This is a genomic window from Achromobacter sp. Marseille-Q4954, from assembly GCF_943737025.1.
In the GTDB taxonomy this organism is placed as follows: Bacteria; Pseudomonadota; Gammaproteobacteria; order Burkholderiales; family Burkholderiaceae_B; genus Achromobacter; species Achromobacter bronchisepticus_A.
The window spans coordinates 2,374,540-2,431,257 of the sequence record NZ_CALSFQ010000001.1; the positions used below are offsets into that span (position 1 = coordinate 2,374,540).

The following is a 56,718-nucleotide window of genomic DNA, read 5'->3' on the forward strand; positions in this document are numbered from 1 at the left end:
CGGCGCGCCAGGCCAGGAATGCCAGCCAGTTGGATACGGCGCGGCTGGAATGGATCTTCGGTTTCTTTCCTGCATTGAAGAAGTTCTGGCTGCATCCCGCCGGCAAGTTGTCGGGCGGGCAGAAGCAGATGCTGGCCGTGGCGCGCGCCATCATCGAGCCGCGCCGGCTGCTGCTGGTGGATGAGCCGAGCAAAGGCCTGGCGCCCGCCATCATCCAGAACATGATCGACGCCTTCATCGAACTGAAGCAGGCGTCCACCACCATCCTGCTGGTCGAGCAGAACTTCAACTTCGCGCGCCTGGTCGGCGATCACGTCGCCGTGATGGACAACGGCCGCGTCGTCCACGCGGGCGGCATGGCCGAACTGGCCGCGGACGACGAACTACAGACGCGCCTCTTGGGCCTGTCGCTGGGAAGCCACCAATGAGCACGCTCGAACTCGATACCCCGCTGCCGCGCGTACGCGCGGACCTGCGTCCTGTCCTCCTGGTGCTGGCCCTGGCCGCGCTGGCCCTGCCCCTGGTCGGATCCTTCTCCACCTGGGTCACCCTGACCCTGGCGGGGCTGGCCATGGGCATGATCATCTTCATCGTGGCCTCGGGCATGACGCTGGTGTTCGGCCTGATGGACGTGCTGAACTTCGGCCACGGCCTCTTCATCGCCATCGGCGCATACATGGCCGCGACCGTGCTGGGCTCCATGGCCGACTGGACGCAGTCGGGCAGCCTGTGGATCAACCTGGGCGCGGTGCTGCCCGCCATGATCGTAGGCATGCTGGTCGCGGGCGCCGTGGGCCTGGCGTTCGAACGCGTCATCGTGCGCCCCGTCTACGGCCAGCATCTGAAGCAGATCCTCATCACCATGGGCGGCATGATCATCGGCGAAGAGATCATCAAGATGCTGTGGGGTCCGCAGACGATTTCCCTGCCGCTGCCCGAGGCGCTGCGCGGCGCGTTCCTGCTGGGCGATGCCGCCATCGAGAAGTTCCGCATCGTCGCCCTGCTGACCGGCCTGCTGGTGCTGGGCGGCATGCTGTGGTTGCTCAACCGCACCAAGCTGGGCCTTCTGATCCGCGCTGGCGTCGAGGACCGCGAGATGGTGGAAAGCCTGGGCTACCGCATCCGTCATCTGTTCGTCGGCGTGTTCGTGGCCGGCTCGATGCTGGCGGGACTGGGCGGTGTGCTGTGGGGCATGTACCAGCAATCCGTCGTGCCGCAGCTGGGCGCGCAGGTGAACGTGCTGATCTTCATCGTCATCATGATCGGCGGCCTGGGGTCGACCGTGGGCTGCCTGATCGGCGCCTTGCTGGTTGGGCTGATGGCCAACTACACCGGCTTCCTCTTGCCCAAGGCCGCCCTGTTCTCGAACATTGCGCTGATGGTCGCCATCCTGTTGTGGCGGCCGCAGGGCGTGTATCCGGTCACGAATCGCTAGGAACTGCCGACATGTCCGTACGCCTGCTTTCCGGCGACCCTCCGCGCAGCACGCTGCTGGCCATGGCGCTAATCGCCATCGTGGCCCTGCTGGCCGCCGCACCCTTTCTGTTTCCCGGCCCCAAATCGCTGGCGGTGGCCGCGAAGATCCTGGTGTTCGTGATCCTGGTCGCCAGCTATGACCTGCTGCTGGGATACACCGGCATCGTCAGCTTCGCGCACACCATGTTCTTCGGCATCGGCGCGTATGGCGTGGCGATCGCCAGCATCCGCATGGAACCGGGTTGGACCGCGGTGTTCGCGGGCCTGGGCGGCGGCCTGGTGGTTTCACTGGCCTTCGCCCTGCTGATCGGCCTGGCCAGCCTGCGCGTGCGCGCGATCTTCTACGCCATGATCACGCTGGCCGTCGCCGCGGCGTTCCAGACGCTGGTGTCGCAATTGTCCGATCTGACGGGTGGCGAGGATGGCCTGAACTTCAAGGTGCCGCAGATGCTGCGGCCGGCCTTCCGGCCTTTCTCGGAGCAGATCTTCGGCGTGACGGTGGACGGCCGCGTCATCACCTATTACCTGATCGCCGCGGTCTGCGTGGTGCTGTTCCTGCTGTTGCTGCGCATCGTGAATTCGCCCTTCGGCCGGGTGTTGCAAGCCATACGCGAGAACCCGTTCCGCGCCGAAGCCATCGGCTACCGCACGGTGCTTTACCGCAGCCTGTCCAATCTGCTGGCGGCCGCCTTCGCCACGCTAGCGGGCGCCATGTACGCGCTCTGGCTGCGCTACAACGGGCCGGATACCTCGCTGTCGTTCGAGATCATGCTCAACATCCTGCTGATGCTAGTGATCGGCGGGATGGGCACCATGTACGGCGCCGTGGTGGGCGCGAGCCTGTTCGTGTTCGCGCAGAGCTATCTGCAAGATGGCCTGCACGTGATCCACGACGCGGTGTCGGGCGTGGCGCCGTTGGCGCTGCTGTTCGAGCCGGACCGGTGGCTGCTATGGCTGGGGATCCTGTTCGTGGTGTCGGTGTACTACTTCCCCACGGGCATCGCGGGACGGTTGCGCGAGCTCGCGGCGCGCCGCTAAGGCGGGGTCCGCTCAGCGACCGCGCTGACTCAGCGTATCGGCCTCGCGCCGCAGGGCGTCGACACGGCGCTGCATGTCGTCCAGACTTCGGCGCGTGTCCAGGGTTCCCCGGTTCAGTTGCGAACCGGATGGCGCCGGCGCCAGGCTGGGCATGGTCATGTCGACGCCAGGCTTCAAAGGAATCATCGCCGGCGGATGCGGGTCGGCCGCCGGCTTCTCGCTGAGCAGCTTTTCCAGCACCCGCATCTGCTCCCTGCGTTGCGCGATGGCGCGTTCCTGGTCCAGCAACGCCTGCTCGTTTGCGTCCTCGGTCCCGAACATGGTCGCGTGATCGAGCGACTGGCCATCCAGGCGCACCCGCGCGTCGGGACCGGCATCGAGCAAGGCCCGGCCCAGGACAGCCGGATCCTGCGACGGCGCCGGATCCGGCCTCGTCTGCGCCGCAGCCGATAACGTCCAGGCGCAAGCCATCAACAAGCCAAGCCGGGCCGCGTTCATGAAACCGCGCATGGTGTCCTGATCCCTGAATTCAAAAGCCGAAAGTTCGGACGAAAAAAAACGGCAAGGGTTTGATCCCTTGCCGTCTTATATCAGAACGGCGCGCCGTTCCGATGTACTGCTTTACTTAGATGATACGTGCGGCTTCAACCAGACGCACCACGCGCCACGACTTCGAGCGCGAGATGGGACGGCCTTCAGCGATTTCAACCGTATCGCCTTCGTTGTACTGGTTCGATTCATCGTGCGCCTTGTACTTCGCGGAACGCATGATGATCTTGCCGAAGATGGGGTGCTTGACGCGGCGCTCAACGAGCACGACGACAGTCTTGTCCATCTTGTTGCTGACGACCTTGCCAACCAGCGTGCGCTGGCGCTTGGCCACTTGGGTGTTTTGAGTTTCGCTCATCTTTATTTCCCTGCCTTCTCGGTCAGCAAGGTACGAACGCGCGCGATGTCGCGACGCACGTTGCGCAGCTGGCTGGTGTTGGCCAGTTGCTGCGTGGCCTTCTGCATACGCAGACCGAATTGTGCCTTCAGCAGGCTTTCGAGCTCTTTGCCGAGCTCGGCGGCATCTTTCGAACGGAGTTCGCTAGCTTTCATGTTAGTACTCCTTAAGCACCGATATGACGCGCGACGAACGTGGTCGAAATCGGCAGCTTGGCAGCGGCCAGGCGGAAAGCTTCACGCGCGAGCTCTTCGCTAACCCCTTCCATTTCGTAGAGCACCTTGCCGGGCTGAATTTCAGCGACCCAGTACTCCGGGTTGCCCTTACCGTTACCCATACGGACTTCGGCAGGCTTCTGCGAGATGGGCTTATCCGGGAAAATGCGAATCCAGATGCGGCCGCCACGCTTGATGTGACGATTGATGGCACGACGAGCAGCTTCGATCTGGCGAGCGGTCAGACGGCCACGGCCGGTGGCCTTCAGACCGAATTCGCCGAACGACACGTGGGTACCACGGGTCGCCAGACCGGTGTTGCGGCCCTTCTGCTCTTTGCGATACTTTCTGCGAGAGGGTTGCAGCATGGTTATTCTCCTTCAGGCGCCGGAGCAGCGTCCGCCTTGCGGGGACCACCACGACCACGACCACCCGGACGACCGGTGCGAGCACCGTCCGGACGATCACCACGCGGAGCGCGGCGCGGACGACGTTCTTCTTCGCGCGGGGCAGCGGTTTCCGGCGGCAATTCGCCGTTGGCCAGCATGTCGCCCTTGTAGACCCAGACCTTGATGCCGATCACGCCATAGGTCGTGTGGGCTTCGGAGGTGCCGTAGTCGATGTTGGCCTTCAGGGTGTGCAGCGGCACACGGCCTTCGCGATACCACTCGGTGCGAGCAATTTCGATACCGTTCAGACGGCCCGAGCTCATGATCTTGATGCCTTGGGCACCCAGACGCATGGCGTTCTGCATCGCGCGCTTCATGGCGCGACGGAACATGATGCGCTTCTCGAGCTGTTGCGAGATCGAGTCGGCGATCAGTTGAGCATCGGTTTCCGGCTTGCGGATTTCTTCGATGTTGACGTGCACGGGCACGCCCATCAGACGCTGCAGATCAGCCTTCAGGCTTTCGATGTCTTCGCCGCGCTTGCCGATCACCACGCCCGGACGAGCCGAGTAGACGGTGATGCGGGCATTCTTGGCGGGACGCTCGATGATCACGCGACCGACGGAGGCGCTCTTGAGCTTCTTCTTCAGGTACTCGCGAACGCGAATGTCTTCGGCCAGCATCGAGCCGAAGGCCTTGTCGTCGGCGAACCAACGCGAGGACCAATTACGGGTGACCGCGAGACGGAACCCAGTGGGGTGAATTTTCTGACCCATCGTGACTCCTTAAGCTCCGACCTTGACCGTGATGTGGCAGGTCTGCTTCTCGATACGGTTGCCGCGGCCCTTGGCGCGAGCGGAGAAGCGCTTCATCGACTGAGCCTTGTCCACGAAGATCGTGGTGACTTTCAGTTCGTCGATGTCGGCGCCGTCATTGTGCTCGGCGTTGGCGATGGCGGATTCGACAGCCTTCTTCAGGATGGCGGCCGCCTTCTTCGGCGAGAAGGTGAGGATGTTCAGCGCTTGCGAGACGGACTTGCCGCGGATCAGGTCCGCAACCAGTCGGGTCTTTTGAGCGGAGATGTGAACCCCACGGATAATGGCAGTAGTTTCCATCGCTTACCTCTTCGCCTTCTTGTCCGCGGCGTGACCCTTGAACGTACGGGTCAGCGCGAACTCGCCCAGCTTGTGACCGACCATGTTCTCGTTGATGTAAACGGGAACGTGCTGCTTGCCGTTGTGCACAGCGATCGTCAGACCGATGAACTCGGGCAGGATCGTGGAGCGACGCGACCAGGTCTTGATCGGCTTCTTGTCTTTGCCCGCGACGGCCGTGTCCACCTTTTTGATCAGGTGAGCATCGACAAACGGGCCTTTCTTGATCGAACGTGACATAGTGTTCGCCTCTTACTTGCGCTTGCGCCGTTGGACGATCATATTGTTCGTCCGCTTGTTGCGACGGGTCTTGAAACCCTTCGCCGGAGTGCCCCACGGGCTGACCGGTTCGCGTGCTTCGCCGGTACGGCCTTCGCCGCCACCGTGCGGGTGATCCACCGGGTTCATGGCAACGCCACGAACCGTCGGGCGGACACCGCGCCAACGCATTGCACCGGCCTTGCCGATTTGGCGCAGGCTGTGTTCTTCGTTACCGACTTCACCGATGGTGGCGCGGCATTCGATGTGCACACGGCGGACTTCACCCGAGCGCAGACGCACTTGAGCGTAGATGCCTTCGCGAGCCAGCAGGACGGCGGAAGCGCCGGCCGAACGGACCATCTGAGCACCCTTGCCAGGCAGCATTTCGACGCAGTGAATCGTCGTACCCACCGGGATGTTGCGGATCGGCAGCGTGTTGCCAGCGCGGATCGGGGCTTCGACGCCCGACAGCAGCGTGGCGCCAACTTCCAGACCGCGCGGAGCGATGATGTAACGACGTTCGCCGTCGGCGTAGCACAGCAGAGCGATGTGCGCCGTACGGTTGGGGTCATATTCCAGACGCTCGACCTTTGCCGGGATGCCATCCTTGTCGCGACGGAAGTCGACGACGCGGTAGTGCTGCTTGTGGCCACCGCCACGATGACGGATCGTGATGTGACCGTTGTTGTTACGGCCAGAACCACGGGTCTTCTTTTCCAGCAGCGGCGCGTAGGGCTCACCCTTGTGCAGGTTCGGGCTGACAACCTTCACCATGCCACGGCGGCCAGCCGAAGTCGGCTTAACTTTTACGAGGGCCATTTACTTCACCTCCGCAAAGTCGATTTCCTGGCCGTCCTTGAGCGACACGTAAGCCTTGCGCTCATTGCGACGACGGCCAACGAATCGGCCAAAGCGCTTGACTTTGCCCTTACGGTTGAGGACCTGCACGGACTCGACCTGCACCTTGAAGAGCAGTTCGACGGCAGCCTTGATTTCCGGCTTGGTAGCGTCAGCCACGACACGGAAAGCGACTTGCTGATTCTTCTCGGCAACGAAGGTGGCCTTTTCGGTCACGATCGGGGCCAGAATGACTTGCATCAAGCGTTCAGCGTTCATCCCAGCATCTCCTCGAGTTGAGCGATGGCCGGCTTGGTGATCAGCACTTTCTTGTAGTGGACCAGCGACAACGGATCGGCATAACGGGGCTCGACAACAGCAACGTGCGGCAGGTTGCGGGTGGCGAGGTAAACATTTTCATCAACGCTGTCGGTGATGATCAGGACCGAGTCCAGGCCCAGGCTCTTCAGCTTGGCAGCTGCGTCCTTGGTCTTGGGCGATGCCAGATCAAACGATTCGACGACGGCGATGCGGTCTTCGCGAGCGAGCTGCGACAGGATCGAACGGATCCCGGCGCGGTACATCTTCTTGTTGACCTTCTGGCTGAAGTTCTCTTCGGGCGAGTTCGGGAAAATCCGACCACCGCCACGCCACAGCGGCGACGAAGTCATACCAGCGCGTGCGCGGCCGGTACCCTTCTGGCGCCAGGGCTTCTTGGTCGAGTGCTTGACTTCAGTGCGATCCTTCTGAGCGCGGTTACCCGAACGGGCGTTGGCTTGGAAAGCCACCACGATCTGATGAATCAGCGCTTCGTTGAAGTCACGGCCGAAGATGGTGTCGGGTGCGCTGAACGTAGCAGCGGCCTGACCTTGGTCGTTCAGGAGCTTGAGATCCATTTACTTACGCTCCCTTCTTGGCCGGGGCCTTGATGGCCGGGCGCACGACGATGTCGGCGCCAGCGTGGCCGGGGACAGCGCCCTTGACCAGCAGCAGGCCGCGCTCAACGTCAACGCGAACGACGTCGAGGTTTTGAACGGTGCGGGTGACATCACCCAGGTGACCGGCCATGCGCTTACCCGGGAAAATACGGCCCGGGTCTTGAGCTTGACCAATCGAGCCCGGGACGCGGTGCGAACGGGAGTTACCGTGCGACGCGCGTTGCGAACCGAAGTTGTGACGCTTGATGGTACCGGCGAAGCCTTTACCAATGGTGGTGCCCGTGACGTCGACCTGTTGGCCGGCTTCGAACACCGATTCCACGGCGATCACGGAACCCGCCGCAAATTCAGCGGCGCGAGCGGGATCAAGGCGGAATTCTTTGAGGATGCTACCGGCTTCAGCGCCGGCTTTGGCGTAGTGGCCCGTTTGCGGCTGAGCCACACGCGAGGCACGACGAGTGCCATAAGCCACCTGGATCGCGGCGTAGCCGTCGGTTTCCAGCGACTTAACTTGGGTCACGCGGTTGTTCGACACGTCCAGCACGGTCACCGGGATGGATTCACCTTCCTCGGTAAAAATGCGGGTCATGCCGACCTTGCGACCCACCAGCCCCAGCCGGTGAGCGGCGGGCGTGGGTGTCGAATTCGACATCGTTTTCTCCATTCCCGACTGCGATTGGTCGGGGCTAATCAGGCAAAAGGTAACGGCCTTTGCCCTACGACTATGTTCAACCTGGTACGAATTCCGGCGGGGGCCGCCTTTCTTTTTCCCATAGTTGCTCTTGCCACAAAATGGCAAGCTTCGCATATTAGCACGTTTTTTCCAGTGGACACAAGCACTTAGCGCGCTTCGGCGCCACCGCAGAGGGTAAATCCACCACAGCTTGCATAGCTTGGTGATATTGGCGGCACTGGCCGGGGCTGAATGCGGTAGTGAGCGCCTGCTAACTAAATCTGGAAAAGGGTTTGGCTACCCTGCCCGCTCAGGGAGCAGGTGTCGGGCCAGAAACGCGACCAAAACAAAATGGCCGCACTCCCAAGGAATGCGGCCATCTTTATTTCGTGCCTGCCGGCGAAGGTAGCAGGCTCGAAGCGCTTTACTGCAGCGCGATTTCGACGTCGACGCCGGCCGGCAGGTCCAGACGCATCAGGGCGTCAACGGTCTTGTCGGTGGGATCAACGATGTCCATCAGACGCTGGTGCGTACGGATTTCGAACTGGTCGCGCGAGGTCTTGTTGACGTGCGGCGAACGCAGGACGTCGTAGCGACGGATACGCGTGGGCAGCGGCACCGGACCGCGGACAACAGCGCCGGTACGCTTGGCGGTATCGACGATTTCAGCGGCCGATTGATCGATCAGCTTGTAATCGAAGGCTTTCAAGCGGATACGGATCTTTTGGTTTTTCATGGCGTTTCCTAAAGAACGAGAGGCGAAGGCGACGAGGCCGCCCTCGCTGGTTGTGTGCTGCTTAAGTGATCCGAATTACTTCAGGATCTTGGCGACGACGCCGGCGCCGACGGTACGACCGCCTTCACGGATGGCGAAACGCAGACCTTCTTCCATGGCGATCGGAGCCAACAGCTTGACCGTCATGGCCACGTTGTCGCCCGGCAGAACCATTTCCTTGTCGGCCGGCAGTTCGATCGTGCCCGTCACGTCCGTCGTGCGGAAGTAGAACTGGGGACGATAGCCTTGGAAGAACGGGGTGTGACGGCCGCCTTCTTCCTTGGACAGGATGTACACCTCGGACGTGAAGTCCGTGTGCGGGGTGATCGAGCCCGGCTTGGCCAGAACTTGGCCGCGCTGGACGTCTTCACGCTTGGTGCCGCGCAGCAGGATGCCCACGTTGTCGCCGGCTTGACCTTGGTCCAGCAGCTTGCGGAACATTTCCACGCCCGTGCAGGTCGTCTTGACCGTCGGAACGATACCGACGATTTCGAGTTCTTCGCCGACCTTGATCACGCCGCGTTCGATACGGCCGGTCACCACGGTGCCGCGACCCGAGATCGAGAACACGTCTTCAACCGGCATCAGGAACGTGCCGTCCACGGCGCGCTCGGGCGTCGGGATGTACGAATCCAGCGCAGCGGCCAGAGCCATGATGGCCTGTTCGCCCAGTTCGCCCTTGTCGCCTTCCAGCGCCAGCTTGGCCGAACCCTTCACGATCGGGGTGTCGTCGCCCGGGAAGTCGTACTTCGACAGCAGTTCGCGAACTTCCATTTCCACCAGCTCGAGCAGCTCGGCGTCGTCAACCATGTCAGCCTTGTTCAGGAAGACGATGATGTACGGCACGCCAACCTGGCGCGACAGCAGGATGTGTTCGCGGGTTTGCGGCATCGGGCCGTCAGCGGCCGACACGACCAGGATCGCGCCGTCCATTTGCGCGGCGCCCGTGATCATGTTCTTCACATAGTCAGCGTGGCCCGGGCAGTCAACGTGCGCGTAGTGACGCGCTTCCGTTTCGTACTCGACGTGAGCCGTGTTGATCGTGATGCCGCGAGCCTTTTCTTCAGGAGTCGCGTCGATCTGGTCGTAGCCCTTGGCTTCGCCGCCGAACTTGTTCGACAGAACGGTCGTGATGGCCGCCGTCAGGGTGGTCTTGCCGTGGTCAACGTGGCCGATGGTGCCGACGTTCACGTGCGGCTTGGTGCGTTCAAACTTGCCTTTTGCCATGATCTCTATCCTTTGACTTTCAAGGAAATTTCGATATTTGCCGCGCCGCCTTTTGGGCGGACGCGGCGAGGGTTATTTACTTGGCCCGAGCGGCGATGACTTCGTCAGCGACGTTCTTGGGAGCTTCGGAGTAATGCTTGAATTCCATCGTGTACGTGGCACGACCTTGCGTCAGCGAACGCAGGTTCGTGGCGTAACCGAACATCTCGGCCAGCGGAACTTCGGCCTTGATGGTCTTGCCGCCGCCAACCATGTCGTCCATGCCCTGAACCATGCCGCGACGCGAGGACAGATCGCCCATCACGGTGCCAGCGTAGTCTTCAGGCGTTTCGACTTCAACGGCCATCATCGGTTCCAGCAGCACGGGGCTGGCCTTGCGCAGACCTTCCTTGAATGCCATGGAGCCGGCCATCTTGAACGCGTTTTCGTTCGAGTCCACGTCGTGGTACGAACCGAAGAACAGCGTGACCTTGACGTCGACGATCGGGTAGCCAGCCAACACGCCCGAAGGCAGCGTTTCCTGGATGCCCTTGTCCACCGCGGGGATGTACTCGCGAGGAACCACGCCGCCCTTGATGGCGTCCACGAATTCGTAGCCACCGCCAGGAGCCAACGGCTCGACCTTCAGAACCACGTGACCGTACTGGCCGCGACCGCCCGACTGCTTGACGAACTTGCCTTCAACTTCGTCGCAGGTCTTGCGGATGGTTTCGCGGTAAGCCACTTGCGGCTTGCCGACGTTCGCTTCCACGCCGAATTCGCGCTTCATGCGGTCAACCAGAATTTCCAGGTGCAGTTCGCCCATGCCGGAAATGATGGTCTGGCCGGATTCTTCGTCGCTGCGCACGCGGAACGACGGATCTTCCTGCGCCAGGCGCGACAGCGCCAGGCCCATCTTTTCCTGGTCAGCCTTGGACTTGGGTTCCACGGCCTGCGAAATCACGGGCTCGGGGAACTCCATGCGCTCCAGCGTCACGTGCGAATCGACATCGCACAGCGTTTCGCCGGTGGTCACGTCCTTCAGGCCCACGACGGCGGCGATGTCGCCAGCCAGAACTTCCTTGATTTCCTCGCGGTTGTTCGCGTGCATCTGCAGAATGCGGCCGATACGCTCCTTCTTGCCCTTGATCGGGTTGAACACGGTGTCGCCCGACTTCAGGACGCCCGAGTACACGCGGACAAAGGTCAATTGGCCGACGAACGGGTCGGTCATCAGCTTGAACGCCAGCGACGAGAACTTCTCGCCGTCGTCGGCTTGACGCAGGACTTCGTTGCCGTTGTCATCGGTGCCTTCGACCGGCGGAATATCCACAGGCGACGGCAGGTAGTCGATGACGGCGTCGAGCATGCGCTGCACGCCCTTGTTCTTGAAGGCGGTGCCGCACAGCATCGGCTGGATTTCGCCGGCGATGGTGCGCTGACGGATGGCCAGGTTGATCTCGGCTTCTTCCAGCGAACCGGTCTCGAGGTACTTGTTCATCAGTTCCTCGGACGACTCGGCGGCAGCTTCGACCAGCTTTTCGCGCCATTCTTCAGCCGCGCCTTGCAGTTCGGCCGGAATGTCTTCGTAGTCGAACTTGATGCCTTGGCTGGCTTCGTCCCAGATGATCGCCTTCATCTTGACCAGGTCGATCACGCCCTTGAACGTGTCTTCGGCGCCGATGGGGATCACGACGGGGACGGGGTTCGCGCGCAGGCGGTTCTTCAGCTGGTCATAGACCTTGAAGAAGTTGGCGCCGGTGCGGTCCATCTTGTTGACGAAGGCCAGACGCGGCACGCCGTACTTGTTGGCTTGGCGCCACACGGTTTCGGACTGGGGCTGAACACCGCCCACCGCGCAGTAGACCATGCAAGCACCGTCCAGGACGCGCATGGAACGTTCCACCTCAATGGTGAAGTCCACGTGTCCCGGGGTGTCGATGATGTTGATGCGGTGTTCGGGATAGTTCTTGGCCATGCCACGCCAAAACGCCGTCGTAGCAGCCGACGTAATGGTGATGCCACGCTCTTGCTCTTGTTCCATCCAGTCCATGGTGGCTGCGCCATCATGCACTTCGCCAATCTTGTGATTGACGCCGGTGTAGAACAGGATACGTTCGGTCGTGGTGGTTTTCCCTGCATCGATGTGCGCAGAGATACCAATGTTGCGATAGCGCTCGATCGGGGTTTTGCGGGCCATGGTGGGTTAGTCCTTAAATTACCAGCGGAAATGGCTGAAGGCCTTGTTGGCCTCTGCCATCTTGTGCGTGTCTTCGCGCTTCTTCATCGCGGCGCCACGACCTTCGGAGGCGTCGATCAGTTCGCCAGCAAGACGCAGATCCATCGACTTCTCGCCACGCTTCTTGGCGGCTTCACGGAGCCAACGCATAGCCAGGGCCAGGCGGCGCACGGGGCGCACTTCAACCGGCACTTGGTAGTTGGCACCGCCAACGCGGCGGCTCTTCACTTCGACGATCGGCTTGATGTTGTTGATCGCCAGGCTGAAAACTTCGATCGGCTCCTTGCCGGTCTTGGTTTGCACTTGCTCGAGGGCACCGTAGACGATGCGCTCGGCGACGGCCTTCTTGCCGTCCAGCATGACGACGTTCATGAACTTGGCGAGTTCGACGCTGCCGAACTTGGGATCGGGCAGAATCTCGCGCTTGGGTACTTCGCGACGACGGGGCATTGTTGCTTCCTTGTGTCTGTTCAGTTGAACCGTGTTTCATTACACGGCCATGGCCGTCCATGGAGACGACCCCTTACGTGCCGCGCACATTCCCATCATCTGGATGGCGCGGTCGCACTTCCCTAGTGACGGACTTCCGCCACACGGGGGTACTGCTGACTCGTTATTAAGCCTTCTTCGGGCGCTTGGCGCCGTACTTCGAGCGGGCTTGCTTACGATCCTTGACGCCTTGCAGGTCGAGGGAACCGCGCACGATGTGATAACGCACACCGGGCAAGTCCTTCACACGACCGCCACGCACCAGAACCACCGAGTGCTCTTGCAGGTTGTGGCCTTCACCGCCGATGTACGAAATGACTTCGTAACCGTTGGTCAGACGCACTTTGGCAACCTTACGCAGAGCGGAGTTCGGCTTCTTGGGGGTGGTGGTGTACACGCGAGTGCACACGCCGCGGCGTTGCGGGCAGTTTTCGAGCGCGGGGCTCTTGCTTTTGATGATGCTGACTTCGCGCGGCTTGCGCACGAGTTGGCTAATGGTAGGCATGACCTTTGAAATCCCTTTTACGTACCACTGGGTAAGTACTTACGTACTCGTCTCCTCAAGCAGTGAACTTTCGGAGAAGGCAGTTCGCGCAAAACCGCCTCAAACGTTCGTATACGTAAAAGAGCGGGCTTGCCAACAAACTATGACAAAACGCACAAAGCTGGATGCCGTGGAGCGACGACGCCGGAAAGACCCGATGCCGCGAAGCCGTGTGGTTTGGAAGACGAAAGGCTCGTGACGCACCCCGTGTCCCAGACACCGTACTTCTGAGCCCTACCGCGGCCAGTTTTTGCGCGCGAAATAAAGCAGTAAGCCCTTTAGCATAACTGAGATAAAGGCTTGCTGTCAAAGAAAATTGTAAGTCAGGCGACGTGGCATATTGCCGGCAGAAGAACGCCAGTTCGGCGGCGCTCGCGGAAATTAGGGCCACATACGCCAACAAGCGGAACCGAAAACCGGGGCCACTGAGCGCGGCCGACTGCGGGAAAACGATAGCAGACTTTCCGGCGGCGGCCGGCGCCTGGCGCGGCGGCCAGTGTACCCGCCCGCGCTACTGGTCGGCGAACAGGTAGCCGCTACCGTAGACCGTGCGTATCGGCAACATCACCCCGGCCAGCTCGGCCTTGCGGCGCAAGCGGCTGACGATCACGTCGATGCTGCGCGAACCGCTGGCGCGCACCGAACCGCCCTCGACCTGCAGCTCATCACCCAGCTCGGTGCGGCCCACGGCCTTGCCCGCGACTTCCAGCAGAGAGCGCACGATCAGGCGTTCATTGGCGGACAGGGAGATGGTCGCCCCCGAGGGCGCCGCCAGAGTCCAGCCCTGGTCGCGCAGTTCCCACTGTCCGTTCTGGGCGGCCTCGCCCACGGACGCCGCTTCCTGCCCCGCGGGCAGGCGACGGGCCAGGGACAGCAGGATGCAGGCCAGCTCGCGCGGATCCTGCGGATCTGGCAGACAGGCGTCCGCGCCGCTTTGCAGGCAGCGCAGGCGGCTATCCACCGACATGCCGCGCCCCGTGACCACGATGCCCATCGACGACGAGCCGTGCAAACGCGCCACCAGGGCGTAGCCGATTTCGCCCAAGGTCCCGACATCCAGGACCACGACGTCATAGCCGCCGCCGTTGAGCAATCCAAACAATTCGAGAGACGTCGAGCAACCGCGTGCAGAAATACCAGCTTGCAACAATGCGGACACGGCAATGCCGCGAGCGGCCTCGTCCGGTGACATCATAAGTATGCGCAATTGATTCATATCTGTTCCATCCGACCAACAACCTCGACCGGCTCCGCCCTCGCCATACTGAGGGAGGGGGAGAACGATTGAGACAGTGTGGCGCGTTGTTACGCAACAACTCCAGTCAAGATTCGTCAACTTTGCAATGTTTGACAGTTCTTGCCATAACGTAGCCAGCCGGGGCCTCTCCCGAGTTATCATTCGTTTACACCTATATATTCCTTTCTCATCTTGCAGTAGGGCGCCATAGCGCGCGCTTGCGTAGCAAACCTTCGCGAGAACACGTCTGATGAAAATCGCGTCGCTGGAAGACGACCTGGATCAAGCACGCCGCATCCAGCAAGTTCTGACCACTGCCGGATACGACTGCACCAGTTATCAGCAAAGCCGCGATCTGCTGGCCGCGCTGCGCACTGAGCATTTCGACCTGGTGCTGCTGGACTGGCATCTGCCCGACATCGATGGTGATGATGTGGTGCGGTGGCTGCGTGCCAATATCGGTCCGCGCATCCCAGTCATCTTCCTGACCAATCGGTCCAGCGAGGACGATCTGGTGGAAGGCCTGCGCGCCGGCGCGGACGACTACATCGTCAAACCGTTGCGCCCCCTGGAGCTGCTGGCGCGGGTGGCGGCCTTGCTGCGCCGCAGCCAGATCGCCGAACCTGCGGACGATGCCTTCGACGTCGCGCGTTATCGCATCGAGCCCGCCGCCCGCAGCATCACCCTGGATTCCGCGGTTGTGCCGCTCGCCCCCAAGGAATTCGAACTGGCGCTGCTGTTTTTCCGCAATGTCGGCCGCCTCATGTCCCGCGACGTGCTGGCCGAATGCGTATGGAACCGGGAAATTCCGGCCACCTCGCGCACCCTGGACACCCATTTGTCGAACATCCGGCAAAAGCTCCAGCTGCGTCCGGAACATGGCGTGCGCCTCACGTCTTCCTATGCGCTGGGCTACCGGCTCGAGCTGATCAGCTCGCCGGAAGACATCGCAGTCAATCCGCAGTAAGCGCCTGCGCGCATCCCTGGAGAAACGAGAGTCATGAGCCGCTGCCGCGCGCTTTCTTTGCTTGGCCTGATTTCCTGCCTCACGCTGATGGCGCCGGCGCACAGCCAGCCCGCCGGCGCGCTGGGGGATGATTTCATCTACCGCATCCGCCAAGGCGATACGCTGATCGACCTGGCGACCCGCTATACGCACAAGCCGGCCAACTGGAACCAGTTGCAGACCCTGAACAAGGTCGTCACGCCCGAAGCCCTGCCCATCGGGCTGGAGTTGCGCATTCCCCTGTCCATGATTCCCGTGCGGCCCGCCGATGCCCGTGTCGTGCACGTCAGCGGCCAGGCGAACGTCGACGGCAAGGCCCTGCGGGCTGGCGACACCGTGGCCGAAGGCAGTACGGTCGGCACCGCCGCCAACGGCTTCGTGACGCTGGAGCTGGCCGATGGTTCCAAGCTGACGCTGCCGGCTGGCGGTTCGGTCGAGCTGACGCGCCTGCGCCAGTTCGAAGGCACCGCGCTGACGGATTCCGTCGTCCAGGTGCAAAAGGGCGGCGTGGAATCGTCCGTGGCACCCGCGGGACAAGGCGTGGGCCGTTTCGAAATCCGCACGCCGGTCGCAGTCACCGGCGTACGCGGCACGCGCTTCCGCGTGCAAAGCGGCGCACAAGGCGTGCACAGCGAAGTGCTGGAAGGCAGCGTGCGGCTGCAGCCCCACGCCCCCGGATCGGCTCCGGCCAAGCCCGTGGCGGTGGCCACGGGCTACGGCGCGGCGGTCGGCTCGGACGGCGTGGTCTCGGGCATGCGTGCGCTGCTGGATGCGCCGCAGTTGGGCACGCCCACGCGGGCGGGCGGCGGCGCCTGGACCGCCGACGTCTCGCCCGTGTCCGGCGCACAGAGCTATCTGGTGCGCGTTTCGCGCGATGCCGAAGGCGCGTTGCCGGTATCGTCGACGAGCTTCCCCAGCAACGACATCCGCTTTACGGCGCCCGGTCCCGGCACCTACTACGTGTCGGTGCGCGCAGTGGATGACCTGGGCCTGAACGGGCGCGACGCGATCGCCACCTTCGAGGGCGCGAACATGCTCCTGACCTCCGACGGCTCTGGCGTGGCCAGCGGCACGGGCGGCCTGATCACGCTGACCGATTACTAGAGCCCGCCCCATGGCCGATGCCGATCCGCAGGACCGGACCTCGCGCTCAGGGCTGTGGCTAACTGTGGCTTTGGCGGCGCTTGCCGCCATCCTGGGCGCTTTCAACGGCCTGGGCCGTTTCGACCAGATTCTTTATGACCGCGCCTTGTCGATGACCGGACGCGGTGCCGATCCCGATATCCTGATCGTCGCGATAGACGATGACAGCGTCAAGGCGCTGGGCCACTGGCCCTGGCGGCGCGCGGTCCACGCGGCGCTGCTGGACCGGCTCCAGGGCGCTCGCGCCGTCGCGCTGGACCTGATCTTCGCCGAGCCGGACATGGCCAATCCGAACGACGACCGCATCCTGGCCGACAGCATCCGGCGCCACGGCCGTACCGTCCTGCCGGTCGTGCTGGACCGGCTCGACCGCCCTGCCGCCGTCAACGAACCCATCCCCGGCGTGTCGCAGGCCGCCGCCGCGAAAGGCTTCATCAACGCGCGCATCGACCCCGATGGCGTGGTGCGCGAAGCCACCCTGACCGCGCGGCTTGGAGACCGCCGCTGGAACCATCTGGCCTTGGCCATGCTCGACGTCGGCGGCGAACCGGATTCCGCGCAAGAGCTGTTGCAACGTGCCGCGCCTGACGGCAGCATCCTGATTCCCTACGCCGGCCCCACCGCGCATACGCGGACCGTGTCCTACCTGTCCGTGTTGCGTGGCGATCTGTCGCCGGAGGAACTGCGCGACAAGTACGTGCTGGTCGGCGCCTGGGCCACCGGCCTGGGCGACGCCTACCCGACACCGGTTTCACATGACGTCAGCGGCATGTCGGGGGTGGAGATCATCGCCAACCTGCTGCACGCCGCACGCGACGACATCGCCTATAGGCTGCCGCCCGCCTGGTGCAACGCGCTGTTTGCGGCGCTGCCCGTGCTGCTGGCCTGCCTGGCCCTGTGGCGGCTGTCGCCCAAGCGGGCCCTGCTGGTCAGCCTGGCGCTGTTCGCCCTCATCCTGCTGACCGCGCTGCTGCTGCTGGCCTACGCCTATGTGTGGTTCGCGCCCGCTGCGGCGCTGCTGGGCGTGACGCTGTGCTATCCGCTCTGGAGCTGGCGCAGCCAGGAGGCCGCGCTGCGCTACATGGACAACGAACTGCGCCGCCTGCAGCGCGAGTACCCGCCGGTGCTGAACGAGGCCGGCGCCCAGGGCGCGGGACCCAGCGTGTCGCTGGAGAGCCGCGTCGGGGAGCTGCGCCGGGCGCTGGCCCGCGTGCGCAACCTGCGCCGCTTCCTCGCTGACGGCCTGGACGGCATGCCGGACGCCACGCTGGTTTTCGATCAGGACGGCCGCATGCAATTCCGCAACCAGGCTGCTGTCATGTATTTCCAGCGGCTGGGCATGCGCCCTCCCCGCGTCGGCCGTCCAGCCGCGCACCTGCTCGAGAAAACCATCTCCGATCCCGCCACCCGCCAACGCGTCGCCGAAGCGCTCAGCGGCCAAGGCCCGGTCGCCGCGTCATCGCCCTGGAGCGCCGACCTGGAAATACGCGACCACGCCGGGCGCGACCTGATCCTGAAATGCGCCCCCATCCATACCGCCGAAGGCAACTTCGCCGGCACCGTCACCACGCTGACGGACATCTCGCGCATCCGCCAGGCGGAACGCCAACGCGAGGAAACCCTGCGCTTCATCTCGCACGACATGCGCGCGCCCCAAAGCTCGATCCTCGCGCTGGTCGAAATGAAACAGGAAAGCGGTTCGACCGAAGGCCAGGGTGAAACCCTGGGCCGCATCGCCGCGCTGGCCAACCGCACGCTGCGCCTGGTCGACGATTTCGTGCACCTCACGCGCGCCGAGTCGATGACGATCAGCGCGGTGGAGCTGGATCTGGGTAGCCTGCTGCAGGACGCCGTGGACGAATTCTGGGCCTCGGCACAGAAACGCGGCATCGAACTCACCCTCGCGCTACCGCTGCCCGGCGCCTACGTCCGCGGCGATCAGACCCTGCTCATGCGCACGCTGTGCAATCTGATCGACAACGCCATCAAATACAGCCCGGCGGACACGCGGATCGAATGCGGCATCGACGAGGAACCTGGCTTCTGGCGCGTCAACATCCGCGATCAGGGACAGGGTATCGCAGCGCAGGACCTGGCCCGCTTGTTCGAGCCCTTCTCGCGTGTGGGTGTGGAAACCCGCGGCGATGTCGGCGGCGCGGGCCTGGGCCTGGCATTCGTGCGCACGGTGGCCGAACGCCACGGCGGATCGGTCGAGGTCAGCAGCGAGCTGGGCGTGGGTTCGGTCTTCACGCTGCGCCTGCCGATGGCGCCGGAGGAAATGCCCGCGGCGTAGCCGCGGCGCTCCCTATTGGAAGACGTGCGAGATCACGGCGGGCTTGCCCGCCTTGACCTCCAGCGTCATGCGGTAGGGCGGCAGATCGGCGTTACGCAGCACCACCTGGTACTTGCCGGGAATCAGCCGCAGTTCCTTGACCGGCGGACTGATGCCACGCGCCACGCCATTGATCCAGACCTCGCCCCATGGGCGGATGTCCAATCGCACCTGCACGGGAACCGGTTTGGGTTTGGGAGCCTCTTCGGCCACGGCGGGAGTCTCCGCCGGCGCGGTCGCGGGTAAAGTTGGCGCAGTCCCAGACGCCTCGGCAGGCAGCGCCGGCTGAGCCGGAGTGTCGCCCTGAGCTGGCGCGCTTCCCGCGACTGGGGGTTGAGGCGCGGATTCCTGCGGGGTTCGAACCTCGGGCAGCGATGGCGGCGCCACAGACGTGGCGCCCGGCGCCGATGGCGGCGGCAGGGGATGCACCGCCGGCGGGTTCGGCTGGACCACTTCGGACCGGGTGATCAGCGCATTGGGCGCGCCCATGCCAGACTCGAACCAGGCATATACGCCCGCGCCGATCAACGCCACGATGAGCAGCAGCACCAGCAGCGGATGGCGCCCGCGGGCGGGTTGATGCACTGCGGCAGCAGCAGCCGGCGCCGCGCGCGAAGCCGGCGCCGGAATCACCGGATCCGGCGCCGTTTCGACCTGCGCGGCGATGCCCAGCATGCCGGCCAGGTCGGCCAGCGTCTGCGGACGGTCGGCGGGCGCCATGGCCAGGCCGGCGTCGATCACTGACAGGAAGTGCGGGCTGTATTTCGGCAAACCCAGGGACGCGAGCGGTTCGTAGGTATCTTCAGCCCGGCGTTCGGGCGCCGGGACGGGCTTGCTGCCAATGATCAGGGCGTGCATCACCGCGCACAAGGCGTAGATATCGCTCCAAGGGCCGCGCGGCCATTCCATCGAATCCGTGTAGAGCTCGAACGGCGCAAACCCCGGGGTCGGCGTGCGGGTAGCGCGGCGCGACCGCGCCACGACCAGTTCGGGTACCAGATGGGCACGGGCGTTTTCGTCCATGCCCACCGTGTCCAGCGAAATATCGCCGCAGATTTCACCTTGGGCATGCAGCGCCATCAAGGACGGCAGCAGATCGGACAAAAGCCGCTTGATGCGGGTTTCCGGCACGCCCCCCGCCGTGCTGGCGGCGATGGCGCTCAGCGGACGCAGTGCAAGCGGCGCGGCGCCGGAAAAAGGGCCACGCGGCGTCAGGAGGCCGGCGGAAGAAGACATGATCGGGACTGCGCTGTCGCGCGACAGCTGAATTAACTATGGAATAAGGCGAATATTATCCAATCCGCACCGCAAGGACATTGCCGAAAATGTCCGAGCGCATCAGGCTGTGGCACGATAGCGTACCGCTAAACCTCTCTACACCTTTGGAAGCCATGAAAATTCGCGTTCTGAGTAGTCTGCTCGGCTTATCGGCCCTGCTGGCGGGCTGCGCCGGCGTCTCATCCCAAAAGCCGGAAGCGCCTCCCACCGCGGAAGCCCTGGACCAGCTGCAGCAGGTACGCGACAAATATAGCGCCGGCCGCTACGGAGAAGTCATCCGCGGCGTCGCCACCTCCGACGCCCTGGCCACTTCCACCAAGGCCGTACGCATCGAGGCCTACAAGCTGCAGGCGTTCAGCTACTGCGTGAGCAAGTATCCGCGGCTGTGCGAAGACAGTTTCGCCCGCATTCTGGCCCTGGACCCCGCCTTTGAACTGGCGCCCAACGAAGCCGGCCATCCGGTCTGGGGACCCGTCTTCCGGCACGCGCAGGCACAGGTTCCAAAGTAACTTCCCTGCGCCAGACAAAAAAAGGCCGCTGATTTGCATCAGCGGCCTTTTTGATTCCGGGCATGCCGCGCCGGACTGCGCGCGGCATCCCTGCCGGGTGTTTCCGCTTATTCGGCGGAATCCTCGGCGCCCAGGTCGGAAGCCGGCGTTTCCGCATCCGAGCCCACCGTGACCGGCGAGTCTTCGAACGGGTTGGCCAGCTGGCGGGCGGCTTCGCGTTCCGCAGCCTCCAGCGCTTCCTTGTCCCTGCGGGCATGGTGGTAAGCCAGGCCGGTACCGGCCGGGATCAGGCGGCCGACGATGACGTTTTCCTTCAAGCCGCGCAGGTCGTCGCGCTTGCCCATGATGGCGGCTTCGGTCAGGACCCGGGTGGTTTCCTGGAACGAAGCGGCCGAGATGAACGAGTCGGTCGACAGCGAGGCCTTGGTGATACCCAGCAGCACGTTGTCGTAGCTGGCCGGACGGCGGTCTTCAGCCGTGACGCGGTCGTTCTCGTTCAACAACTCGGAGCGCTCGACCTGCTCGCCCGGGATGAACTCGGTATCGCCGGCGTCGACGATGTTCACGCGGCGCAGCATCTGGCGGACGATCACTTCAATATGCTTGTCGTTGATCTTCACGCCCTGCAGACGGTACACGTCCTGCACTTCGTCGACGATGTACGTCGCCAGCTTCTCGATGCCTTGCAGGCGCAGGATGTCGTGGGGATCGGCCGGGCCGTCCACGATCATTTCGCCCTTGTTCACCACTTGGCCGTCGTGCACCAGAACCTGCTTTTCCTTCGGAATCAGGAACTCGTGGCTCACGCCTTCCAGGTCGGTGATGACCAGACGCTGCTTGCCCTTGGTGTCCTTGCCGAACGAGACCGTGCCGGTGACGTCGGCGAGCATGCCGGCATCCTTCGGCGAACGGGCTTCGAACAGCTCGGCCACGCGCGGCAGACCGCCGGTAATGTCGCGGGTCTTTTGCGATTCTTGCGGAATACGCGCCAGAACTTCACCCACGGCAACCTGCTGGCCGTCACGCACCGTGATCAGCGCGCCCACCGGGAACGAGATGTTCACCGAGTGATCGGTGCCGGCGATCTTGACGTCTTCGCCGTTCTCGTTGACCAGCTTGATCTGCGGACGCATGACGATCTTGCCGCCACGGGTCTTCGGCGTGATGACGACGAGCGTCGACAGGCCGGTGACTTCGTCCACCTGCTTGGCAACGGTCACGCCTTCTTCGATGTTCTCGAAGCGGACGGCGCCGCCGTATTCCGACACGATCGGACGGGTCAGCGGATCCCACGTCGCCAGACGCGCGCCAGCCTTCACGGCTTCGCCATCGCCAACCAGCACGGTCGCGCCGTACGGGATCTTGTGGCGTTCGCGTTCGCGGCCGTTGTCGTCGAAGATCGCCAGTTCGCCGGAGCGCGAGATCGCCACGCGTTCGCCCTTGGCGTTGGTGACGTAGCGCATCGTGCTGGCAAAGCCGACGGTACCGCTGGACTTGGTTTCCACCGCGCTGGCCAGGGCCGAACGCGACGCCGCGCCACCGATGTGGAACGTACGCATCGTCAGCTGCGTGCCCGGTTCACCGATGGACTGAGCGGCGATGACGCCAACCGCTTCGCCCTGGTTGACCGGCGAGCCGCGGCCGAGGTCGCGGCCGTAGCAGTGCGCGCACAGACCGTGGCGCGTTTCGCAAGTCAGCGGCGTGCGGACCTTGACTTCGTCCACGCCGATGCGGTCGATGGTGTCGACCATATCTTCGTCCAGCAGGGTGCCGGCGACGATGGCCGTTTCCTGCGTGTCCGGGTTGACGATATCAACGGCAGCCACACGACCCAGGATGCGATCGCGCAACGGTTCAATGACTTCACCGCCTTCGACCAGGGCCTTCATGTTGTAGCCCTGCGAGGTGCCGCAATCGTCCTCGGTAATCACCAAGTCTTGCGTCACGTCGACCAGACGACGGGTCAGGTAACCCGAGTTGGCGGTCTTCAGTGCCGTATCGGCCAGACCCTTACGCGCGCCGTGAGTCGAGATGAAGTACTGGAGTACGTTCAGGCCTTCACGGAAGTTCGCGGTAATCGGCGTTTCGATAATCGAGCCGTCCGGCTTGGCCATCAGGCCGCGCATACCGGCCAGCTGGCGGATCTGGGCGGCCGAACCGCGGGCGCCCGAGTCAGCCATCATGTAGATGGAGTTGAACGATTCCTGGCGCACTTCTTCGCCGTGACGGTTGATCACGGGCTCGGTGGCCAGTTGTTCCATCATCGCCTTGCCGACCTTGTCGCCGGCCTTGCCCCAGATGTCCACCACGTTGTTGTAGCGTTCCTGGGACGTGACCAGACCCGACGAGTACTGCTTGTCGATTTCCTTCACTTCGCGGCTGGCTTCGGCCAGGATGCCTTCCTTGGCGGTCGGGATCAGCATGTCGCCCATGGCGATGGAGATACCGCCGCGCGTGGCCAGGCGGAAGCCCGACTGCATCAGCTTGTCAGCGAAGATCACCGTGTCGCGCAGGCCGCAACGGCGGAACGACTGGTTGATCAGGCGCGAGATTTCCTTCTTCTTCAGCGCCTTGTTCAGCACCGTGAAGGGCAAGCCCTTGGGCAGGATTTCGGACAGCAGCGCGCGGCCGACCGTCGTCTCGTGACGGCGGATCACCGGCTGCCATTCGCCGTTCTCGTCGCGCTCGTGTTCCTTCAGGCGCACGGTGATGCGCGACTGCAGTTCGACTTCGCCGTTGTCGTAGGCGCGCTGCACTTCAGCGACGTCGGTGAAGAAGATGCCTTCGCCGCGGCCGTTGATGCGCTCGCGCGTCGTGTAGTACAGACCCAGCACGATGTCCTGGGACGGCACGATCGACGGTTCGCCGTTGGCGGGGAACAGCACGTTGTTCGAAGCCAGCATCAGCGTGCGCGCTTCCAGCTGGGCTTCCAGCGACAGCGGCACGTGCACGGCCATCTGGTCACCGTCGAAGTCGGCGTTGAACGCCGCGCAAACCAGCGGGTGCAGCTGGATGGCCTTGCCTTCGATCAGGACCGGCTCGAACGCCTGGATGCCCAAACGGTGCAGCGTGGGCGCACGGTTCAGCATGACCGGGTGTTCGCGGATGACTTCTTCCAGGATGTCCCAGACCACCGGTTCCTGGCTTTCCACCAGCTTCTTGGCAGCCTTGATGGTCGTGGCCAGGCCCATCATCTCCAGACGATTGAAGATGAACGGCTTGAACAGTTCCAGGGCCATCAGCTTGGGCAGGCCGCACTGATGCAGCTTGAGCTGCGGACCCACCACGATGACCGAACGGCCCGAGTAGTCGACGCGCTTGCCCAGCAGGTTCTGACGGAAACGACCGCTCTTGCCCTTGATCATGTCGGCCAGGGACTTGAGCTGGCGCTTGTTGGCGCCCGTCATGGCCTTGCCGCGGCGACCGTTGTCCAGCAGCGAGTCGACGGCTTCCTGCAGCATCCGCTTTTCGTTGCGCAGGATGATTTCCGGAGCCTTCAGCTCCAGCAGGCGCTTCAAGCGGTTGTTGCGGTTGATGACGCGGCGGTACAGGTCGTTCAGGTCGGAGGTCGCGAAGCGGCCGCCGTCCAGCGGCACCAGCGGACGCAGGTCCGGCGGCAGCACGGGCAGCACTTCCATGACCATCCACTCGGCCTTGATGCCGGACTTCTGGAAGCCTTCCAGCACCTTCAGGCGCTTGGAGATCTTCTTGATCTTGGCTTCCGAGCTGGTGGCCTTCAGTTCGCCGCGCAGCGTTTCCACTTCGCGGTCGATGTCGATGGTGCGCAGCAGTTCGCGCACGGCTTCCGCGCCCATCAGGGCACGGAAGTCGTCGCCGTACTCTTCGGTCTTGGCGAGGAAATCGTCATCCGACATGATCTGGCCGCGCTTGAGCGGCGTCATGCCGGGTTCGATCACGCACCAGGCTTCGAAGTACAGCACGCGTTCGATGTCGCGCAGGGTCATGTCGAGCACCATGCCCAGACGCGACGGCAGGCTCTTCAGGAACCAGATGTGCGCGACGGGGCTGGCCAGCTCGATGTGGCCCATGCGTTCACGGCGAACCTTGGCGACGGTGACTTCCACGCCGCACTTTTCGCAGATCACGCCACGATGCTTCAGGCGCTTGTACTTGCCGCACAAGCACTCGTAGTCTTTGATCGGGCCAAAGATCTTGGAGCAGAACAGGCCGTCGCGCTCGGGCTTGAACGTACGGTAGTTGATGGTCTCGGGCTTGCGAACTTCGCCGTAGGACCACGAACGGATCTTCTCGGGCGAGGCGATGCCGATCTTGATGGCATCGAACTGCTCGTCTTGCGAGACTTGCTTAAAGAGGTCGAGTAGCGCTTTCATTAGTTACGCTCCAAATCCATGTCCAGGGCCAACGAGCGGATTTCCTTGACCAGCACGTTGAACGATTCCGGCATGCCGGCGTCGATGACGTGATCGCCCTTGACGATGTTTTCGTATACCTTGGTACGGCCGGTGATGTCGTCGGACTTCACCGTCAGCATTTCCTGCAGGGTGTAGGCGGCGCCGTATGCTTCCAGCGCCCACACTTCCATTTCCCCGAAACGCTGACCGCCGAACTGCGCCTTGCCGCCCAGAGGCTGCTGGGTAACCAGCGAGTACGGGCCGGTCGAACGCGCGTGCATCTTGTCGTCGACCAAGTGGTGCAGCTTCAGGTAGTGCATGTAGCCGACCGTGACGGGGCGCTCGAACTGCTCGCCGGTGCGGCCGTCGTACAGCCACGCCTGCGTACGCGAAGGCGTCAGCGCCATGCGCTTGGCGACGTCGTCCGGATAGGCCAGTTCCAGCATCGTGGTGATTTCCTCTTCGGTCGCGCCGTCGAAGACGGGCGTCGCGAACGGCACGCCGTTCTTGAGGTTCTGGGCCATTTCCATGACTTCTTCGTCGGTCAGCTCGTCGATGCGCGCGCCGGTGCCGGTCGTGTTGTAGACCTTGTCCAGATAGGCGCGGACGTTCTTGACCTGCGCAGTGCGCTCGTCGCGCAGCATGTCGGCGATGCGGTGGCCCACGCCCTTGGCAGCCCAGCCCAAGTGCACTTCCAGCACCTGGCCGACGTTCATCCGCGAGGGCACGCCCAGCGGGTTCAGAACGATGTCGGCCGGCGTGCCGTCAGCCATGTGCGGCATGTCTTCCACCGGGGTGATGCGCGAGACCACGCCCTTGTTGCCGTGACGGCCTGCCATCTTGTCGCCAGGCTGCAGACGACGCTTCACGGCCAGGTAGACCTTGATCATCTTCAGCACGCCCGGGGGCAGCTCGTCGCCTTGCGTCAGCTTCTTGCGCTTTTCTTCGAAAGCCAGGTCGAACTGGTGGCGCTTCTGCTCCAGCGATTCCTTGGCCTGCTCCAGCACGACGGCGTGCGGCTCGTCGGCCAGGCGGATGTCGAACCACTGCCAGCGGTCCAGATCAGCCAGGTAAGCCTTGGTGATCGTGGCGCCCTTGGCCAGCTTGCGCGGGCCGCCGTTGACGGTCTTGTTGACCAGCATCTTTTCGATACGGTCGAACTGGTCGTTTTCAACGATGCGCAGCTGGTCGTTCAGGTCCTGGCGATAGCGGCGCAGTTCATCGTCGATGATGGACTGGGCGCGCTTGTCGCGCACGATGCCTTCACGCGTGAACACTTGCACGTCGATCACGGTGCCGGTCATGCCCGAGGGCACGCGCAGCGAGGTGTCCTTAACGTCGGACGCCTTTTCACCGAAGATGGCGCGCAGCAGCTTTTCTTCCGGCGTCAGCTGGGTTTCGCCCTTGGGCGTGACCTTGCCGACCAGCACGTCGTCGGCGCTGACTTCGGCGCCGATGTACGTGATGCCCGAATCGTCCAGACGGTTCAGTTGCGTCTCGGCCAGGTTGCTGATGTCGCGCGTGATTTCTTCCGGACCCAGCTTGGTGTCGCGGGCGACAACCGTCAGTTCCTCGATGTGCACCGAGGTGTAGCGGTCATCGGCAACAACCTTTTCGGAGATCAGGATCGAGTCTTCGAAGTTGTAGCCGTTCCAGGGCATGAACGCGATCAGCATGTTCTGACCCAGGGCGAGTTCGCCCAGGTCGGTCGATGCGCCGTCAGCCAGCACGTCACCCTTGGCGACCTTGTCGCCACGCTTGACGATGGGACGCTGGTTGATGTTCGTGTTCTGGTTGGAACGGGTGTACTTGATCAGGTTGTAGATGTCGACGCCGACTTCGCCAGCGACGTTTTCTTCATCGTTCACGCGGATCACGACGCGCTCGGCGTCGACGTGGTCGACCAGGCCGCCACGCAGGGCTTGCACGGTCGTACCCGAGTCAACGGCCACGGTGCGCTCGATGCCCGTACCCACGACCGGCTTTTCCGGACGCAGGCAAGGCACGGCCTGGCGTTGCATGTTGGCGCCCATCAGCGCGCGGTTCGCGTCGTCGTGCTCCAGGAACGGAATCAGCGAGGCAGCGACCGACACGATCTGCGACGGGGCAACGTCCATGTAATGCACGTTGGCCGGGGCGGTCAGCATGGTTTCGCCAGCTTCGCGGCAAGCCACCAGGTCGTCCACGAAACGGCCTTCCTCGTCCAGCGCGGCGTTGGCCTGCGCGATGACGTAGTGGCTTTCTTCGATGGCCGACAGGTAGTCGATCTGCTCGCTGACCTTGCCGTCAATGATCTTGCGGTAAGGCGTTTCCAGGAAGCCGTACTCGTTCAGGCGAGCGTACAGCGCCATGGAGTTGATCAGGCCGATGTTCGGGCCTTCCGGCGTTTCGATCGGGCACACGCGGCCGTAGTGGGTCGGGTGCACGTCGCGGACTTCGAAGCCGGCGCGCTCGCGTGTCAGACCGCCCGGGCCCAGTGCGGAAACGCGACGCTTGTGCGTGATTTCCGACAGCGGGTTGGTTTGGTCCATGAACTGCGACAGCTGGCTCGAACCGAAGAACTCCTTGATGGCAGCCGAGATCGGCTTGGAGTTGATCAGGTCGTGCGGCATCAGGTTTTCCGTCTCGGCCTGGCCCAGACGTTCCTTGACGGCGCGCTCGACGCGCACCAGGCCGGCGCGGAACTGGTTCTCGGCCAGTTCGCCGACGCAACGCACGCGGCGGTTGCCCAGGTGATCGATGTCGTCGATCTGGCCACGGCCGTTACGCAGCTCGACCAGCACCTTGATGGTTTCAAGGATGTCTTCGTTGGTCAGCGTCATCGGACCCGTGATGTCTTCACCACGGCCCAGACGGCTGTTGACCTTCATGCGGCCGACGCGCGACAGATCGTACGTTTCTTCGCTGTAGAACAGACGCTGGAACAGCGCTTCCACCGCTTCTTCGGTGGGCGGTTCGCCAGGACGCATCATGCGGTAGATGGCAACTCGCGCGGCCATCTGGTCGGCGGTTTCATCGGTGCGCAGCGTTTGCGAGATGTACGGGCCGCGGTCCAGGTCGTTCGTGTAGAGGGCTTGGATGTCGTGCACGTTGGCGGCGCGCAGGGCGCCCAGCACGCTTTCCGTGATCTCGTCGTTGGCGTTGGCGATGACTTCGCCGGTGTCCGGGTCGACGATGTTCTTGGCCAGCACGCGGCCGTACAGGAAGTCTTCCGGCACGGAGATGCGCTGGATGCCGCCGGCAGCCAGGTCGCGCAGATGCTTGGCGTTGATGCGCTTGTCTTTTTCGACAATGACCTTGCCGCTGCGGTCGCTGATGTCGAAACGGGCCATTTCGCCCTTCCAACGCTCAGGCACGAATTCCATCATCGCGCCTTCGCTCTTCAATTCGAAGTTGTCGAAGTCGAAGAAGTTGGCCAGGATCGATTCCGGCGTCATGCCGATGGCCTTGCACAGAATCGTGACGGGCATCTTGCGGCGACGGTCGACGCGGAAGAACAGGACGTCCTTCGGATCGAATTCGAAGTCCAGCCACGAGCCGCGGTAAGGAATCACGCGGGCCGAGAACAGGAGCTTGCCGGAGCTGTGGGTCTTGCCGCGGTCGTGCTCGAAGAACACGCCAGGCGAGCGGTGCAGCTGCGAAACGATGACACGCTCGGTGCCGTTGATGACGAAGGAACCCGTGCCCGTCATGAGCGGAATTTCGCCCATGTAGACTTCCTGTTCCTTCACTTCCTTCACGGTGGGCTTGCTGACTTCGCGGTCAAGCAGCACCAGGCGGACCTTGGCTCGCAGGGGCGAGGCATAGGTCAGGCCACGTTGCTGACATTCCTTGACATCGAACACCGGTTCGCCGAGCACATAGCTCACGAACTCCAAGCGCGCCATACCGTTGTGACTAACGATCGGGAAAATCGACGAGAACGCCGCCTGCAAACCGTCGGCTACGCGATCGGACGGGGCGGTATCCGCCTGCAGGAAAGTTAGGTAGGATTGAAGCTGTGTCGCCAACAGGAAGGGAACGTTTTGAACGTCTTCACGCTTGGCGAAGCTTTTGCGGATGCGCTTTTTTTCGGTGTACGAGTAAGGCATGAGCACTCCGACTCGAGGTTGCATGGGCCGTCAACCACGGCCCCAGGTGATACGACTCCAGGAAACCCCCCTGTAAAGGGCATACCCCCAGTAGGGGTTTCCTGGAAACGCAAAAGCCCGGGGACTGCAAACTGCGCTGTCCCCGGGCAAATTGACGCAGGTCTTACTTGACTTCGACCTTGGCGCCAGCTTCTTCCAGCTTCTTCTTGGCGGCTTCGGCGTCAGCCTTGGCCACAGCTTCCTTGACGGGCTTCGGAGCGCCGTCGACCAGGTCCTTGGCTTCCTTCAGACCCAGACCGGTCAGCTCGCGCACGGCCTTGATGACGCTGACCTTGTTGGCGCCGGCGTCGGTCAGGACGACGGTGAACTCGGTTTGCTCTTCAGCGGCGGCGGCAGCGCCACCAGCGGCGGGAGCAGCGACAGCGACAGCGGCGGCAGCAGCCGACACGCCGAACTTCTCTTCCATTTCCTTGATCAGCTCGGACAGCTCGAGCACGGTCATGCCAGCGATGGCGTCAAGGATTTCAGCTTTGTTAAGTGCCATTTTTCAGAACTCCAAATAATTTGGTAATGCCAGGGTTTGGGTGTCGCTCGGTCGTTCAGCGAATTCCGTGAAGGCAGGCGATTAAGCCGCAGCCTTCTGGTCGCGCACGGCGGCGAGGCCACGGGCGAACTTGGTCGGAACTTCGTTGAGCGTACGCACGAATTGCGCGATGGGGGCTTGCATGGTGCCCAGCAGCTTCGACAGCAACTCTTCGCGCGAGGGCATGGTGGCCAGGGCCTTCACGCCGTCTTGGTTCAGCAGGCTGTTGGGCAGAGCGCCCGCCTTGATGACCAGCTTGTCGTTGCTTTTCGCGAAACCTGCGAGGACCTTGGCCGCCGAAACCGGATCAGCGCTGATGCCATAGATCAGCGGACCGGTCAGTTGCTCAGCCAACGGCTCGAAAGCCGTGCCGGCAACAGCACGACGGGCCAGCGAGTTCTTCAGAACACGCAGATACACGCCCGATTCACGCGCAGTTTTGCGCAGTACGGTGACAGAGGCGACGTCCAGACCACGGTACTCAGCGATAACAATCGATTGGGCCTTGGCGACTTCCGCCGAGACTTCCTCGATTACCACCGCTTTCTCTTGACGATTGAGACTCACGGTTTGAACACTCCATCAAAAGACGCCTGGGGCCTGAGCCTTGCGCGTCAACCGAATGCGGCGCCTGGTCGAGTTCTTCGTGTAAAGAAATCTTCCTGGGGACGCCGTCTACGCTGGATCCGAACCTTACGGGCTTCGGTATTAAGCGGAGGGGTCCGGTACTGCTTGAACCACCCTGCTCCAGCGGTCTTTGACAGCAACATCCGGAGGAATCCGGATGCAGCCCAAAGTACGTTTACAGCTATCGGCTTAGTTGGCCGACAGCGAGGCAATTTCCACGCGCGCACCGCCGCCCATCGTGGACGAAACGGCCAGCTTGCGCAGGTAAATGCCCTTGGCAGCTGCGGGACGAGCCTTTTGCAGGGCGTCGACCAGAGCGGCCAGGTTGGTTTGCAGCTGTTCCACGCCGAACGACGCGCGGCCGATCGTTGCGTGGATGATGCCAGCCTTGTCGGTGCGGTACTGAACCTGACCGGCCTTGGCGTTCTTGACAGCGGTAGCGACGTCCGGGGTCACGGTGCCGACCTTCGGGTTCGGCATCAGGCCACGGGGACCCAGGATCTGACCCAGGGCACCCACGACACGCATCGTGTCGGGCGAGGCGATGACCACGTCGAAGTCCATTTGACCGGCCTTGATCTGGTCAGCCAGGTCGTCCAGACCGACGATGTCGGCGCCAGCGGCCTTGGCGGCTTCAGCCTTGTCGCCTTGGGCGAACACGGCCACGCGGACCGACTTGCCGGTGCCGGCGGGCAGAACGACCGAGCCGCGAACCAGTTGGTCCGACTTCTTCGGGTCGATGCCGAGTTGCACGGCCACGTCAATGGATTCATTGAACTTGGCGACGGCGGTTTCCTTGACCAGGGTCAGGGCTTCAGCGACCGGGTACAGCTTGGTGCGGTCGATCTTCTGCGCAATGGCGGCGGCGCGCTTGGACAGTTTTGCCATGATTAGATCCCCTCAACCGTGATGCCCATGCTGCGGGCGCTGCCAGCGATCGTACGCACGGCGGCGTCCAGATCAGCGGCGGTCAGATCGGGGCCCTTGGCCTTGGCGATCTCTTCAGCTTGAGCGCGGGTCAGCGTGCCGACCTTGTCGGTATGCGGCTTGGACGAACCCTTTTGCACGCCGGCGGCCTTCTTGATGAGGACCGTCGCGGGCGGGGTCTTCATGATGAAGGTGAAGCTCTTGTCGGCGAAGGCGGTGATCACCACCGGAATCGGCAGACCAGGCTCCATGCCTTGGGTCTTGGCGTTGAACGCCTTGCAGAATTCCATGATGTTCAGGCCACGCTGACCCAGGGCCGGGCCAATCGGGGGGGAGGGGTTAGCCTTACCAGCCGGCACTTGCAGCTTGATAAAGCCGACGATCTTCTTCGCCATGCTTTGCTCCTTGCGGGTTATATCGCTCCTGGGCGTTCAGGCCTGGGGGCTCCCCGGGGGTTGAAATTAGGTCTTTTCGACCTGACTGAAATCGAGTTCGACGGGCGTGGCGCGACCAAAAATGGTGACAGACACGCGAACCTTGCTCTTTTCGTAATTGACTTCTTCGACGTTGCCGTTGAAGTCTGCAAACGGACCTTCCTTGACCCGAACCATCTCGCCCACTTCGAACAGGATCTTGGGGCGGGGTTTCTCGACGCCCTCTTCCATCTGGGAGAGGATCTTCTCGACTTCCTTTTCGGAAATCGGGGTCGGACGGTTGCCCGAGCCACCCAAAAAGCCGGTGACGCGGTTGGTGTTCTTGACCAGGTGCCACGTTTCGTCGGTCAAGTCCATTTCAACCAGGACATAACCGGGGAAAATGCGGCGCTCGGTGATCGACTTCTGGCCACCCTTGACCTCGACGACTTCCTCGGAGGGCACAAGAATGCGGCCAAAAGACGTTTGCAGGCCCGCGCGCTCGATGCGCTCGTTCAGGGCCTTGTGTACGCTTTTTTCCATGCCGGAGTACACATGGACGACATACCAACGCTTACTCATTCGCCGTCCTTATTTCCAGCCCAACAACAGGCCGTAAAGAATCCATTCGATGCCCTTGTCGAGCACCCACATGAAAAGGCCCATGACCGCCACAAACGCGAAAACGATACCCGTCATCTGGGTCGTTTCCTTGCGCGTGGGCCACGAGACACGCTTGACTTCGTTGTAGGACTCGCTGGCGAAGCTCAGGGTGCGGCGGCCGGGTTCGCTGAACCAGGCGATCACGGCTGCGATCACAAGGCCGCCGACGAATACGCCGATACGTGCAGGCATCGGTTGCGCGCTGAGCACGGAAAACCCGACGATGCCAGCAATAACGACAAGAACCGCCAGCCCGAGCTTCACCCGGTCGGCGGTACTGGTTACGGTTTCTACGCTGGTATTAGACATATTGCGACGCGAGCCGCCGTGAATGCGTAACTCGCGATGATCTCCCGCGGGTTTATCCTGGCGGTGGCAGGGGCAGTAGGAATCGAACCTACAACCTTCGGTTTTGGAGACCGACGCTCTGCCAATTGAGCTATGCCCCTAAAACACTACACTTGCACTACACAGCTGCTTCCGCCTTACATGCAACAACTTGCGGAACCATACATCATACTACTTTTACAGCAAAGATGGATAGAGGGACTTGAGAGTCCACTCTACCCATCCGGGTATTGCTTACTTCAGGATCTTGGCGACGACGCCGGCGCCGACGGTACGACCGCCTTCACGGATGGCGAAACGCAGACCTTCTTCCATGGCGATCGGAGCCAACAGCTTGACCGTCATGGCCACGTTGTCGCCCGGCAGAACCATTTCCTTGTCGGCCGGCAGTTCGATCGTGCCCGTCACGTCCGTCGTGCGGAAGTAGAACTGGGGACGATAGCCTTGGAAGAACGGGGTGTGACGGCCGCCTTCTTCCTTGGACAGGATGTACACCTCGGACGTGAAGTCCGTGTGCGGGGTGATCGAGCCCGGCTTGGCCAGAACTTGGCCGCGCTGGACGTCTTCACGCTTGGTGCCGCGCAGCAGGATGCCCACGTTGTCGCCGGCTTGACCTTGGTCCAGCAGCTTGCGGAACATTTCCACGCCCGTGCAGGTCGTCTTGACCGTCGGAACGATACCGACGATTTCGAGTTCTTCGCCGACCTTGATCACGCCGCGTTCGATACGGCCGGTCACCACGGTGCCGCGACCCGAGATCGAGAACACGTCTTCAACCGGCATCAGGAACGTGCCGTCCACGGCGCGCTCGGGCGTCGGGATGTACGAATCCAGCGCAGCGGCCAGAGCCATGATGGCCTGTTCGCCCAGTTCGCCCTTGTCGCCTTCCAGCGCCAGCTTGGCCGAACCCTTCACGATCGGGGTGTCGTCGCCCGGGAAGTCGTACTTCGACAGCAGTTCGCGGACTTCCATTTCCACCAGCTCGAGCAGCTCGGCGTCGTCAACCATGTCAGCCTTGTTCAGGAAGACGATGATGTACGGCACGCCAACCTGGCGCGACAGCAGGATGTGTTCGCGGGTTTGCGGCATCGGGCCGTCAGCGGCCGACACGACCAGGATCGCGCCGTCCATCTGCGCGGCGCCCGTGATCATGTTCTTCACATAGTCAGCGTGGCCCGGGCAGTCAACGTGCGCGTAGTGACGCGCTTCCGTTTCGTACTCGACGTGAGCCGTGTTGATCGTGATGCCGCGAGCCTTTTCTTCAGGAGTCGCGTCGATCTGGTCGTAGCCCTTGGCTTCGCCGCCGAACTTGTTCGACAGAACGGTCGTGATGGCCGCCGTCAACGTCGTTTTGCCGTGGTCAACGTGACCAATCGTACCCACGTTCACGTGCGGCTTGGTACGTTCAAACTTGCCTTTTGCCATGGCTGACTCCTGACCTGGATTGCGCTTCTGACTGAAGAAGAGAGAAATTAGTGGTGCCCATGGCGCGGATCGAACGCGCGACCTCTCCCTTACCAAGGGAGTGCTCTACCACTGAGCCACATGGGCAAATAAATCTTGGAGCGGGTGAAGGGAATCGAACCCTCGTCGTAAGCTTGGAAGGCTTCTGCTCTACCATTGAGCTACACCCGCGGCATACCCTTTCACCTTCTCTTTCCCAAACCTTTTTCAATCCGAAGCCCGGGAGAGCCTTACAACCTTCTTTGCGAAGGCTGCTCAGCTTTCTGAGCTTCACATTGTAAATCCAGGCAAACCGCGCCTGGATTTAGGTGTGGGTCTCTGGTGGAGGAGGTTGGATTCGAACCAACGTAGGCGCAAGGCCAACAGATTTACAGTCTGCCCCCTTTAACCACTCGGGCACTCCTCCACAGGAGAATTCGAGATTATGAACACTTTCAAACCCGCTGTCAAACGCTTGGGACGAAATATTCAAAATTCTTCTTCAACCACCGCAGCGTTTCCGCGCAGAGGGGGCGAAGCTTACAGGTTTCCGCGAATTGCTGCACGAAAAAGATCGGAATACTGCTCAGGGGTGTAGTTGACGGGGTTGGTGCCGGCCGATGGATCCTCGGCCGCCATGCGCCCCACCCGCTCGGCCTGGGCGTCGTCGATGCCGATTTCTGCCAGGGTGTGGGGGATGCCCACGGTCTCGCGCAGACGCAACACCCAGTCCAGCACCGCCCCCGGGCCGGAATCCGGCAGATCCAGGTAGCGCGCCAAGGCCTGCAGCCGCGGCGCCACCGCGTGCTCGTTGGCTTTCAGCACGTACGGCATGAGGATTGCGTTGAGCATGCCGTGATGCGCGTCGTACAGCGCGCCCAACGGATGCGCCAGCGCATGCATGGCGCCCAGCCCGCGCTGGAACGCCGTCGCGCCCATGCTGGACGCCACCAGCATCTGCAGCCGCGCCTGCAAATCGCTGCCGTTGGCGACGGCCTGCGGCAAGTATTCCTTGACCAGGCGCATGCCTTCGATCGCGATGCCCGCCGCCATGGGATGGAAGAAAGGCGAACAGTAGGCTTCGAGATTATGCGACAGCGCGTCCATGCCGGTCGCCGCCGTTATCTTGGGCGGCAGGCCGACAGTGAGCTCGGGGTCCAGGATCACCACGGCAGGCAGCATGCGCGCGTGGAAGATGATGCGCTTGACCTCGGCGGCCTCGTCGGTGATGACGGAAGCGCGCCCTACTTCGGAACCCGTGCCCGCGGTGGTCGGCACGGCCACCACCGGGGCCATGCCCGCGACGTCGACGCGCAGGTAGTTGTCGCCGACATCTTCGAAATCCCATAATGGCCGCCGCTGCCCGGCCATCAGCGCGATGGCCTTGGCGGCATCCAGCGCGGAGCCGCCGCCGAATGCGATCACGCCATCATGGCGGCCTTGCCGATAGGCTTGCACGCCATCGTCCACATTACGGCCCGTGGGATTGCCTTTGATCTCGTGGAACAGGCCGCATTCCAGCCCTTCCTGGCGGCACGCTCGCACGGCCTGCATCACCATCGGCAAGGCAGCAAGCCCGGGATCCGTCACAAGCAGAGGCCGCTTCATGCCCAGGCCGCGGCATAGCTCGGGCAGTTCCTTGATGCGGCCGGGGCCGGCCTTGATGGCGGTGGGATAGTTCCAATTAACGCTGGGCACGGTCATGGTGGGTTTCCTGATGGCGTCGTGTCAGACGCTGCGCAGATGGAAGGATTTGGCTTGGGTGAGCTGCTCGTAGCCCACGACAGACAAGGAGACGCCGCGGCCGGAGTTCTTCACGCCGGTCCAAGCCAGCGCGGGATCCAGGTAATCGCAACGGTTCATGAAGAACGTACCCGCCTGCACCTGGCGGCCTATATGCAGGGCCGCATCCTGGTCCTGCGTAAAAGCCGCCGCCGTCAGGCCGTAGGGACTGTCGTTCATCAGGCCGATCGCCTCCTCGTCGCTGTCCACCGCCATGATGCCGACAGCGGGACCGAAGCATTCATCACTCATGATGCGCATGCGATGATCGACCTGCGTCAGCAGGGCCGGCGCGACGTAAGGCGAGCCTATGCTCGCCTCCTTGAAATACGAGCTATCAATCATATTTCTGGCACCGGCGGAAACCGCAGCCCCGATGATGTCGCGGATCTCGGCGGCGGCTTTTGCACGAACCACCGGCCCCAGCGTTGTTTCGGCGTGCAGCGGATTCCCCAGCACGTAGCTGCGGGTCAATTCGACCGCACGCTCGACGAACTCGTCGTACCGCGCACGCGCCACATAGATGCGCTGGATGCCGCAGCAGGATTGGCCTGAATTAAAAAAGGCGCCGTCCACCAACGTCTCGACCGCATGGTCGATCTTCGCGTCCTCGCGCACATAGGCTGGATCATTGCCACCCAGCTCCAGGCCGACGCCGATGAACCTCCCCGCCGCGCTTTCCTCCACGACATGCCCGCCGCGCACCGAACCGGTAAACGAGACGTAGCCAATCTCCGGCGCGCGGATCAGCCTGCGCACGATGTCATGGTTGGCATGCAGGTACTGGAACACGCCCTTGGGCGCGCCAGCTTCCCGGAATGCGCGTTCGATCAGTTCCGCGCACAGGGGCGTCTGGTCGGAATGCTTGAGAATGACGGTATTGCCGGCCATCAGCGCGGGCACGATGCTGTTCACCGCCGTCAGCAAGGGATAGTTCCACGGCGCAATGGTCAGCGCCACGCCTATGGGTTCACGGCTGATGAAGCGCGTGAATCCCGCCATTTCCGCAACCTGGATGGGCGCCAGCGCCTCACCCGCGATCGCGATCATGTGGCGCGCGCGGGCCTCGAAGCCCGCCACCTCTCCGGGCGTGTAGCGCAGCGGCCGGCCCATCTGGATGGTAATGGCGCGTGCGATCTCGTCCTTCGCGGCGACGAAGCGGTCGACGGCCTCGGACACGATGCGCCCCCGCTCCTGCACGCCCAGTGCCTGCCACGCGCCCTGCGCGGCTTGGGCGTCGGCGAGCGCCTGTGCGATCTGCGCCTCGCTGGCGTAGGGACGGCGCACGACCTCGCGCCCGTCGATGGGACTGATGGTGATGAGTTCCTGGGTCATGTCTGCCCTGCGCAAGCGGTGTGGTTTGGATTCAGATGATTTCGAAGTAGCGCGCCAGTTCCCAATCGGTCACGTGGCGGCGGAACTGCCGTTCTTCCCATTCGCGCGTCGCCGCGTAATGTTCGACGAAGGCGTCGCCAAACAGATGGCGCGCGGCCTCGGATTCGCGCAGCCGCTGCGCGGCCTCCCAGAGCGTGGTGGGCAAGCGCAGATGTGCCGGGAACTGCTGCGTATAGGCGTTGCCCTGCACCATCGGCTCGGGTTCCAGGCCCTGCTCAATGCCATACAGGCCCGAAGCCAGGGCAGCGGACAAGGCCAGATAGGGATTGGCGTCGGCCGATCCGATGCGAACCTCGACGCGCTGCGATTTGTCGCTGCCTGGAATCAGCCGCAGCGCAGTGGTGCGGTTTTCCATGCCCCAGGTCGCATCCAGCGGCGCCCAGTACCCGGGTACCAGGCGCGAATAGCTGTTGATGGTCTGCGCATACATGGCCATGAATTCCGGCAGGTAGCGCTGCACACCGGCCATGAAGGAAGCTTGCGTCGCGCTCATGCCGTGCGGCCGGGATTCGTCGTAAAAGGCCGAACGGTTGGTCTTGTGGTCGCGCAGCGACAGATGGATGTGTCCGCTCTGGCCGGGATGATCATGCGACCATTTCGCCATGAAGGTCGCCATCAGCCCGTTCTGCTGCGCCAGCGCCTTGGTGAAAGTCTTGAAGAGAAAGGCCTTGTCGCCCGCGGCCGCGGCCAGGTCCACTGCCAGGGCCGCTTCCAGCACGCCCGGCCCGGTCTCGGTGTGCAGGCCTTCGATGGGCATGTCCATGCGTTCGCACATGTCCAGGAGCTTGCGGTAGAAGTCGCCTTCGACCGTGCTGCGCAGCACCGAGTAGCCGAAATTTCCCGGCGTCCAGTTCTCCATGTTGCGGTAGTTCTTGGCGCGCACCGAGTGCGGCGTTTCGCGGAACATGAAGAACTCGTACTCCAGCGCGGCATGGACGTCATAGCCCATGCCCGCGGCCCGGTCCAGCGTCCGGTGCAACAACCGCCGCGGACAGATGGCGCCCGCGTCGCCTTCGAATTCCGCCAGGAACAGCAGCATGTCTTCGCCGCCCGGTCCCTGCTCCAGCGGCAGCCGGCGGCCGCTTTGCGGGATGATCCTGAGCTTGGCATCCGGATAGGCCGTGTGCCAACCCGTGTACTTGGTGTTGTCGTACAGCTGGTCGTCCAGGTCCCAGCCGAACACCACGTCGCAGAACGCCAGCCCCGAGCGCAGCGCGCCCAGGAATTTGTCGCGCCGCAAGTACTTTCCCAGCATGACGCCATCGACGTCGGACAAACCTACCTTGATGTGCGAGAGCTGGCTGGCTTGCACCAGCCGCTCCGCGTCTTCCACCGTTGCTACCCCTAGTGCATGCATGCTCTTTCACCTTGTGACTGAAGCGTTGCGTTGGACTGCGGGCGGGCGGCGCGGCGTTCAGGTCATGGCCGCCCCCAGCACCCGCATCGCCTGGCGATGCAGCTGCGGCGTGGCGGCCGCGACGACGCGGCCCTGCGATTCGAGACTGAGCGGCTGCCCCGACCAATCGGTAATGACGCCGCCCGCCCCTTCGATCACGGGCATCAGCGCCAGATAGTCATACGGCTGCAGGCCGGACTCGACCACCAGGTCGACGTGTCCGCTCGCCAGGAGGCCGTAGCTGTAGCAATCGCCGCCGTAGCGGCGCATGCGCGCGGCCTGCGTCAGCGCCTCGAAGGCGGCCAACTCGGCGCCGGCAAAGATGTCGGGCGAGGTGGCGTACAGCACGGCCTGGCGCAGTTCGGCGCAAGCGCTGGTGCGGCAGGCGGCACCGTTCAGTTGCGCGGCCACGCCGGCCGCGCCGACCCAGCGCTCGTCCAGCATGGGTATGTCGATTACGCCGAGCACAGGTTTGCCCCGATGCAGCAGCGCCAGCAGCGTGCCCCACAACGGGTTACCGGAAATGAACGCGCGCGTGCCGTCGATGGGGTCCAGCGACCACACGAATTCGGCTTCGGCATGCGACGCACCGAACTCTTCTCCAAAGATGCCGTGCTCGGGATAATGCTGGGCGATGGCCTCGCGCAAGGCGGCCTCGACCTCACGGTCGGCCTGCGTGACCGGGCTTTCGTCCGCCTTGGTGTCCACGTCCAGCGGATGCCGGAACCACTTGCGCGACAAGGGACGGACGCGGTCCGCCAGCGTTTGGGCGAACGAGGAGTACGCGGCCAGCTGCTGCGCGGATAACGGCGGTGAAGTTTGCATCGATGAGCTCCAGGCGTGGCGCGGGAGGATGCGCCTACGCCAAAAAAACCCTTGAATACTGGTTTTTCCAGTCTAGACACGTTGCCACAAATTTGCAAACATACATAAAACTGCAACTTGCCGGATTTGTTGCAGAAGGCTGTCCAACTACGTAGCTCGCCACCGTTGCCGTGTATTCCAACCGGAGTTCCATCATGCAATGTATGAAGAAGCTTAGCCTTGTGGTTGCAGTAATTTCCCTAGGTTGGACGCAGGCCCACGCCGGCGCCATCACCGTCTACACCGCCCTCGAAGAAGATGAAATCGCGGCCTATCTGAAAGCCGCCAACGCCGCCATGCCGGACGTGAAGGTCAACGTGCTGCGGCTGTCCACCGGAGATCTGGGCGCGCGCCTGATCGCCGAGGCCTCCAACCCGCAGCAGGACGTGATCTGGGGCTTCGCCGTCAGCAACATGCTGGATCCGCGCCTGCAAAACCTGCTGGAGCCGTATGCGGCCAAGGGCATGGACGCCCTGCCCGCGCAGTACAAGGGCGCCGACCAGAAGTGGTTCGCCGCCACCGGCTACGTAGCCGCATTCTGTGTAAACACGGACAGGCTCAAGTCCAAGAATCTGCCCATGCCGACCTCCTGGGAAGACCTGACCAAGCCGGTCTACAAGGGCGAGATAGTTATCCCCAGCCCTGCCGCCTCGGGTACCGGCTATCTGCAGATCGTCGCGCTGCTGCAGGGTATGGGCAAGGAGAAAGGCTGGGCGCTGCTCAAGGACCTGGACAAGAATGTGGCCCAGTACACGCCGTCCGGTTCGCGCCCCTGCAAGATGGCGCGCGCCGGCGAGTACGCCATCGGCGTGTCCTTCGCCTTCCCCGCCATGCAGTCCATCGAGGAAGGATTCCCCATCAAGATGGTGATTCCATCCAAATGGGTGGGCTACGAACTGGAAGCCTCGGGGCTGATGAAAACGGCCAAGAATCCCACCGACGCCAAACGCTTCCTCGATTGGACGCTGTCGGCGCAGGCCGGCGGCCTGTACAGCAAGTACAAGGAACTGGTGACCATCCCCGGCGCCACACCCAACAAGGCCGCCGAAGCCGCCGGCCTGCCCAAGGACCTGACCGCCGTGCTGTATCCCGTGGACTTCCCCAAGTCGGCCGCGGAGCGGGACGCCACCATTAAGACCTGGCAGGAAACCATCAAGCGTTGACGGTGCCGCGGCCGGCGCAAAGCCGGCCGCAGCCTGTCCTGGAGACGCCATGTATCTGGAATTGCGCGGAATCCGCAAGACGTTCGATGCGTCGGTAGCGCTGCAAGACATCGACCTGTCCGTGGGCGAACATGAATTCGTCTGCCTGCTGGGCCCCAGCGGCTGCGGCAAAACCACCCTGCTGCGCATCGTGGCGGGCTTGCTGCCCTTTGACCGCGGCACCATCACGCTGGGCGGGCGCGACCTGAGCGCGCTGCCGGCGCGCAAGCGCGGCTTCGGCATCGTGTTCCAGTCGTATTCCCTGTTCCCCAACATGACCGTGGCGCAAAACGTGGGTTACGGCCTGCGCATCCGCGGCGAATCGCGCGAACGCATCGGCGCGCGCGTAAAGGAACTGCTGACGCTGATCAAACTGCCCGAACATGCGGAGCGCTATCCGCACCAGTTGTCCGGCGGCCAGCAGCAGCGCGTGGCGCTGGCGCGCGCGCTGGCGGTGGATCCGGCGCTGATCCTGCTGGACGAACCGCTGTCCGCGCTGGACGCGCGCGTACGCACCGACATGCGCGCCGAGATCCACGACGTGCAGCGGCGCCTAAAGATTCCCACGGTCATGGTCACGCACGATCAGGAGGAAGCGCTGACGCTGGCCGACAAGATCGTGTGCATGAACGACGGCCGCATCGAGCAGGTGGGCTCGCCTTCCGATCTGTACCTGCGCCCGCGCACCCGCTTTGTGGCGAACTTCGTGGGCCTGAGCAATCTGCTGCCCACCGACTGGGTGCGCGAGGCCATGCCCCAACTGCTGGCGACGCGGCCCGAGGGCGCCAGCGAGCGCTACGAGGCCTGCCTGCGGCCCGAGAACCTGCGCATCGCCGCGGACGAACACGGCCCGGGCCGCGTGCAGGACATGACGTTCATGGGCAACCTCACCCGCCTGCGCATCGCCTGGCAGGGACGCGAACTGCTGGTGGAACAACATGGCGCCGCGGGCCTGTCGCGCGGCGCCCCCGTGCGGCTGGACATGGAGCCGGGCCAGTGCGCCTGGGTCAGCGTATGACGGATCGCACCACGCAAACCGGGGCCGCCGCTTGAGCGCCGCCCACGCCAGCCCGGCCATCGCGGCGCCAACCGGCCGCGCCCCCTGGTCCGCCGACCGTGTGCTGCTATGGAGCTGCGTCGGCATCCCTCTGGCGGGCCTGGCGCTGTTCTTCCTCTATCCGCTGGCGACTGTAGCGTGGCGCAGCCTGGTCGAGAAGGACGGCTCGGTCGGCCTGGGCAACTATGCCGAGGTCTTCGCCACGCGCGGCGTGCTCACCGCCACGCTCAACAGCCTGGTCATGAGCACCGCCACCACGGTGGTCAGCGTCGCGCTGGGCTTTGCCATCGCCTACGGCCTGGATCGCAGCTGCATGCGCGGCAAGGCCGCCGTGCGGCTGGCGCTGGTGCTGCCGCTGCTGGCGCCTTCGCTGGTGCAGGGCCTGGGGCTCATCTTCCTGCTGGGCCGCAACGGGCTGGTACACCGCTGGACAGGCTGGGAAATAGATATCTACGGCTTCTGGGGCCTGTTGATCTCCAACGTGTTCTACGCCCTGCCCCAGGCCGTGCTGATCCTGCAGGCGGCCTTGCGCAACATGGATGCGCGCTACTACGACGCGGCCGAAGTGATGGGCGCGTCCGGCTCGCGCCAGTTCCTCGACATCACCCTGCCCAACTGCAAGTTCGGCTTGCTGAGCGCGGCCTTCGTAGTGTTCGTCATCACCATTACCGACTTCGGCAACGCCGCCGTGATCGGCGGCAACTACCGGGTGCTGGCCACCGAGATCTACAGCCAGGTATCCGGGCAGATGAACTTCGGCATGGGCTCGGTGGTCGGCATCCTGCTGCTGCTGCCATCGCTGATTTCGGTGCAGATCGAACGCGTCGCCTCGCAGCGCCAGTTCGGCTCGGCCTCGCCCAGCGGATTGCGGGTCACGCCGCAACCGGCTCGCGGGCGCGATGCGGCGTTCACCGCCGGCGTGTTGCTGGCCAGCGGCACCATCATCCTGACCGTGGCCACGGTGATCTTCGCCAGCTTCATGCGGCTGTGGCCCTATCGCATGGAATGGACGCTGAAGCATTACGACATCACAGTCAGCGGCGGCTACACACCACTCTGGACGTCGCTGTACCTGTCGCTGGCGGCGGCAGGCGGCGGCGTGCTGCTGCTGTTCTTCCTGAGCTTCGGGGTGTGCCGCATTCCGCGCGCGTGGGCCAAGCTGGTGTACCTGGTCTCGGTGCTGCCGGTGGGCGTTCCCGGCCTGGTGCTGGGCTTGTCGTACATCTTCGCCTTCAACGCTCCCGGCACGCCGTTGTATGCGCTGTACGGCAGCGCCGCGCTGATTGCCTTGTGCAACTTCTACCACTACCACACGCAGGGTTTCCTGACGATGATGACCGGCATGCGCGCCGTGCCGCAAGCGCTGGAGGAGGCTGTCAGCTGCCTGGGCGGCGGCACGCTGCGGGTGCTGCGCGACGCCGTGCTGCCGCTGATCGGCCCGACCGTGCTGGGCGTGTTCTTCTTCCTGTTCATGCGGTCCATGGTGACGCTGTCGGCGGTGATCTTCCTGGTCACGCCATCCGTGAGCGTGGCGCCCGTTTCCGTCCTGCGCCTGGACGAAGCGGGGTTCGTCTCGCAGGCTGCCGCCTATTCAACCCTTATCATGCTGGTCGTGGGAGGCTCCCTGCTGGCATTGCGCGCGCTGATCGCCGCAGCCGCTCGGCGCCGGACATAGATTAGGAAACATCGGACATGTGGCAAGAAGAGCGGTATCAGAGAATCCGCGCCCTGCTGTCTTCATTGCAGCAGGTATCGACCGACCGTATCGTCGGCGAACTAGGGGTTTCAAGGGAGACAGTCAGGCGTGACCTGCTGGAATTGGAGGCCATGGGCGAATTGCGCCGGGTGCACGGCGGCGCCGTGCCGGTGCACAGCGAACCGCCCATCGCGGAACGCGTGCATACCCGCGTCAAGTACAAGCGCGCCATCGCGCGCGCGGCCGCGGGGCTGGTATCCAGCGGACAGACCCTGTTCCTGGACGCTGGCAGCACCACCAGCGTGCTGGCCGACGAGCTGGCCAAGCTGTCGGGCCTGACCGTCATCACCAACTCGTTTGACGTCGCCTTGAAGGTGGGCGCGGCCGGCAACGGCGCAAACCAGCTGATCATGCTGGGCGGCTCCGTGGGCGGCCCGGTGTGCGCCACGGCCGGCGACATCACGATCGCCGAGATCCACCGCTATCGCGCGGATCTGGCGCTGCTGTCGCCGGTCGGCGTGGACGCCGAATTCGGCGCCACCAACTATGACCTGCGCGAGGCCGAAGTGGCGCGCGCGATGGCGGCCAGCGCCAAGCAGCTGGTACTGCTGGCCGACTTCAGCAAGATCGGCCTGTGCAGCCGCGTGTCGTACTGCAGCGCGGACCGCATCGACCATCTGGTCACCAACACCAGCGCGCAGAAGTCACCCGCCTACGCCGCCCTGAAATCCGCCGTAGGCAAGATCGTGGCGGTGTAGCGCAATCATCGACTTGCGCATCAGTCCAGCGACACGCCCGCAGTCTTCACCATGTCGGCCCAATACACAGTGTCTTCCTGCAATCGCGTCTTGAACGCGGCGGGCTGGCTGCCCACCGCCCAGCTGCCGCCGCTGTTGATCTTGGCGATCACCGCGGGCGATTTCATCGCCTGCCCCACCGCTTGCGCCAGGTAGGCAATGCGCTCGGGCGGCGTGCCGGCGGGCGCGAACAGTCCATACCAATCATCGGCGGTAATGCCTTCCATGCCCGCCTGCTTGAGCGTGGGCGCCCCCTTGAAGATGCCGATGCTGTTCTCGTGGCTGAGCGCCAGAATGCGCAGCTTGCCGGCGGCAACCATGGGTTCGGCCGACGCCGGTGAAGTTATCAACATGTCCACGGTGCCGCCCATGAGGTCGGTGATGGCGGGCGCGGCGCCGCGATAAGGCACGTGCACCAGCTTCACGTCGGCCTTCTGCGATAGCAGCGCCCCCATCAGATGGCTCATGGTGCCATTGCCGGGCGTCGCGTAGGTTATCGCGCCGGGCTGCTTGCGCGCGGCTTCCAGATAATCGTTCAGCGTGCGGTACGGGCTCTCGCTGCGCGCCACCAGCACCAGCGGCGCCGAAGTGATCTGCGAGATGGGCGTGAAGTCCTTGACCGGGTCAAAGCCCACGTTCTTGTACAGGCGCGGATTGACGGCCATGACGCTGGTCTGCGACATCACCAGGGTATAGCCGTCGGGCTTGGCGCGCGCCACTTGCGCCGTGCCGACGTTGCCGCCCGCGCCCGAACGGTTTTCCACCACCACGCTCTGGCCCGTGATGGCGCCCAGTTCCTGCGCGATCAGGCGCGCGACACCATCGTTGCCGCCTCCCGGAGGAAACGGCGACACGACCGTGATGGCCTGCTTGGGATAGTCGGGTAACGGCGCGGGCGCCTCGGCGTGGGCAACGGTCCCCCACAGCAGACCGGCCAGCGCCGCGGCTGCGGCCTTGCGTACGTGCGATGCATGATGCTTCATCTGAGTTCCCCTTGTGATTGGCGGCCGCATACTCGGCCGTCCTTTGCATTCCGGTTCGGCATGAACCGTCCGCACCCCGGCCGCAAGGGCCGGGGCGTACTTTTCGGATTGAAGCGTCTGCTGTGCCGCGGGCGCCGGGTCGGGCGGGCGCGGCGGGTCCGGGATCAGCGGGCCGGAAAGCGGTAGCCCGCCAATTCACGTTCGTCGATCTGCTTGACCAGATTGGTCTCCCAGGCCAGGTACTGGCGCGCGGCGGCCTTGTTGCCGTCGTGGCGGTCATGCACGAAAAACAGATAGTCGATGCAGTCGGCGTTCGCAGGCTCGGCCGGCGTGGCCGCCAATGCGATGCCCTGCGCGGCCCAGCCAGAGGGGTCGCCGGTGTTGCCCTGGATGTCTTGCACGCCCAGCGCCCGCAAGTCCTGTGCTGCCCAGGCGGCCAGGGCCGCGTCCTCGGCCAGCAACACCACGGGACGCGCGGCATCCAGGTGCAGACTGGCCAGGCGCGGGCGGATGGACCAGCGTGCGCCTGCGATATGGCCGGCGCGATAGCGCATGCTGGGACGAAGATCGACCAGCTGCGCGCCCTGCGCAAGCGCGGCTGCAAGTTGCGCATCGCCCAGCAGGGGCAATTGCGGCGCCAGCGTCTTTTCCACAGGGTTCTCCAGCTGCGCCTGCAAGCCTTCGCGCAACACGCTGGCGTCCCAGCCCATCTGCCGCAGCCAGCTGGCGACCACTGGCGCGCGCACGCCTTCGGCGTCGAACACGACGATACGCGCGCCGCGCACGGCCAGGTACTGGTCGGTGGCCTGGATCAACTGGCCGCCCGGTGTGTGCTGCGCACCGGGCAGCGAGCCTTGCGCGTACTCTTCGGCGCTGCGCACATCGCACAGGAAGGTGCTGCGGGTCTGGTCGCGCAACCAGGCTTGCACCTCTTCCGCACCGACCACCGGCACACCATGACATTCTGCCAATCGCAAGGAACGCTGTGCCAGCGCAGGCAGGTCCTGCGGTGCAACGCCATCGTCGTAGCGGCGCCGTGCGCCGTGTTCGAGCTGCAGATCCTCGAGGTACCAGCCTTGCGTGCCGTTCTCCAACGCGTAGACAGGGTTGGGCACGCCCAGATTGATCAGCGTCTGCGCCCCGATGATGCTGCGCGTGCGGCCGGCGCAGTTCACCACAATGGTGGTCTGCGGATTGCTCGCCAGCGTATGGGCGCGCAGCGCCAGTTCGCCATTGGGGCAGCAGATGCCGCCCGGGATGCTCATCTTCTGGTATTCCGCGTAAGGCCTGCCGTCCAGCACGATCAGGTCGTCGCCGCGGCGCTGGCGTTCGGCCAGGTCGCGCGCGCCGATGCGGGGGGTGTGGAAAACTTCTTCGGCCAGTTCACCGAAGGTTTTGCTGGGCACGTTCACGCCTGCGAAGATGGCATAGCCGTCGCGCTGCCATTGCGCAATGCCGCCGCTCAGACGATGCACGTTGCGGTATCCGAGCGCGGCCAGGGCCTGTGCGGCACGCGTCGCCGTGTCATCAGCGCCGCCGTCGTCGTAGAGCGCGATGCGCACATCGCGCCGCGGCGCCAGGCGCACGATATCGGCTTCCAGCCGGCTGTAGGGCACGGGCGCGGCGTAGAACAGATGCCCCTCGCCATATTGGCCGTGCTCACGCACGTCCAGCAGCGCGATTTCCGCGTCATCATGGAGCCATTGCTTGAGCGTGTGCGGATCAATGTCGATGACGGGCTGGTCTTGGGTGGGGTGCATCATGGTATTCAGGGAAGACGGAGAAAGTTGGGATAGCGCTTGATCGAGGTCGGCGATGAGGTCGTCGGGATCCTCCAGGCCCACATGCAGGCGCAGCATGGCGCCGCGCGGCTCGGGATCCGGCAGGGCCCGCGCCGCACCCAGATTGACGGGTATCACCAGGCTTTCGAAGCCGCCCCACGATGCGCCGATGCCGAACAGCCGCAGGCTGTTGATAAGTCGCTCGACAGCGTCGATGCCGGCCGCGGCAGCGAACTCCACCGTCAAGAGGCCATTCGCGCCGCTGCAATCGCGCAGCCACAACGCATGGGAAGGATCGCCGGGCAGGGCCGGACATAGAACGCGCGCCACCTCGGGGCGGCCCAACAGGAAATCCGCCACGCGCATGGCGCTGCGGGCGTGCTGCGCCATGCGCAAGGGCAGCGTGCGCATGCCGCGCAGCACCAGATACGCGTCATCGGCACCAACGGTCTGCCCCAGGTCCACGGTGGCGCGCTCCAGCGCATTCCAGGCGCGCGCGTTGGTGATCGCAGCGCCCATCATCACGTCGGCGTGCCCGCCCAGATACTTGGTGGCCGCCAGGATGGAGATGTCGGCGCCCAGCGTAAGGGGTTTGTGCAGCAATCCGGAGGCCCAGGTGTTATCCACAGCCAGCCAGCAATCATGGGCACGGGCCAACGCGGCCAGCGCCGGCAGATCCGGCATCTCATAAGTCAACGAGCCCGGCGATTCCGCATAGATCATGCGGGTTTCAGGACGGATGAGCGCTTCAATGCCAGCGCCGTCAGGCCGGTAGTACGTGTACGCGATGCCCAGCCGCGCCAGATGTTCCGCGCAGAAGCGGCGCACGGGCTCGTACACCGCATCCGTGATCAGCACGTGGTCCCCGGCGCGCAGGTAGGCCAGCAGCACGGTGGCGATGGCGGCCTGTCCGGTGGGATATAGCTTGGCGCGATAGCCCTCTTCCAGCTCCACCAACGCGTCTTCAAGCGCATGCGTGCTATCGGTGCCGCGCGCGCCGTAGGACGGCAGGCGCTCCTGGTCGCGGCGGCTGCGCGTGTCACGCCACGCCTGCACGCTGTCGAAGACGTAAGTGCTGGCGCGCGTGACGGGCGTATTGACCCAGCCGCGATGAGGGCGGCCGGCGCGCAACAGGCGCGTGGCGGACCGATAGGGCTTGTCCATGATCAGCGGCGCGTCTGCACGCCGATCGGCATGACTTTGCAGGTACCGGCAGCCAGATCGAACGCCAGGCGCTCGGTCAGCGTTTCCAGTGCGCGGCCATACATGTGCAGATGGCGGATGACGCTGTCGCCCTGGATTTCCACGGCGTGGATATCGTCCGGCATCAGCGCAATGCCCGTGCCGGGACCGACCACCACGGTGCCGGTCTTTTCTAGCCGGCCCACGCCGGGCACGGAGCCGTCGTCGCTGCGATCGTAGACGTAGTTGTATTCCACGCCTTCCACGGCCGCGATACAGGCCCAGGTCGTGTGGTTGTGCGGAACGATCTGCTTGCCGGGACGCATGACGTTCAGATAAAGCGCGTAGCTCTTGTCGGCGTCTTCGGCGATCAGGTAGCGGGCCTGGCGTTCGCCGTCTTCCGGAGCGGGGTAGCGATCGGCGGCCCACCAGTCGGAGTGGCCGGCCAGGCCGATCAATTCATCCAGCACGGTTTGCAGGCTGTCGCGGTTCAGCCCCTTATTTCCTACAGTTTTTTTAATATTTTCGATGGCACTGGTGATGCCGGCCTGATGAGGGTGTGCGTTGCTCACTTTGTGTTTTCCCTATTTTCATGAGTTATGGCATTGAATGTATCCCCCCTCCTCACGCGGAACAATTTAAATTGCCTTAAGATTCCATTAGCATCTCTAATACTTCGTAGAGCACCATGCGCAATCTGGATCTGGACCTGCTCCGCACGCTGACCGCCATCGCCCGGCACGACACTTTCTCGGAAGCCGCCAACCGGCTGCACAAGACGCAGTCCGCCGTGACGCAGCAGATGCAGCGGCTGGAATCTCTCATCGGCCAGCCCTTGTTCGAGAAACAAGGCCGCAACAAGGTGCTCTCTTCGCATGGACGCCGCCTGGTGGAGTACGCCCGCCACATGCTGGCCATCAACGATGAGGCGCTGCGCGCCTTGCAAGACGGACCGCTGGAAGGCGACCTGAAGCTGGGCGCGCCGCTGGACGTGGCGGATTCGATCCTGCCCACGCTGCTGACGCACATCGCGCGTTCGGCGCCGCGCGTGAAACTGGAAATCCGCACGGACCGCAGCCCCTTCCTGATGGATGCCCTGCGCGCGGGCGAACTCGACCTGACGATATCCACGCGCTTCGACCAGGACTTCGAGGGCGTGGCGCTGCGCACTTCGCCCACGGTGTGGCTGGCCTCGGCCGACTACGTGCATGACATGCATGCGCCGGTGCCGCTGGTACTGGCCGATGAACCCAGCATCTTCCGCCGGCTGGCGCTCACGGCTCTGGAACAGGCGCGCGTGCGCTGGCACACCAACTACGTGGCGCCGACGCTGGTGGGGATCAAGGCGGCGCTGCGCGCCGGTTTAGGCGTCACCGCGCGCAGCGTCGAACTGCTGGGGCCCGAAATGCGCGTATTGGGCGAAAAGGAAGGATTGCCGCCCTTGCCCGACGTGACGTACTTCCTGTGGATAAGGCCTGACCTGATCAATCCGCTGACGCGGCAGGTCTACGAGATGCTCAAGACCAGCCTGCGGCTGGCGCAGCAGGACGATGCGGCGGCCCAGCCGCCGCGCCTCAATAGCGGTCGAACAGATCCTGCAGGGCTGCCGGATCGCGCGTGACGGAAAGACCCAGCATCAGCAGGATGCGGGCTTTCTGTGGATTCAGGTCGCGCGCGGCAACAAACCCCAGGCGCGCGTCATCGAGTTCGACGTCGCGCGCCACGAAGCCGCTGCCCGTGCGGCTGGAGCGCACGACCGCCACGCCGTTGGCCGCGGCGCGGCTCAGGCCTTCAATGGCCAGATCGGTGGCGTTACCGTCGCCAACGCCGGCCAGCACGATGCCGTCTGCGGCATCGGCCAGGAAATCGATCAGATCGCCCTGCAGGTCGGCATGGGCATAGACAACATCCACGCGGGGCCAACCGGCCTTTTCCAGCAATGCGAGTGAAAACTCGCTTTCTACGGTGTGCGTCGTGGTGTTGCGCGAATAGAAGAATGGAACCCCGCCGTGCATGACGCCGGCGCGGCCGCGATTAGGCGAAGCGAACGCGCAGAGGCCGGCGCTGGCGATCTTCTGGATCTCGCGGGCGTAGTGCACGTCTTCGTTCATGACGACGAGCGGCCCGCGGGCGCGCGCCTCGGGATGGCGCGCCAGCGCCACCGCGTTGTACAGATTGGCCGGGCCTTCGGCGCCCAGGGCGGTGGCCGGACGCATGGCGCCCACCAGCACCACGGGCTTGTCGTGGCGTATCACCAGGCTCAGGAAGTACGCCGTTTCTTCCAGCGTGTCGGTACCGTGCGTGATGACGATGCCCGCCACCGAGGCGTCGCGGCTCAGTGCATCCACGCGTTCGGCCAGCGCGCGCCAGACGGCGTGCGTCATGTTCTGGCTGCCGACGTTGGCAACCTGCTCGGCACGGATCTCGGCGATGCCCGCCAGTTGCGGCACGGCAGCCAACAGATCGTTGACGGAGAACGAGCCGGCCTTGTAGCCGGCGGCGGTCGCGTCAGCCTGGGCGCCAGCGATCGTGCCGCCCGTCGCCAGTACTGCGATGACAGGCAGCGCGCGCTCAGGCATCCACCACTCCGGACAGGCCTTGGCGCTCAAGCAGGGAATTCAGGTGTTCCCAGCCATGGAAGTCGATGACGATCTGGCCCTTTTCCTTGGCGCCCACTTTCAGCGCGACGCGCGTACCCAGATGGTCGGATAGCGCCTCTTCCAGGCGGGTCAGGTCGCGCGATGCGCCGTTGGCCTTCTTCTTGGGCGCGGTGGACGACTCGGCTTCCTTGGCGGTCTTGGCGACCAGCTTTTCGGCTTCACGCACCGACAGGCGGCGCGCGATGATCTGGTTGGCCAGCTGGATCTGCGTAGCCGCGTCCACGGCGAGCAGCGCGCGCGCATGGCCCATGTCCACATCGCCCGCCAGCAGCATGGTCTGCACGGCCGCCGCCAGGTTCAGGAGGCGCAGCAGGTTGCTGGTGGCCGAACGCGAACGGCCGATCGCTTGCGCGGCCTGTTCATGCGTCAGGCCGAATTCGTCGAGCAGCCGGCGCACGCCCTGCGCTTCTTCCAGCGGATTCAGGTCTTCGCGCTGGATGTTTTCAATCAGCGCCATGACGGCCGCGTTCTCGTCGGCCACTTCACGCACCAGCACCGGCACTTCCTTCAGGCCGGCAATCTGCGCAGCGCGGAAGCGCCGTTCGCCGGCAATGATTTCATAGTGGCCGGGCGCAGCTTCGCCCAGTGCGCGCACAAGAATGGGTTGCATGATGCCTTGTGTGCGGATCGATTCGGCCAGTTCGCCCAACGCGCCCTCGTCCATGCGCGTGCGCGGCTGATACTTGCCGGCGCGCATCTTCGAGACGGGCAAGGTGGACGGCGGACCCTCGGGCTTGGCGGCGGCAGCAGCCTTGCCGATGTTCTCGATGGCAGGCGCGTCGGCGCCGAGCAAGGCGTCCAGTCCGCGGCCCAATCCCTTGGGTTTCTTGGTGGCCATAATTAAATCCTCTTTCCTTCTGTTTTTGTATCCCGAGCCTGGCTCAGGCGTCCGTCTGCTCGGCGGGCAGGCGGTACCAATACGCGTAACAGTCTTTGAAACCGTAGCGGCCATACAAGGCGCGCGCGGCTGTATTCTCCGGCTCAACCTGCAAATAGGCTGTCGTGGCGCCGCCGGCGGCGCCTGTTGCCAACAAGTGTTCAATCAGGGCGGCGGCGTAGCCTTTGCGCCGCTGCCCCGGGTCGGTGACGATATCGAACAGGCCCAGCAAGTCGCCGTCGCGGACGGCCAGGCCCGCGGCAACGCACTGCCCCGCCGCGTCGGTTGCCAGCACCGGCGAGATATCCACAGCCAGTCCTTGCAAGCGCGTCCGATGTTCGGCGATGTGCGCGGATTCCGAGTTGCGCATTGCCCCGACCGCCGCCGCGAAGCGTCCGGTATCGACAATATTGAAAAGCAGATCGCCCCGGACGCTGGGCCTGGGAGCGAGCGGCATGCACATGACTCGGGTCTCGTCGGTAAAGGTATAACCGCGGGACTCCAGTTCGACGTCGAGGGAAAAATCGGGACCGATGGAGGTAATGCGCAGCACCATGGGCAAGCCATGGCGCGCATACAACGATGAACAATACGCCAGCCGCTCGTCCAACGGACGTGTGGATAACCCCAGCACATTGATACTGCGTGCGCGCTTGGCCGACGAAGGCGCGAACCGCACCAGCCAGCCATCGAAAAGCACCTGCGCACCGACCGCCGTCGCGTTCAGCGCGGCCTCTTCCAGACGCGTGCGCAGGCTGTCGCGCGCGTCGATGCGCGGCGTACCGGAGACTGGCATTTCGGTCTGGGAAAAGAGCGGAACGGCGGACATGGTTGCGGTCTACTTCAGATCCTTCTTCACGCGCTCGATCATTTCAGCGCCAAACGAGATATAGGCTTGCGCACCACGCGAGCCGCGGTCGTACACCACGCCGGGCATGCCGTAGCTGGGGGCTTCGGCCAGGCGCACGTTGCGCGGCACCACGGTCTTGAAAACCTTGTCGCCGAAATGTGCCTCGAGCTGCGCGGAGACCTGCTGTTGCAGGGTCATGCGCGGATCGAACATGACGCGCAGCAATCCGATGACGCGCAGGTCGTCGTTGATATTCCGGTGCACGCGCTTGATCGTGTTGACCAGGTCGGACAGGCCTTCCAGCGCGAAGTACTCGCACTGCATCGGAATGATGACGCCATGGGCGGCGGCCAGGCCGTTCAAGGTCAACAGCGACAGCGTGGGCGGGCAATCGATCAGCACGAAGTCGTACTGCGTGGCGACCGTGTCGATCGCGGCCTTCAACTGGCGCTCGCGTTGTTCCATCTGCACCAGGTCGATCTCGGCGCCAGATAGTTCGCGGTTGGCGGGCAACACGTCGTAGCCGCCCGACTCGGACTTCACGCGGGCCTGCTCGATGTTGGATTCGCCGATGAGCACCTGGTACAGGTTCGACTCGAGCGAGTTCTTGTCGATGCCGCTGCCCATCGTGGCATTGCCTTGCGGGTCCAGGTCCACCAGCAGCACACGTTGGTTGTGCGTGGCAAGGCCCGCCGCCAGATTGATGGCGGTCGTCGTCTTGCCCACACCGCCCTTCTGGTTGGCAATGCAGAAAATGCGGGCGGAGGTGCTGGGGGGTATGTTCTTCATAGGGTTCCTTGACTACGGCGCATCCAGATCAGGCAGCGTTCGGCCTGCAACTCAGGCACGCGCAACGGCTGGATGTGGTCGACTTGCCATTCTCCGCGCGCATGCAGCGCCTGTATTTCGTCCTCGGGGACCTTGCCCTTCATGGCGACGAGGGTACCATCGTTGCGTACATGGCGACCTGCGAGTTGCGCAAAATCGTCCAAGGAAGCAAAGGCGCGTGACGTCACCACATTGCACTCGGCGGGCGGCAAGGTTTCGATACGCGCGTGGCTGGCCTGCAGATTGGGCAAGGCCAGCACGCCGCTCATCTGGCGCACGAATGCCATCTTCTTTTCGACTGCGTCCACGCAGGTCACAGACCAATGGGGTCGCATGATCGCCAGAACGACGCCTGGCAAGCCGCCGCCCGATCCGACGTCGTAGACCTTGGCCGGCGTGTCCGAAGCGCCCAGCGCCTCGCTGAACGGTCCCACGGCGGCCAGGCTGTCGAACAGATGCTGGATCAGCATCTGCTGCGGATCGCGGATGGCGGTGAGGTTATAGGTCCGGTTCCAGCGCTGCATCTGCGACAGATAGTTCAGCAGCTTGGCCATCGTGGCGGCGTCGGCGTCCAGCCCCAGTTGCTCGCATGCGCGAGACAGGCGGCCGGCCATGTCCGCGCCGGCCGTATCGGCGTACGCGCTCATGCCGCTTGCTTGCGCGAGCCGTAATGCAGGCGCTTCAGATGGATCAGCAGCAAAGAAATTGCAGCGGGAGTGACGCCGGAGATACGCGCGGCCTGGCCGATGGTCTCCGGGCGATGCGACTTGAGCTTCTGGCGCACTTCGAACGACAGGCTGGTCACGGCATCGTAGTCGACATCAACGGGGATGGCCTGTTGTTCATGCGCGATCTGTTTCTGGACTTCGACCTGCTGGCGATCGATGTAGCCGGCGTACTTGACCTGGATCTCGACTTGCTCGGCCAGCACTTCGTCTTCCACCACGCCGGGGCCGGCCAGGAGCGAGCCGTCGGTATTGCGGGCCGCCATCAACGCTTCATAGGAAACATTGGGCCGTTTCAGCAGGTCTGAAAGTGAGTACTCACGTTCAATCGCCTTGCCCAGCAGAGGTTCCGCAACTTCGGCGGGAAGTATACGCGGATTCACCCAAGAGGATTTCAAACGTTCGACTTCCGCGGACACGGCGTCGCGCTTGCGATTGAAGGCATCCCAGCGCGCGTCATCCACAATCCCGAGGCGACGGCCGATTTCGGTCAGACGCAGATCGGCGTTGTCTTCGCGCAGGCTCAACCGGTATTCGGCCCGGGACGTAAACATGCGGTACGGCTCAGTCACGCCGCGCGTGACCAGGTCGTCGACCAACACGCCCAGATAAGCCTCATCGCGGCGCGGAGTCCATTGCTCCCGCTCCAGCGCGTACAGCGCGGCGTTGACGCCAGCGAGCAGCCCTTGGGCGGCCGCTTCTTCGTAGCCGGTCGTGCCGTTGATCTGTCCTGCGAAGTACAGGCCCGTGATCGCCTTGGTTTCCAGGGTGCTCTTCAATCCACGTGGATCGAAGTAGTCGTACTCGATGGCGTAGCCGGGGCGCAGGATGTGCGCATTTTCCAGGCCAGGCAAAGAATGGATCAGGGCCAACTGCACGTCGAACGGCAGGCTGGTCGACACGCCGTTCGGATAGACCTCGTGCGTATCCAACCCTTCGGGCTCCAGAAAGACCTGGTGCGACTCCTTGTCGGCAAAGCGATGGATCTTGTCTTCGATGGACGGGCAGTAACGCGGCCCCACCCCCTCGATCACTCCGCTGTACATCGGCGAGCGGTCCAGGCCGCCGCGGATGATGTCATGGGTACGGGCGTTGGTATGCGTGATCCAGCAAGGCAGCTGGCGCGGGTGCATGGCCACGCTGCCCATGTAGGAAAACACGGGAATCGGATTCAGATCGCCAGGCTGCTCTTCCAGGATGCTGTAGTTGATCGAGCGGCCATCGATGCGCGGCGGCGTGCCGGTCTTCAAGCGCCCTTGCGGCAAGGCCAGTTCCTTCAGGCGCTGCCCCAGGGAGATAGCGGGAGGATCGCCGGCACGGCCGCCCGAATAGTTCTGCAGGCCCACGTGAATCAGGCCATTCAGGAACGTACCCGCAGTCAGCACCACGGACTTGGCGCGGAACTTCAGACCGATCTGGGTAACGGCACCGACCACGCGATCGCCCTCCACCATCAGGTCTTCGACCGCCTGTTGGAACAACCAGAGGTTTGGCTGGTTTTCCAGGCGGCCACGGATAGCCTTGCGGTACAGCACCCGATCGGCCTGAGCGCGCGTAGCGCGGACTGCTGGCCCCTTCGATCCATTGAGGATGCGGAATTGAATCCCCGATTCATCCGTCGCCAAGGCCATCGCGCCACCCAGGGCGTCGACTTCTTTGACAAGGTGGCCCTTGCCGATCCCGCCAATGGAGGGATTGCAAGACATTTGGCCTAGGGTTTCGATGTTGTGCGTCAGCAGCAGCGTCTGGGCGCCGGCACGGGCGGCAGCCAGCGCAGCTTCGGTGCCGGCGTGGCCGCCACCGACGACGATGACATCGAATTCGCGGGGATAGTCCATGATTGGGGGGGGAAGGTAAGAGAGCGTTCGGTGCTCATTATAGAGGCAGGGATTGCATGTTTCACGTGAAACATGCTTCGGCGCAGCTTGAATCTGGTTAGGGCCGAGACGCCGTCGGCAAAAGGCAACTTCACAAGCCCGTGAGGGATGAATATGTCGGCATTTGCCACTGCTTTGCCCACGGTGTTTCACGTGAAACGTCGTACTTTTCAGAGCTGATCACCTCCTACCCGGGCGTGCTACCAAATCGTCGGCATCAGAATCTTTCCCATCCATGTACCTCTGTATTGGATGAAATTCGCCATAAGGGGTAGAGGATGAGCGGACATGTTCCACGTGAAACATGTCAGAACTCCCAGCAGGGTTACTGTATGAATGCACCCTGCCCACTACCTCGAGTACTTGGTCATTTCTTATCAACGTGCTGGACCGGCGAATGTTCCACGTGAAACAGATACCCTTTGCGCGGTGCCGCGCCAGGTACCGCAGTCGCCCTCTCCTTCAAGCAAAGAGTTCATGCTTTCGCATCACAGGACAGCGACGGCCGAGCATCGTACAGCTCATAGGTTGGATGAGTCGTGCCTGCTTTTTGAGCACCTCACACGCACATTCCTATTCCCTACACCTCCGATGTTTCACGTGAAACATTGCT

52 protein-coding genes, 4 tRNA genes and 1 pseudogene (1 of these 57 only partly in view) are annotated in these 56,718 nt (G+C 63.6%); 12 read left to right on the forward strand and 45 right to left on the reverse strand.

Translation table 11 applies throughout. The annotated features are described in order from the left end of the window. The 3 genes in view from NGK62_RS11155 to NGK62_RS11165 are tightly spaced (at most 11 nt apart) and all read left to right on the forward strand, a layout consistent with a single transcriptional unit that may run on beyond the window. Nucleotides 1-428 carry the 3' portion of an ABC transporter ATP-binding protein gene (locus NGK62_RS11155; protein WP_059379395.1) on the forward strand. Its footprint begins 322 nt before the window's first position, so only the last 428 of its 750 coding nucleotides appear in the window; its start codon lies off the left edge, out of view; the stop codon is at nt 426-428. Next, nucleotides 425-1,435, forward strand: a complete 1,011-nt coding sequence (locus NGK62_RS11160) for a branched-chain amino acid ABC transporter permease (protein WP_059379394.1) — start codon at nt 425-427, stop codon at nt 1,433-1,435. Before NGK62_RS11155 ends, NGK62_RS11160 begins: the two co-directional genes overlap by 4 nt. A gap of 11 nt (nt 1,436-1,446) precedes the next feature. Next, on the forward strand, nt 1,447-2,514 hold the full coding sequence (locus NGK62_RS11165) for a branched-chain amino acid ABC transporter permease (protein WP_059379393.1): 1,068 nt from the start codon (nt 1,447-1,449) through the stop codon (nt 2,512-2,514). 12 nt (nt 2,515-2,526) lie between these two features. On the opposite strand, the gene NGK62_RS11170 is transcribed toward NGK62_RS11165, so the two are convergent. The 17 genes from NGK62_RS11170 to NGK62_RS11250 form a co-directional block, all read right to left on the reverse strand. Then, nucleotides 2,527-3,012, reverse strand: a complete 486-nt coding sequence (locus NGK62_RS11170; RefSeq protein ID WP_251878347.1) for a hypothetical protein — start codon at nt 3,010-3,012, stop codon at nt 2,527-2,529. A gap of 127 nt (nt 3,013-3,139) precedes the next feature. Beyond that, nucleotides 3,140-3,421, reverse strand: a complete 282-nt coding sequence (rpsQ, locus tag NGK62_RS11175; protein WP_006216549.1) for a 30S ribosomal protein S17 — start codon at nt 3,419-3,421, stop codon at nt 3,140-3,142. A gap of 2 nt (nt 3,422-3,423) precedes the next feature. Then, nucleotides 3,424-3,615 carry a 50S ribosomal protein L29 gene (gene rpmC / locus NGK62_RS11180; protein ID WP_003806912.1) on the reverse strand — a complete coding sequence of 64 codons (192 nt, stop codon included), beginning with the start codon at nt 3,613-3,615 and terminating at the stop codon, nt 3,424-3,426. Between the two features lie 11 nt (nt 3,616-3,626). Further along, nucleotides 3,627-4,043 (reverse strand): 50S ribosomal protein L16, encoded by a 417-nt coding sequence (rplP, locus tag NGK62_RS11185; protein WP_006389610.1) that lies wholly within the window; start codon nt 4,041-4,043, stop codon nt 3,627-3,629. A gap of 2 nt (nt 4,044-4,045) precedes the next feature. Further along, nucleotides 4,046-4,840, reverse strand: a complete 795-nt coding sequence (gene rpsC, locus NGK62_RS11190) for a 30S ribosomal protein S3 (protein ID WP_042795906.1) — start codon at nt 4,838-4,840, stop codon at nt 4,046-4,048. Between the two features lie 9 nt (nt 4,841-4,849). Further along, nucleotides 4,850-5,179, reverse strand: coding sequence for a 50S ribosomal protein L22 (gene rplV / locus NGK62_RS11195; protein ID WP_043541551.1), 330 nt, complete (start codon nt 5,177-5,179; stop codon nt 4,850-4,852). A gap of 3 nt (nt 5,180-5,182) precedes the next feature. Beyond that, entirely contained in the window at nt 5,183-5,458 is a 276-nt protein-coding gene (gene rpsS / locus NGK62_RS11200; protein WP_006216555.1) for a 30S ribosomal protein S19, read from the reverse strand. 12 nt (nt 5,459-5,470) lie between these two features. Beyond that, a complete protein-coding gene (gene rplB / locus NGK62_RS11205; protein WP_025136344.1) occupies nt 5,471-6,298 on the reverse strand; it encodes a 50S ribosomal protein L2 in 828 nt (275 codons plus the stop codon). Continuing rightward, nucleotides 6,299-6,595, reverse strand: a complete 297-nt coding sequence (gene rplW, locus NGK62_RS11210; RefSeq protein ID WP_006216557.1) for a 50S ribosomal protein L23 — start codon at nt 6,593-6,595, stop codon at nt 6,299-6,301. After that, entirely contained in the window at nt 6,592-7,212 is a 621-nt protein-coding gene (rplD, locus tag NGK62_RS11215; protein ID WP_013397019.1) for a 50S ribosomal protein L4, read from the reverse strand. Before rplD ends, rplW begins: the two co-directional genes overlap by 4 nt. A gap of 4 nt (nt 7,213-7,216) precedes the next feature. Further along, nucleotides 7,217-7,906: a 50S ribosomal protein L3 gene (gene rplC / locus NGK62_RS11220; RefSeq protein ID WP_008168945.1), complete on the reverse strand. Its 690-nt coding sequence runs from the start codon at nt 7,904-7,906 to the stop codon at nt 7,217-7,219. A gap of 445 nt (nt 7,907-8,351) precedes the next feature. Further along, on the reverse strand, nt 8,352-8,663 hold the full coding sequence (rpsJ, locus tag NGK62_RS11225; protein WP_003806903.1) for a 30S ribosomal protein S10: 312 nt from the start codon (nt 8,661-8,663) through the stop codon (nt 8,352-8,354). Between the two features lie 75 nt (nt 8,664-8,738). Next, the gene (tuf, locus tag NGK62_RS11230; protein WP_119449751.1) at nt 8,739-9,929 is read right to left on the reverse strand and encodes an elongation factor Tu; all 1,191 of its coding nucleotides are present in this window, start codon (nt 9,927-9,929) and stop codon (nt 8,739-8,741) included. Between the two features lie 76 nt (nt 9,930-10,005). Beyond that, entirely contained in the window at nt 10,006-12,108 is a 2,103-nt protein-coding gene (fusA, locus tag NGK62_RS11235) for an elongation factor G (protein WP_054459383.1), read from the reverse strand. Between the two features lie 18 nt (nt 12,109-12,126). Continuing rightward, nucleotides 12,127-12,597, reverse strand: coding sequence for a 30S ribosomal protein S7 (rpsG, locus tag NGK62_RS11240; RefSeq protein ID WP_006216561.1), 471 nt, complete (start codon nt 12,595-12,597; stop codon nt 12,127-12,129). Between the two features lie 166 nt (nt 12,598-12,763). Continuing rightward, entirely contained in the window at nt 12,764-13,141 is a 378-nt protein-coding gene (rpsL, locus tag NGK62_RS11245; protein ID WP_005017264.1) for a 30S ribosomal protein S12, read from the reverse strand. A gap of 550 nt (nt 13,142-13,691) precedes the next feature. Further along, a complete protein-coding gene (locus NGK62_RS11250) occupies nt 13,692-14,282 on the reverse strand; it encodes a response regulator transcription factor (protein WP_373429032.1) in 591 nt (196 codons plus the stop codon). A 385-nt stretch (nt 14,283-14,667) separates the two neighbouring features. Between NGK62_RS11250 and NGK62_RS11255 the strand changes: the two genes are divergently transcribed. The 3 genes from NGK62_RS11255 to NGK62_RS11265 are packed head-to-tail and all read left to right on the forward strand — an operon-like array spanning nt 14,668 to nt 18,859. Continuing rightward, nucleotides 14,668-15,384, forward strand: a complete 717-nt coding sequence (locus tag NGK62_RS11255; protein WP_059380278.1) for a response regulator transcription factor — start codon at nt 14,668-14,670, stop codon at nt 15,382-15,384. Nucleotides 15,385-15,417: 33 nt separating this feature from the next. Further along, on the forward strand, nt 15,418-16,527 hold the full coding sequence (locus NGK62_RS11260; protein ID WP_059380279.1) for a FecR family protein: 1,110 nt from the start codon (nt 15,418-15,420) through the stop codon (nt 16,525-16,527). A gap of 10 nt (nt 16,528-16,537) precedes the next feature. Continuing rightward, the gene (locus NGK62_RS11265; protein WP_251878349.1) at nt 16,538-18,859 is read left to right on the forward strand and encodes a CHASE2 domain-containing protein; all 2,322 of its coding nucleotides are present in this window, start codon (nt 16,538-16,540) and stop codon (nt 18,857-18,859) included. 12 nt (nt 18,860-18,871) lie between these two features. Here the strand turns inward: NGK62_RS11265 and NGK62_RS11270 are convergent, their stop codons facing one another. Further along, entirely contained in the window at nt 18,872-20,134 is a 1,263-nt protein-coding gene (locus tag NGK62_RS11270; protein WP_251878352.1) for a serine/threonine-protein kinase, read from the reverse strand. A 155-nt stretch (nt 20,135-20,289) separates the two neighbouring features. On the opposite strand from NGK62_RS11270, the gene NGK62_RS11275 reads away from it, so the two are divergent. Beyond that, the gene (locus tag NGK62_RS11275) at nt 20,290-20,685 is read left to right on the forward strand and encodes a TssQ family T6SS-associated lipoprotein (RefSeq protein WP_059380282.1); all 396 of its coding nucleotides are present in this window, start codon (nt 20,290-20,292) and stop codon (nt 20,683-20,685) included. 107 nt (nt 20,686-20,792) lie between these two features. Here the strand turns inward: NGK62_RS11275 and rpoC are convergent, their stop codons facing one another. From rpoC to hisN, 17 genes are all read right to left on the reverse strand, one after another. Then, nucleotides 20,793-25,037: a DNA-directed RNA polymerase subunit beta' gene (rpoC, locus tag NGK62_RS11280; RefSeq protein WP_059380283.1), complete on the reverse strand. Its 4,245-nt coding sequence runs from the start codon at nt 25,035-25,037 to the stop codon at nt 20,793-20,795. Next, nucleotides 25,037-29,149 (reverse strand): DNA-directed RNA polymerase subunit beta, encoded by a 4,113-nt coding sequence (rpoB, locus tag NGK62_RS11285; protein ID WP_059380284.1) that lies wholly within the window; start codon nt 29,147-29,149, stop codon nt 25,037-25,039. Before rpoB ends, rpoC begins: the two co-directional genes overlap by 1 nt. 163 nt (nt 29,150-29,312) lie before the next feature. Further along, nucleotides 29,313-29,693 carry a 50S ribosomal protein L7/L12 gene (gene rplL, locus NGK62_RS11290; RefSeq protein WP_042795892.1) on the reverse strand — a complete coding sequence of 127 codons (381 nt, stop codon included), beginning with the start codon at nt 29,691-29,693 and terminating at the stop codon, nt 29,313-29,315. A gap of 81 nt (nt 29,694-29,774) precedes the next feature. Beyond that, nucleotides 29,775-30,299: a 50S ribosomal protein L10 gene (rplJ, locus tag NGK62_RS11295; RefSeq protein WP_013397032.1), complete on the reverse strand. Its 525-nt coding sequence runs from the start codon at nt 30,297-30,299 to the stop codon at nt 29,775-29,777. A gap of 249 nt (nt 30,300-30,548) precedes the next feature. Beyond that, nucleotides 30,549-31,247 (reverse strand): 50S ribosomal protein L1, encoded by a 699-nt coding sequence (rplA, locus tag NGK62_RS11300; RefSeq protein ID WP_054459364.1) that lies wholly within the window; start codon nt 31,245-31,247, stop codon nt 30,549-30,551. 2 nt (nt 31,248-31,249) lie between these two features. Then, entirely contained in the window at nt 31,250-31,681 is a 432-nt protein-coding gene (rplK, locus tag NGK62_RS11305) for a 50S ribosomal protein L11 (protein WP_006389587.1), read from the reverse strand. 66 nt (nt 31,682-31,747) lie between these two features. Further along, nucleotides 31,748-32,281, reverse strand: coding sequence for a transcription termination/antitermination protein NusG (gene nusG / locus NGK62_RS11310; RefSeq protein ID WP_006389586.1), 534 nt, complete (start codon nt 32,279-32,281; stop codon nt 31,748-31,750). A gap of 9 nt (nt 32,282-32,290) precedes the next feature. Then, nucleotides 32,291-32,671: a preprotein translocase subunit SecE gene (secE, locus tag NGK62_RS11315; RefSeq protein WP_054459362.1), complete on the reverse strand. Its 381-nt coding sequence runs from the start codon at nt 32,669-32,671 to the stop codon at nt 32,291-32,293. Between the two features lie 64 nt (nt 32,672-32,735). Then, nucleotides 32,736-32,811 (reverse strand) — tRNA-Trp (locus NGK62_RS11320). A gap of 133 nt (nt 32,812-32,944) precedes the next feature. Beyond that, nucleotides 32,945-34,135, reverse strand: coding sequence for an elongation factor Tu (tuf, locus tag NGK62_RS11325; protein ID WP_119449751.1), 1,191 nt, complete (start codon nt 34,133-34,135; stop codon nt 32,945-32,947). Between the two features lie 51 nt (nt 34,136-34,186). Next, a tRNA-Thr gene (locus tag NGK62_RS11330) sits at nt 34,187-34,261 on the reverse strand. Nucleotides 34,262-34,271: 10 nt separating this feature from the next. Then, nucleotides 34,272-34,345: transfer RNA gene (locus NGK62_RS11335), tRNA-Gly, on the reverse strand. Nucleotides 34,346-34,493: 148 nt separating this feature from the next. After that, nucleotides 34,494-34,580: transfer RNA gene (locus tag NGK62_RS11340), tRNA-Tyr, on the reverse strand. Between the two features lie 113 nt (nt 34,581-34,693). Further along, complete coding sequence (locus NGK62_RS11345) at nt 34,694-35,857, reverse strand: iron-containing alcohol dehydrogenase (RefSeq protein WP_251878354.1); 1,164 nt, start codon at nt 35,855-35,857, stop codon at nt 34,694-34,696. Between the two features lie 24 nt (nt 35,858-35,881). Continuing rightward, the gene (locus NGK62_RS11350) at nt 35,882-37,270 is read right to left on the reverse strand and encodes an aldehyde dehydrogenase family protein (protein ID WP_251878356.1); all 1,389 of its coding nucleotides are present in this window, start codon (nt 37,268-37,270) and stop codon (nt 35,882-35,884) included. A 31-nt stretch (nt 37,271-37,301) separates the two neighbouring features. Beyond that, nucleotides 37,302-38,687, reverse strand: a complete 1,386-nt coding sequence (locus tag NGK62_RS11355) for a glutamine synthetase family protein (RefSeq protein ID WP_251878358.1) — start codon at nt 38,685-38,687, stop codon at nt 37,302-37,304. A 57-nt stretch (nt 38,688-38,744) separates the two neighbouring features. Continuing rightward, complete coding sequence (gene hisN / locus NGK62_RS11360) at nt 38,745-39,551, reverse strand: histidinol-phosphatase (protein WP_059376235.1); 807 nt, start codon at nt 39,549-39,551, stop codon at nt 38,745-38,747. 194 nt (nt 39,552-39,745) lie between these two features. Here hisN and NGK62_RS11365 point away from each other — a divergent pair, with 194 nt between their 5' ends. From NGK62_RS11365 to NGK62_RS11380, 4 genes are read left to right on the forward strand one after another with little or no spacing between them, the layout of a single operon-like run. Then, nucleotides 39,746-40,753, forward strand: a complete 1,008-nt coding sequence (locus tag NGK62_RS11365) for an ABC transporter substrate-binding protein (RefSeq protein ID WP_119449757.1) — start codon at nt 39,746-39,748, stop codon at nt 40,751-40,753. A gap of 49 nt (nt 40,754-40,802) precedes the next feature. After that, complete coding sequence (locus tag NGK62_RS11370; RefSeq protein ID WP_251878360.1) at nt 40,803-41,810, forward strand: ABC transporter ATP-binding protein; 1,008 nt, start codon at nt 40,803-40,805, stop codon at nt 41,808-41,810. A 31-nt stretch (nt 41,811-41,841) separates the two neighbouring features. Continuing rightward, nucleotides 41,842-43,524, forward strand: coding sequence for an ABC transporter permease subunit (locus NGK62_RS11375; protein ID WP_059376239.1), 1,683 nt, complete (start codon nt 41,842-41,844; stop codon nt 43,522-43,524). A 17-nt stretch (nt 43,525-43,541) separates the two neighbouring features. Then, the gene (locus NGK62_RS11380) at nt 43,542-44,303 is read left to right on the forward strand and encodes a DeoR/GlpR family DNA-binding transcription regulator (RefSeq protein WP_059376242.1); all 762 of its coding nucleotides are present in this window, start codon (nt 43,542-43,544) and stop codon (nt 44,301-44,303) included. A gap of 20 nt (nt 44,304-44,323) precedes the next feature. On the opposite strand, the gene NGK62_RS11385 is transcribed toward NGK62_RS11380, so the two are convergent. The 4 genes and pseudogenes from NGK62_RS11385 to NGK62_RS11400 form a co-directional block, all read right to left on the reverse strand. Beyond that, a complete protein-coding gene (locus tag NGK62_RS11385; protein WP_118932719.1) occupies nt 44,324-45,325 on the reverse strand; it encodes a Bug family tripartite tricarboxylate transporter substrate binding protein in 1,002 nt (333 codons plus the stop codon). 164 nt (nt 45,326-45,489) lie between these two features. After that, on the reverse strand, nt 45,490-47,088 hold the full coding sequence (locus tag NGK62_RS11390) for a rhodanese-like domain-containing protein (RefSeq protein ID WP_251879574.1): 1,599 nt from the start codon (nt 47,086-47,088) through the stop codon (nt 45,490-45,492). Between the two features lie 39 nt (nt 47,089-47,127). Beyond that, nucleotides 47,128-48,270, reverse strand: a pseudogene (gene metC, locus NGK62_RS11395) (cystathionine beta-lyase); the annotation flags it as partial. Between the two features lie 2 nt (nt 48,271-48,272). Beyond that, complete coding sequence (locus NGK62_RS11400; RefSeq protein WP_059376248.1) at nt 48,273-48,860, reverse strand: cysteine dioxygenase family protein; 588 nt, start codon at nt 48,858-48,860, stop codon at nt 48,273-48,275. 116 nt (nt 48,861-48,976) lie between these two features. Between NGK62_RS11400 and NGK62_RS11405 the strand changes: the two genes are divergently transcribed. Beyond that, on the forward strand, nt 48,977-49,909 hold the full coding sequence (locus NGK62_RS11405; protein ID WP_059376252.1) for a LysR substrate-binding domain-containing protein: 933 nt from the start codon (nt 48,977-48,979) through the stop codon (nt 49,907-49,909). Here NGK62_RS11405 and NGK62_RS11410 read toward each other — a convergent pair. From NGK62_RS11410 to mnmG, 6 genes are read right to left on the reverse strand one after another with little or no spacing between them, the layout of a single operon-like run. Next, nucleotides 49,863-50,867 carry an asparaginase gene (locus tag NGK62_RS11410; protein ID WP_059376255.1) on the reverse strand — a complete coding sequence of 335 codons (1,005 nt, stop codon included), beginning with the start codon at nt 50,865-50,867 and terminating at the stop codon, nt 49,863-49,865. The two genes, NGK62_RS11405 and NGK62_RS11410, sit on opposite strands and share 47 nt — an antisense overlap. After that, nucleotides 50,860-51,786 carry a ParB/RepB/Spo0J family partition protein gene (locus NGK62_RS11415; RefSeq protein ID WP_251878362.1) on the reverse strand — a complete coding sequence of 309 codons (927 nt, stop codon included), beginning with the start codon at nt 51,784-51,786 and terminating at the stop codon, nt 50,860-50,862. Before NGK62_RS11415 ends, NGK62_RS11410 begins: the two co-directional genes overlap by 8 nt. 43 nt (nt 51,787-51,829) lie before the next feature. Beyond that, nucleotides 51,830-52,654 carry a GNAT family N-acetyltransferase gene (locus tag NGK62_RS11420; RefSeq protein ID WP_251878364.1) on the reverse strand — a complete coding sequence of 275 codons (825 nt, stop codon included), beginning with the start codon at nt 52,652-52,654 and terminating at the stop codon, nt 51,830-51,832. 9 nt (nt 52,655-52,663) lie between these two features. Continuing rightward, a complete protein-coding gene (locus NGK62_RS11425; protein ID WP_059376264.1) occupies nt 52,664-53,464 on the reverse strand; it encodes a ParA family protein in 801 nt (266 codons plus the stop codon). After that, complete coding sequence (gene rsmG / locus NGK62_RS11430; protein WP_251878366.1) at nt 53,461-54,150, reverse strand: 16S rRNA (guanine(527)-N(7))-methyltransferase RsmG; 690 nt, start codon at nt 54,148-54,150, stop codon at nt 53,461-53,463. The genes NGK62_RS11425 and rsmG overlap by 4 nt, the downstream gene beginning before the upstream one ends. After that, complete coding sequence (mnmG, locus tag NGK62_RS11435) at nt 54,147-56,066, reverse strand: tRNA uridine-5-carboxymethylaminomethyl(34) synthesis enzyme MnmG (protein ID WP_059376269.1); 1,920 nt, start codon at nt 56,064-56,066, stop codon at nt 54,147-54,149. Before mnmG ends, rsmG begins: the two co-directional genes overlap by 4 nt. Nucleotides 56,067-56,718: the final 652 nt, after the last annotated feature.

Bases quoted from the DNA above. Each gene is read 5' to 3' on its own strand.
- NGK62_RS11160 (WP_059379394.1), top strand. From the start codon at position 425: ATGAGCACGCTCGAACTCGATACCCCGCTGCCGCGCGTACGCGCGGAC.
- NGK62_RS11165 (WP_059379393.1), top strand. From the start codon at position 1,447: ATGTCCGTACGCCTGCTTTCCGGCGACCCTCCGCGCAGCACGCTGCTG.
- NGK62_RS11170 (WP_251878347.1), bottom strand. From the start codon at position 3,012: ATGAACGCGGCCCGGCTTGGCTTGTTGATGGCTTGCGCCTGGACGTTA.
- rpsQ (WP_006216549.1), bottom strand. From the start codon at position 3,421: ATGAGCGAAACTCAAAACACCCAAGTGGCCAAGCGCCAGCGCACGCTG.
- rpmC (WP_003806912.1), bottom strand. From the start codon at position 3,615: ATGAAAGCTAGCGAACTCCGTTCGAAAGATGCCGCCGAGCTCGGCAAA.
- rplP (WP_006389610.1), bottom strand. From the start codon at position 4,043: ATGCTGCAACCCTCTCGCAGAAAGTATCGCAAAGAGCAGAAGGGCCGC.
- rpsC (WP_042795906.1), bottom strand. From the start codon at position 4,840: ATGGGTCAGAAAATTCACCCCACTGGGTTCCGTCTCGCGGTCACCCGT.
- rplV (WP_043541551.1), bottom strand. From the start codon at position 5,179: ATGGAAACTACTGCCATTATCCGTGGGGTTCACATCTCCGCTCAAAAG.
- rpsS (WP_006216555.1), bottom strand. From the start codon at position 5,458: ATGTCACGTTCGATCAAGAAAGGCCCGTTTGTCGATGCTCACCTGATC.
- rplB (WP_025136344.1), bottom strand. From the start codon at position 6,298: ATGGCCCTCGTAAAAGTTAAGCCGACTTCGGCTGGCCGCCGTGGCATG.
- rplW (WP_006216557.1), bottom strand. From the start codon at position 6,595: ATGAACGCTGAACGCTTGATGCAAGTCATTCTGGCCCCGATCGTGACC.
- rplD (WP_013397019.1), bottom strand. From the start codon at position 7,212: ATGGATCTCAAGCTCCTGAACGACCAAGGTCAGGCCGCTGCTACGTTC.
- rplC (WP_008168945.1), bottom strand. From the start codon at position 7,906: ATGTCGAATTCGACACCCACGCCCGCCGCTCACCGGCTGGGGCTGGTG.
- rpsJ (WP_003806903.1), bottom strand. From the start codon at position 8,663: ATGAAAAACCAAAAGATCCGTATCCGCTTGAAAGCCTTCGATTACAAG.
- tuf (WP_119449751.1), bottom strand. From the start codon at position 9,929: ATGGCAAAAGGCAAGTTTGAACGCACCAAGCCGCACGTGAACGTCGGC.
- fusA (WP_054459383.1), bottom strand. From the start codon at position 12,108: ATGGCCCGCAAAACCCCGATCGAGCGCTATCGCAACATTGGTATCTCT.
- rpsG (WP_006216561.1), bottom strand. From the start codon at position 12,597: ATGCCCCGTCGTCGCGAAGTACCCAAGCGCGAGATTCTGCCCGATCCC.
- rpsL (WP_005017264.1), bottom strand. From the start codon at position 13,141: ATGCCTACCATTAGCCAACTCGTGCGCAAGCCGCGCGAAGTCAGCATC.
- NGK62_RS11255 (WP_059380278.1), top strand. From the start codon at position 14,668: ATGAAAATCGCGTCGCTGGAAGACGACCTGGATCAAGCACGCCGCATC.
- NGK62_RS11260 (WP_059380279.1), top strand. From the start codon at position 15,418: ATGAGCCGCTGCCGCGCGCTTTCTTTGCTTGGCCTGATTTCCTGCCTC.
- NGK62_RS11265 (WP_251878349.1), top strand. From the start codon at position 16,538: ATGGCCGATGCCGATCCGCAGGACCGGACCTCGCGCTCAGGGCTGTGG.
- NGK62_RS11270 (WP_251878352.1), bottom strand. From the start codon at position 20,134: ATGTCTTCTTCCGCCGGCCTCCTGACGCCGCGTGGCCCTTTTTCCGGC.
- NGK62_RS11275 (WP_059380282.1), top strand. From the start codon at position 20,290: ATGAAAATTCGCGTTCTGAGTAGTCTGCTCGGCTTATCGGCCCTGCTG.
- rpoC (WP_059380283.1), bottom strand. From the start codon at position 25,037: ATGAAAGCGCTACTCGACCTCTTTAAGCAAGTCTCGCAAGACGAGCAG.
- rpoB (WP_059380284.1), bottom strand. From the start codon at position 29,149: ATGCCTTACTCGTACACCGAAAAAAAGCGCATCCGCAAAAGCTTCGCC.
- rplL (WP_042795892.1), bottom strand. From the start codon at position 29,693: ATGGCACTTAACAAAGCTGAAATCCTTGACGCCATCGCTGGCATGACC.
- rplA (WP_054459364.1), bottom strand. From the start codon at position 31,247: ATGGCAAAACTGTCCAAGCGCGCCGCCGCCATTGCGCAGAAGATCGAC.
- rplK (WP_006389587.1), bottom strand. From the start codon at position 31,681: ATGGCGAAGAAGATCGTCGGCTTTATCAAGCTGCAAGTGCCGGCTGGT.
- nusG (WP_006389586.1), bottom strand. From the start codon at position 32,281: ATGAGTAAGCGTTGGTATGTCGTCCATGTGTACTCCGGCATGGAAAAA.
- secE (WP_054459362.1), bottom strand. From the start codon at position 32,671: ATGTCTAATACCAGCGTAGAAACCGTAACCAGTACCGCCGACCGGGTG.
- tuf (WP_119449751.1), bottom strand. From the start codon at position 34,135: ATGGCAAAAGGCAAGTTTGAACGTACCAAGCCGCACGTGAACGTGGGT.
- NGK62_RS11345 (WP_251878354.1), bottom strand. From the start codon at position 35,857: ATGACCGTGCCCAGCGTTAATTGGAACTATCCCACCGCCATCAAGGCC.
- NGK62_RS11350 (WP_251878356.1), bottom strand. From the start codon at position 37,270: ATGACCCAGGAACTCATCACCATCAGTCCCATCGACGGGCGCGAGGTC.
- NGK62_RS11355 (WP_251878358.1), bottom strand. From the start codon at position 38,687: ATGCATGCACTAGGGGTAGCAACGGTGGAAGACGCGGAGCGGCTGGTG.
- hisN (WP_059376235.1), bottom strand. From the start codon at position 39,551: ATGCAAACTTCACCGCCGTTATCCGCGCAGCAGCTGGCCGCGTACTCC.
- NGK62_RS11365 (WP_119449757.1), top strand. From the start codon at position 39,746: ATGCAATGTATGAAGAAGCTTAGCCTTGTGGTTGCAGTAATTTCCCTA.
- NGK62_RS11370 (WP_251878360.1), top strand. From the start codon at position 40,803: ATGTATCTGGAATTGCGCGGAATCCGCAAGACGTTCGATGCGTCGGTA.
- NGK62_RS11380 (WP_059376242.1), top strand. From the start codon at position 43,542: ATGTGGCAAGAAGAGCGGTATCAGAGAATCCGCGCCCTGCTGTCTTCA.
- NGK62_RS11385 (WP_118932719.1), bottom strand. From the start codon at position 45,325: ATGAAGCATCATGCATCGCACGTACGCAAGGCCGCAGCCGCGGCGCTG.
- NGK62_RS11390 (WP_251879574.1), bottom strand. From the start codon at position 47,088: ATGATGCACCCCACCCAAGACCAGCCCGTCATCGACATTGATCCGCAC.
- NGK62_RS11405 (WP_059376252.1), top strand. From the start codon at position 48,977: ATGCGCAATCTGGATCTGGACCTGCTCCGCACGCTGACCGCCATCGCC.
- NGK62_RS11410 (WP_059376255.1), bottom strand. From the start codon at position 50,867: ATGCCTGAGCGCGCGCTGCCTGTCATCGCAGTACTGGCGACGGGCGGC.
- NGK62_RS11415 (WP_251878362.1), bottom strand. From the start codon at position 51,786: ATGGCCACCAAGAAACCCAAGGGATTGGGCCGCGGACTGGACGCCTTG.
- NGK62_RS11420 (WP_251878364.1), bottom strand. From the start codon at position 52,654: ATGTCCGCCGTTCCGCTCTTTTCCCAGACCGAAATGCCAGTCTCCGGT.
- NGK62_RS11425 (WP_059376264.1), bottom strand. From the start codon at position 53,464: ATGAAGAACATACCCCCCAGCACCTCCGCCCGCATTTTCTGCATTGCC.
- rsmG (WP_251878366.1), bottom strand. From the start codon at position 54,150: ATGAGCGCGTACGCCGATACGGCCGGCGCGGACATGGCCGGCCGCCTG.
- mnmG (WP_059376269.1), bottom strand. From the start codon at position 56,066: ATGGACTATCCCCGCGAATTCGATGTCATCGTCGTCGGTGGCGGCCAC.